Source organism: Vibrio sp. 1F169 (assembly GCF_041439605.1).
Classification (GTDB): Bacteria; Pseudomonadota; Gammaproteobacteria; order Enterobacterales; family Vibrionaceae; genus Vibrio; species Vibrio tasmaniensis_A.
This window is the reverse complement of record NZ_JBGOOI010000008.1, coordinates 1-57,671: the sequence shown is the minus strand read 5'-3', so window position 1 is coordinate 57,671 and position 57,671 is coordinate 1. Positions and strand designations below refer to the sequence as shown.

51 protein-coding genes and 2 pseudogenes (1 of these 53 running past the window's edge) are annotated in these 57,671 nt (G+C 44.7%); 19 read left to right on the top strand and 34 right to left on the bottom strand.

Annotated features, from left to right (window positions below; genetic code table 11):
• The 9 genes from gspK to gspC all read right to left on the bottom strand — a co-directional run.
• Positions 1-301 carry the beginning of a type II secretion system minor pseudopilin GspK gene (gene gspK / locus ACED53_RS05315; protein ID WP_017099558.1) on the bottom strand. The gene continues 749 nt to the left of window position 1, outside the view, so only the first 301 of its 1,050 coding nucleotides appear in the window; it begins with the start codon at positions 299-301; the stop codon falls past the left edge of the window.
• Positions 285-1,052: a type II secretion system minor pseudopilin GspJ gene (gspJ, locus tag ACED53_RS05310; protein WP_017099559.1), complete on the bottom strand. Its 768-nt coding sequence runs from the start codon at positions 1,050-1,052 to the stop codon at positions 285-287. The genes gspK and gspJ overlap by 17 nt, the downstream gene beginning before the upstream one ends.
• Positions 1,039-1,434: a type II secretion system minor pseudopilin GspI gene (gene gspI / locus ACED53_RS05305; protein ID WP_017099560.1), complete on the bottom strand. Its 396-nt coding sequence runs from the start codon at positions 1,432-1,434 to the stop codon at positions 1,039-1,041. The genes gspJ and gspI overlap by 14 nt, the downstream gene beginning before the upstream one ends.
• Complete coding sequence (gspH, locus tag ACED53_RS05300; RefSeq protein WP_017099561.1) at positions 1,421-2,014, bottom strand: type II secretion system minor pseudopilin GspH; 594 nt, start codon at positions 2,012-2,014, stop codon at positions 1,421-1,423. The genes gspI and gspH overlap by 14 nt, the downstream gene beginning before the upstream one ends.
• A 78-nt stretch (positions 2,015-2,092) precedes the next feature.
• A complete protein-coding gene (gspG, locus tag ACED53_RS05295) occupies positions 2,093-2,536 on the bottom strand; it encodes a type II secretion system major pseudopilin GspG (RefSeq protein ID WP_009848023.1) in 444 nt (147 codons plus the stop codon).
• 88 nt (positions 2,537-2,624) lie between these two features.
• Positions 2,625-3,845, bottom strand: coding sequence for a type II secretion system inner membrane protein GspF (gspF, locus tag ACED53_RS05290; protein WP_017099562.1), 1,221 nt, complete (start codon positions 3,843-3,845; stop codon positions 2,625-2,627).
• A gap of 1 nt (position 3,846) precedes the next feature.
• A complete protein-coding gene (gene gspE, locus ACED53_RS05285; protein ID WP_017099563.1) occupies positions 3,847-5,349 on the bottom strand; it encodes a type II secretion system ATPase GspE in 1,503 nt (500 codons plus the stop codon).
• Complete coding sequence (gene gspD, locus ACED53_RS05280; protein WP_009848026.1) at positions 5,349-7,373, bottom strand: type II secretion system secretin GspD; 2,025 nt, start codon at positions 7,371-7,373, stop codon at positions 5,349-5,351. Before gspD ends, gspE begins: the two co-directional genes overlap by 1 nt.
• A 41-nt stretch (positions 7,374-7,414) precedes the next feature.
• On the bottom strand, positions 7,415-8,338 hold the full coding sequence (gspC, locus tag ACED53_RS05275; RefSeq protein ID WP_017099565.1) for a type II secretion system protein GspC: 924 nt from the start codon (positions 8,336-8,338) through the stop codon (positions 7,415-7,417).
• Positions 8,339-8,617: 279 nt separating this feature from the next.
• Between gspC and hslR the strand changes: the two genes are divergently transcribed.
• The 4 genes from hslR (at position 8,618) to ACED53_RS05255 (ending at position 14,004) form a co-directional block, all read left to right on the top strand.
• Positions 8,618-9,004 (top strand): ribosome-associated heat shock protein Hsp15, encoded by a 387-nt coding sequence (gene hslR / locus ACED53_RS05270; protein ID WP_012603005.1) that lies wholly within the window; start codon positions 8,618-8,620, stop codon positions 9,002-9,004.
• Positions 9,005-9,022: 18 nt separating this feature from the next.
• Complete coding sequence (hslO, locus tag ACED53_RS05265; protein WP_009848029.1) at positions 9,023-9,916, top strand: Hsp33 family molecular chaperone HslO; 894 nt, start codon at positions 9,023-9,025, stop codon at positions 9,914-9,916.
• A gap of 337 nt (positions 9,917-10,253) precedes the next feature.
• Positions 10,254-11,879 carry a phosphoenolpyruvate carboxykinase (ATP) gene (pckA, locus tag ACED53_RS05260; protein ID WP_009848030.1) on the top strand — a complete coding sequence of 542 codons (1,626 nt, stop codon included), beginning with the start codon at positions 10,254-10,256 and terminating at the stop codon, positions 11,877-11,879.
• Positions 11,880-12,033: 154 nt separating this feature from the next.
• Positions 12,034-14,004 carry an AsmA family protein gene (locus ACED53_RS05255; protein WP_017099566.1) on the top strand — a complete coding sequence of 657 codons (1,971 nt, stop codon included), beginning with the start codon at positions 12,034-12,036 and terminating at the stop codon, positions 14,002-14,004.
• A gap of 39 nt (positions 14,005-14,043) precedes the next feature.
• On the opposite strand, the gene ACED53_RS05250 is transcribed toward ACED53_RS05255, so the two are convergent.
• The 3 genes from ACED53_RS05250 to ACED53_RS05240 are packed head-to-tail and all read right to left on the bottom strand — an operon-like array spanning position 14,044 to position 16,343.
• Positions 14,044-14,979 (bottom strand): bifunctional GNAT family N-acetyltransferase/hotdog fold thioesterase, encoded by a 936-nt coding sequence (locus ACED53_RS05250; protein ID WP_009848032.1) that lies wholly within the window; start codon positions 14,977-14,979, stop codon positions 14,044-14,046.
• A gap of 16 nt (positions 14,980-14,995) precedes the next feature.
• On the bottom strand, positions 14,996-15,430 hold the full coding sequence (dtd, locus tag ACED53_RS05245; protein ID WP_004735590.1) for a D-aminoacyl-tRNA deacylase: 435 nt from the start codon (positions 15,428-15,430) through the stop codon (positions 14,996-14,998).
• Positions 15,402-16,343, bottom strand: a complete 942-nt coding sequence (locus tag ACED53_RS05240; RefSeq protein ID WP_017099567.1) for a virulence factor BrkB family protein — start codon at positions 16,341-16,343, stop codon at positions 15,402-15,404. The genes dtd and ACED53_RS05240 overlap by 29 nt, the downstream gene beginning before the upstream one ends.
• A 221-nt stretch (positions 16,344-16,564) precedes the next feature.
• On the opposite strand from ACED53_RS05240, the gene ACED53_RS05235 reads away from it, so the two are divergent.
• Positions 16,565-17,206, top strand: coding sequence for a DUF2959 domain-containing protein (locus tag ACED53_RS05235; RefSeq protein ID WP_017099568.1), 642 nt, complete (start codon positions 16,565-16,567; stop codon positions 17,204-17,206).
• A gap of 20 nt (positions 17,207-17,226) precedes the next feature.
• Complete coding sequence (locus tag ACED53_RS05230) at positions 17,227-17,757, top strand: AAA family ATPase (RefSeq protein ID WP_017099569.1); 531 nt, start codon at positions 17,227-17,229, stop codon at positions 17,755-17,757.
• Positions 17,758-17,949: 192 nt separating this feature from the next.
• Here the strand turns inward: ACED53_RS05230 and typA are convergent, their stop codons facing one another.
• Positions 17,950-19,782, bottom strand: coding sequence for a translational GTPase TypA (typA, locus tag ACED53_RS05225; RefSeq protein WP_009848036.1), 1,833 nt, complete (start codon positions 19,780-19,782; stop codon positions 17,950-17,952).
• Between the two features lie 563 nt (positions 19,783-20,345).
• Between typA and glnA the strand changes: the two genes are divergently transcribed.
• From glnA to ACED53_RS05200, 5 genes are all read left to right on the top strand, one after another.
• The gene (glnA, locus tag ACED53_RS05220; protein ID WP_009848037.1) at positions 20,346-21,755 is read left to right on the top strand and encodes a glutamate--ammonia ligase; all 1,410 of its coding nucleotides are present in this window, start codon (positions 20,346-20,348) and stop codon (positions 21,753-21,755) included.
• 239 nt (positions 21,756-21,994) lie between these two features.
• Positions 21,995-22,564: a DUF4124 domain-containing protein gene (locus tag ACED53_RS05215; protein WP_017099570.1), complete on the top strand. Its 570-nt coding sequence runs from the start codon at positions 21,995-21,997 to the stop codon at positions 22,562-22,564.
• Between the two features lie 168 nt (positions 22,565-22,732).
• On the top strand, positions 22,733-23,809 hold the full coding sequence (glnL, locus tag ACED53_RS05210; protein ID WP_017099571.1) for a nitrogen regulation protein NR(II): 1,077 nt from the start codon (positions 22,733-22,735) through the stop codon (positions 23,807-23,809).
• A gap of 110 nt (positions 23,810-23,919) precedes the next feature.
• A complete protein-coding gene (gene glnG / locus ACED53_RS05205) occupies positions 23,920-25,323 on the top strand; it encodes a nitrogen regulation protein NR(I) (protein WP_017099572.1) in 1,404 nt (467 codons plus the stop codon).
• 108 nt (positions 25,324-25,431) lie between these two features.
• Positions 25,432-28,047, top strand: a complete 2,616-nt coding sequence (locus ACED53_RS05200) for an EAL domain-containing protein (RefSeq protein ID WP_017099573.1) — start codon at positions 25,432-25,434, stop codon at positions 28,045-28,047.
• An 83-nt stretch (positions 28,048-28,130) separates the two neighbouring features.
• On the opposite strand, the gene hemN is transcribed toward ACED53_RS05200, so the two are convergent.
• From hemN to ACED53_RS05175, 5 genes are all read right to left on the bottom strand, one after another.
• Entirely contained in the window at positions 28,131-29,522 is a 1,392-nt protein-coding gene (gene hemN, locus ACED53_RS05195; RefSeq protein ID WP_009848042.1) for an oxygen-independent coproporphyrinogen III oxidase, read from the bottom strand.
• 347 nt (positions 29,523-29,869) lie between these two features.
• Positions 29,870-30,358 (bottom strand): DUF2489 domain-containing protein, encoded by a 489-nt coding sequence (locus ACED53_RS05190; protein WP_009848043.1) that lies wholly within the window; start codon positions 30,356-30,358, stop codon positions 29,870-29,872.
• 6 nt (positions 30,359-30,364) lie between these two features.
• Entirely contained in the window at positions 30,365-30,922 is a 558-nt protein-coding gene (yihI, locus tag ACED53_RS05185; protein WP_004735577.1) for a Der GTPase-activating protein YihI, read from the bottom strand.
• The gene (locus tag ACED53_RS05180) at positions 30,922-31,560 is read right to left on the bottom strand and encodes a class I SAM-dependent methyltransferase (RefSeq protein ID WP_004735576.1); all 639 of its coding nucleotides are present in this window, start codon (positions 31,558-31,560) and stop codon (positions 30,922-30,924) included. The genes yihI and ACED53_RS05180 overlap by 1 nt, the downstream gene beginning before the upstream one ends.
• A gap of 557 nt (positions 31,561-32,117) precedes the next feature.
• Complete coding sequence (locus ACED53_RS05175; RefSeq protein ID WP_009848044.1) at positions 32,118-32,735, bottom strand: cytochrome c; 618 nt, start codon at positions 32,733-32,735, stop codon at positions 32,118-32,120.
• 148 nt (positions 32,736-32,883) lie between these two features.
• On the opposite strand from ACED53_RS05175, the gene yihA reads away from it, so the two are divergent.
• Complete coding sequence (gene yihA / locus ACED53_RS05170; RefSeq protein WP_017099574.1) at positions 32,884-33,543, top strand: ribosome biogenesis GTP-binding protein YihA/YsxC; 660 nt, start codon at positions 32,884-32,886, stop codon at positions 33,541-33,543.
• Positions 33,544-33,773: 230 nt separating this feature from the next.
• Positions 33,774-34,379: a hypothetical protein gene (locus tag ACED53_RS05165; protein ID WP_017099575.1), complete on the top strand. Its 606-nt coding sequence runs from the start codon at positions 33,774-33,776 to the stop codon at positions 34,377-34,379.
• A 507-nt stretch (positions 34,380-34,886) separates the two neighbouring features.
• Here ACED53_RS05165 and polA read toward each other — a convergent pair.
• The 3 genes from polA to hemB all read right to left on the bottom strand — a co-directional run bounded on the left by polA (position 34,887) and on the right by hemB (position 39,947).
• On the bottom strand, positions 34,887-37,688 hold the full coding sequence (gene polA / locus ACED53_RS05160) for a DNA polymerase I (protein ID WP_017099576.1): 2,802 nt from the start codon (positions 37,686-37,688) through the stop codon (positions 34,887-34,889).
• Positions 37,689-38,381: 693 nt separating this feature from the next.
• Positions 38,382-38,822, bottom strand: a complete 441-nt coding sequence (locus ACED53_RS05155; RefSeq protein WP_009848048.1) for a GNAT family N-acetyltransferase — start codon at positions 38,820-38,822, stop codon at positions 38,382-38,384.
• 81 nt (positions 38,823-38,903) lie between these two features.
• The gene (hemB, locus tag ACED53_RS05150; RefSeq protein WP_009848049.1) at positions 38,904-39,947 is read right to left on the bottom strand and encodes a porphobilinogen synthase; all 1,044 of its coding nucleotides are present in this window, start codon (positions 39,945-39,947) and stop codon (positions 38,904-38,906) included.
• A gap of 208 nt (positions 39,948-40,155) precedes the next feature.
• On the opposite strand from hemB, the gene ACED53_RS05145 reads away from it, so the two are divergent.
• Positions 40,156-40,917, top strand: a complete 762-nt coding sequence (locus ACED53_RS05145; RefSeq protein ID WP_017099577.1) for a TatD family hydrolase — start codon at positions 40,156-40,158, stop codon at positions 40,915-40,917.
• A 309-nt stretch (positions 40,918-41,226) separates the two neighbouring features.
• Here the strand turns inward: ACED53_RS05145 and tatC are convergent, their stop codons facing one another.
• The 7 genes from tatC to rmuC all read right to left on the bottom strand — a co-directional run bounded on the left by tatC (position 41,227) and on the right by rmuC (position 47,557).
• Positions 41,227-41,982 (bottom strand): twin-arginine translocase subunit TatC, encoded by a 756-nt coding sequence (tatC, locus tag ACED53_RS05140; RefSeq protein WP_017100517.1) that lies wholly within the window; start codon positions 41,980-41,982, stop codon positions 41,227-41,229.
• A gap of 142 nt (positions 41,983-42,124) precedes the next feature.
• Positions 42,125-42,532, bottom strand: coding sequence for a Sec-independent protein translocase protein TatB (gene tatB, locus ACED53_RS05135; RefSeq protein ID WP_004735566.1), 408 nt, complete (start codon positions 42,530-42,532; stop codon positions 42,125-42,127).
• Between the two features lie 3 nt (positions 42,533-42,535).
• A complete protein-coding gene (gene tatA, locus ACED53_RS05130) occupies positions 42,536-42,790 on the bottom strand; it encodes a Sec-independent protein translocase subunit TatA (RefSeq protein WP_004735565.1) in 255 nt (84 codons plus the stop codon).
• Between the two features lie 54 nt (positions 42,791-42,844).
• Entirely contained in the window at positions 42,845-44,479 is a 1,635-nt protein-coding gene (gene ubiB, locus ACED53_RS05125; protein WP_009848053.1) for a ubiquinone biosynthesis regulatory protein kinase UbiB, read from the bottom strand.
• A complete protein-coding gene (locus ACED53_RS05120; RefSeq protein ID WP_017100516.1) occupies positions 44,476-45,081 on the bottom strand; it encodes an SCP2 domain-containing protein in 606 nt (201 codons plus the stop codon). The genes ubiB and ACED53_RS05120 overlap by 4 nt, the downstream gene beginning before the upstream one ends.
• A gap of 98 nt (positions 45,082-45,179) precedes the next feature.
• Positions 45,180-45,959: a bifunctional demethylmenaquinone methyltransferase/2-methoxy-6-polyprenyl-1,4-benzoquinol methylase UbiE gene (gene ubiE / locus ACED53_RS05115; protein WP_029222994.1), complete on the bottom strand. Its 780-nt coding sequence runs from the start codon at positions 45,957-45,959 to the stop codon at positions 45,180-45,182.
• A 65-nt stretch (positions 45,960-46,024) separates the two neighbouring features.
• Positions 46,025-47,557 (bottom strand): DNA recombination protein RmuC, encoded by a 1,533-nt coding sequence (gene rmuC, locus ACED53_RS05110; protein ID WP_017100515.1) that lies wholly within the window; start codon positions 47,555-47,557, stop codon positions 46,025-46,027.
• Between the two features lie 138 nt (positions 47,558-47,695).
• Between rmuC and ACED53_RS05105 the strand changes: the two genes are divergently transcribed.
• Complete coding sequence (locus ACED53_RS05105) at positions 47,696-48,589, top strand: DMT family transporter (protein ID WP_017100514.1); 894 nt, start codon at positions 47,696-47,698, stop codon at positions 48,587-48,589.
• 146 nt (positions 48,590-48,735) lie between these two features.
• Here the strand turns inward: ACED53_RS05105 and ACED53_RS05100 are convergent.
• The 3 genes and pseudogenes from ACED53_RS05100 to ACED53_RS05090 form a co-directional block, all read right to left on the bottom strand.
• Positions 48,736-48,918 (bottom strand): annotated as a pseudogene (locus ACED53_RS05100) (NAD(P)/FAD-dependent oxidoreductase); the annotation flags it as partial.
• Positions 48,919-49,149: 231 nt separating this feature from the next.
• A pseudogene (locus ACED53_RS05095) lies at positions 49,150-49,440 on the bottom strand (ATP F0F1 synthase synthase); the annotation flags it as partial.
• 106 nt (positions 49,441-49,546) lie between these two features.
• Positions 49,547-50,341 (bottom strand): LuxR C-terminal-related transcriptional regulator, encoded by a 795-nt coding sequence (locus ACED53_RS05090; RefSeq protein WP_017101117.1) that lies wholly within the window; start codon positions 50,339-50,341, stop codon positions 49,547-49,549.
• 229 nt (positions 50,342-50,570) lie between these two features.
• Between ACED53_RS05090 and ACED53_RS05085 the strand changes: the two genes are divergently transcribed.
• Entirely contained in the window at positions 50,571-52,007 is a 1,437-nt protein-coding gene (locus ACED53_RS05085) for a hypothetical protein (protein WP_017101118.1), read from the top strand.
• Positions 52,008-52,022: 15 nt separating this feature from the next.
• A complete protein-coding gene (locus ACED53_RS05080) occupies positions 52,023-53,171 on the top strand; it encodes a hypothetical protein (RefSeq protein ID WP_017101119.1) in 1,149 nt (382 codons plus the stop codon).
• A gap of 427 nt (positions 53,172-53,598) precedes the next feature.
• Here ACED53_RS05080 and ACED53_RS05075 read toward each other — a convergent pair whose 3' ends face one another.
• The 3 genes from ACED53_RS05075 to ftnA form a co-directional block, all read right to left on the bottom strand.
• Entirely contained in the window at positions 53,599-54,792 is a 1,194-nt protein-coding gene (locus ACED53_RS05075; protein ID WP_017101120.1) for an NAD(P)/FAD-dependent oxidoreductase, read from the bottom strand.
• 250 nt (positions 54,793-55,042) lie between these two features.
• Positions 55,043-55,366 carry a universal stress protein UspB gene (gene uspB / locus ACED53_RS05070; RefSeq protein ID WP_009848060.1) on the bottom strand — a complete coding sequence of 108 codons (324 nt, stop codon included), beginning with the start codon at positions 55,364-55,366 and terminating at the stop codon, positions 55,043-55,045.
• 68 nt (positions 55,367-55,434) lie between these two features.
• Positions 55,435-55,962, bottom strand: a complete 528-nt coding sequence (ftnA, locus tag ACED53_RS05065) for a non-heme ferritin (protein ID WP_004735556.1) — start codon at positions 55,960-55,962, stop codon at positions 55,435-55,437.
• A gap of 189 nt (positions 55,963-56,151) precedes the next feature.
• On the opposite strand from ftnA, the gene uspA reads away from it, so the two are divergent.
• Entirely contained in the window at positions 56,152-56,586 is a 435-nt protein-coding gene (gene uspA / locus ACED53_RS05060; RefSeq protein ID WP_009848061.1) for a universal stress protein UspA, read from the top strand.
• Positions 56,587-56,638: 52 nt separating this feature from the next.
• Positions 56,639-57,517, top strand: a complete 879-nt coding sequence (locus ACED53_RS05055) for a carboxylate/amino acid/amine transporter (RefSeq protein ID WP_009848062.1) — start codon at positions 56,639-56,641, stop codon at positions 57,515-57,517.
• Positions 57,518-57,671: the final 154 nt, after the last annotated feature.

The following is a 57,671-nucleotide window of genomic DNA, read 5'->3' as shown; positions in this document are numbered from 1 at the left end:
ATGGGTATACCTGCTCTTCTAACGCCCATGGCTGGCTTAAGTTCACCGTATCACTATCTTTATAACTTTGCCTAATACCGTCTTGGACAAGCGCTTCTACACCAATGCTATACCAGTAAGCCTGTTGGTAATTCAGTTGATTGCCAACGCGCTTGAATTGCGTAAACAGACGTTCCGACATACTGCCAGCTATGGTTGCCATGATCGCCAAAAGCATCAGAATAATGATCAGCGCGACACCACGCTGCTTACGCCCCACAGCCGACCTTGTCAGTGCAGGCTTATTAGTTTGATGAATCATTATTCCCCTCATTACTGCCTGAAGAGTCACTGTTTGAAGAATCATCGACCTGATCTAAGGCGCCACTTGGTGTGAGATAAACACGTTCTATCTCACCGTAATCTTTCAGTGTCAGCTTAAGTCTCACCGCTTTAGGCAGTGATTTATCGGTTTGCCACTCTTTGCCCCAGCGGCTTCCGTCATAAAACTCGAACTCCAGGTTCTCAACATCATCAAGCAGAGGAGTAATCACACCTTGTTGGCCGGCAGGTGTATCGGGGTAACGCCACCATACACGCTCAAGCGTTTCCTCTTTTATGCGGTAGCCTACTTTGGTGACTTCTCCGCGAGGGAACTGCTGCTGTGGGTTGTGCCAACCAAGGCGAGTAAACATAATGCCAACACTGTCGGAATCCAGTAAATACTCTTTCATTAGGATCAGCTTAGATGATGCTTCTTCACCATTGGTACGAAATTGTCGTACCGCCATCTGGCGAAAATCATTATCTAAAATGACTAAACTGCGTTGCAGTTGATTTAAACGAGCACTGCGCTCAATAGAGAGTTCATTGCTTCGTTGGACCTGATTTACCACCTGATAAGCCGCCATGCTTAACGTGGAAAAGATGGCAATCGAGACCAAAACTTCGATTAAAGTAAAGCCTCTCCCTTTTGAAGATAGACCTTGTTTACGAGGCTCTCGCTTATTGGCGGACATGCTCTCGCTTGGCGACTTGCTCTTAGCTAACGACACGCTTTTAATTGACCACATAACTGCGCACCGTGACCACTGGAGACGCTTTCTTACTGGTTGCTGCACTCACATCAAACGCCTTTAATAAATTATCGCTGGTATCGATGGGAGTCACCTTCCAGAACCACTCTCTTCCCGCTAACTCTTGCGTGCCCTGCGCTTTTTTAAGCTTCTCAGGATGCAGCATGACTAAGGCCATCTGGTTATCAACAACCATCGCCGCGAAGGTTTTTTCTTCTAAATAACTGAGGGTATTAATGTGTTGGGTGACAGCACGAATCACACTGATCGCCGCCGTAGCGAAGATAGCGAGCGCAACTAATACTTCAAGCAGAGTCATTCCTCGAGAACCAAAAGGCATACCACGAGAACGATAAGGAGAACGGTTATTCCTCTTCATCTTCTTCTCCCGGCTCTAGCAGTCGAATCACACCATTATCCAACACCCGAATACGCCAACCATCTTGTATGGTGTCTCCGGTATTTGGATAAAACGATAATACAAATGGCGTCATTTCAGCACTCGACAAGATGTATATCTGAGGTGGCTTGGGCTTTTTTTCCTCTTCAAGATCCGCAAACATATCTTCATCAAACAAGCTTCCGGGATTGAACAAACGATCATCGTCTTCCCATGCGCCACCACCTAAAGTCAGTGACAACGCGAGTTCTTCCGGTAATTCAGTTGAAGAGGGGATTTTTTCAAATTCGACTTCTTGCCAACCTTCTGACTTCAGAGCCATCAGAACGTAAGTCGATTTCTTTTCATCGACACGAACGCCAAAATCCAAGCCACTCAAAATAGCCTCTTCATTGAGTAATTGAACTCGTTGATAAAAACTTTGAGCGTATTTTTTGGCGACATCTTTGCTATTGGTCGGAATAGTCGCGATCACCGCGACCGCCGTTACTGACAGTAATACCAACACCAAAAGAATCTCAATCAAGGTGAAACCTGGCTGTGTTTGCTGAGTTTTCACCTTGTAGACTCCATCTGTTTACGTCCTACCATCAATAACGTATCAAGCTCAATAACTTATCAAACAATAAGCCGAAGCTTATTGGAAATCCTGCATGTTCCAGTTACCGATATCCGCAGCGATACCTTCACCGCCTTCTTGGCCGTCAGCACCAAGCGTAAAGATATCGATAGTACCGTTATCACCTGGGCTTAGGTATTGATACTCATTGCCCCATGGGTCGTTAGGCAGACGCTTAATGTAGCCACCGTCACGGTAGTTACGAGGCTCTGGACTGCTTGGCTTAGAAACCAATCCATCAAGGCCTTGATCCGTTGTTGGGTAAACACTGTTATCCAGTTTGTACATATCTAGCGCGTTCTCTAGCGCCACGATATCCGTGATGGCTTTCTGTTGATCCGCCTTCTCTTTGTTACCCAAAAGGTTAGGAACAACAAAGCTGGCTAAAACACCAAGAATAACCACAACAACCATCACTTCCAATAGAGTAAAGCCTGACTGTTTTTTCATTTTATTTTTCATTATTTTCTCCAAATTACAGATAGCGAGCTGAAGGTAATAATGCCCTTCTTCTCGATAATCCAAAAACTAACGTCTGATGAGCAGTACGTTATCCACTCATTAAATTGTTCATTTCAAGCATCGGCATCAGTGTCGCCATCACGATAAACAGCACCAAACCGGCCATCAACGCGATAAGCGCTGGGGTGAAAATGCCTAACGCGATATTGACCGTCGACTCAAAGCTTTGGTCTTGGTTGTCTGCCGCTCTTGTCAGCATCTGTTCCAACTGACCACTCTGCTCACCACTGGCAATCATATGCAGCATCATCGGTGGAAAGAGTTTGGTTTGATCCAACGCTTTACGTAGGCTTGCGCCTTCTCTAACACTGTCTGAAGCCTGTAATACTTGTTGTTTCACATGTTGATTCGACATCACATCAACCGCGACCTTCATCCCTTCAAGGATTGGAATCGCACTCGAGGTACAAATTGAGAGTGTTCGTGCAAAACGAGAGGTATTGATCCCTTTCGCAATCTTGCCGATCAGCGGAATACTCAATAGTTTGCGATCCCAGTTCATGCGAACACCCGGCTTTTTTAGCGCGGTCTTAATCAACACAATCACACCAATGATCAACAACAGTAATTGGATGCCCCAATTCTGGATAAATTCACTCGATGCCAATAAAAATTGTGTCGACTGAGGAAGCTCTTGGCCCATTTGGATAATAGGCTCGACGATCTTAGGTACCACGGTTGCCAACAGGAACGAAACAATCGTCACCGCAAACACCACCAGAACCACAGGGTAGATCATCGCTTGTAGCAGCTTAGAGCGCATCTTCTGACGATTTTCTGCGTAATCGGCCAGTCGCTCCAATACCGCATCTAAGTGACCAGACTTCTCACCCGCCGCAACCATGGCCCTAAACAGTTCATCGAAGATGTGTGGATAATCAGACAAGCTATCCGCTAGCGAATAACCTTCTGTCACTTTAGATCGAACTGCCAGTAACATAGTTCGAATACGTGGCTTTTCAGACTGCTCAGCTACCGCTTTCAAGCACTCTTCTAGCGGCATACCTGATTGAACGAGCGTGGATATTTGACGAGTAATCAACGCAAGATCTGGCGTACTGATACCACGCTTAAAGCTGGTCGAAGGCTGAGTACCTTTCGCATTTTTCGCCTTAGCTTCGGTCATCTCAACCGGCATTAAACCTTGTTCTTTTAAACGTTGGCGAGCCTGACGAGCATTATCCGCTTCAATCGAACCCTTTTTGCTCTTACCTTTGGCATCCAGCGCTTTGTATTCAAATGCCGCCATACTAGACTTCCTTAGTCACTCGCATCACTTCTTCTAAGGACGTTACCCCTTTCAGAACTTTGCTCAAGCCATCATCTCGAATACTTGGGGTTGTGCCACGAATCGCTTTCTCAATTGCCTGTTCACCAGCTTCACTGTGAATCAGCTCTTGTACCGAATCGTCAATCATCAGTAGCTCATGAATACCGGTACGACCTCGATAACCTTTATGGCCACACTCTTCACAACCTTTTGCATGGTACAGTGTGAGGCTCTCTTTCTTCTTCAACCCAAACAGCTTTTTCTGTTCTTTATCTGCTTCGTAAGGTTCTTTACAGTCGTTACACAGAGTACGAACCAAGCGCTGAGCCAAAACACCCAGCAGAGAAGAAGAGATCAAGAAAGGTTCAATGCCCATATCACGCAGACGCGTGATCGCACCGATTGCCGTATTGGTGTGAAGAGTCGACATGACTAAGTGACCCGTCAAAGAGGCTTGAACAGCGATCTCAGCAGTCTCTAAATCACGGATCTCACCAATCATTACCACATCGGGATCTTGACGAAGAATGGCGCGTAAGCCGCGCGCAAAGGTCATATCAACCTTAGGGTTTACCTGTGTTTGACCAATACCATCAATATCAAATTCAATTGGGTCTTCAACGGTAAGGATGTTGCGTTCGTTACTGTTGAGTTCTTGCAGGCCAGCGTACAAGGTCGTTGATTTACCCGAACCCGTAGGACCGGTAACCAAGATAATACCGTGTGGACGCTGAATAAGTTTACGAAAGTTCTCGTGGTTCTCTGCCGTCATACCCAAACTGTGTAGATCTAGGCGAGTGGCGTTTTTGTCCAACAGACGCATTACTACACGTTCACCGTGTGAAGAAGGCATGGTAGACACACGCACATCAACCGCTCGGCCACCGATACGTAGAGAAATACGACCGTCTTGTGGCACGCGTTTTTCCGCGATATCCAGCTTAGCCATAACCTTGACACGCGAAACCAACAGCGGAGCCAACTTACGGCTTGGTGCTAACACATCACGCAGCACACCATCAATACGGAAACGGATCGACAGTGACTTTTCGAAGGTTTCGATATGAATATCCGAAGCGCCTTCTTTAATCGCCTCACCCAACATCGCATTTATTAACTTGATGATCGGTGCGTCGTCTTCTGATTCAAGCAAGTCTTCGTCTTGTGGCAACTCTTCCGCTAACGAGAAAAAGTCGTCATTGTCGGCACCAATATCTTCCATTAACTGTCGAGCTTCCGACGAGTCACGCTGATACGCGTCCGTCAGTTTTTTATCAAATTCGTCTGCGCTGATCGCTTGTGGCGTGAAGCCATTTTTCACAACACGGCTCACTTCAATGATCGCCGCCGATTTCAGGGGTTCAACATAATAAAGTACTGGCGCGCGCTCCGGGTGCTGATATTCCAACACCATCTTGTAGCGATTCGCAAAGCTAAACGGCAAGCGCTGATAAGTACGTGCCGCCCCTACCAATTCAGCCATTATTCTGCTTCCATTTGATCGATGAAGGCTTGGATTTCAGCAGGATGATTCATGCTATCGCCAAACTTAGGAAGTACTGGAATATTATCGTTATCCATCAGTTTCAAGCCTTGCTCTGCCTTATACAGTTGCTCAGCACGGATAAAGTTGTATTTGCGTTGTGTGATACCATCTGCCGTCATGCCATCACGAATAATGGTTGGCTTGATGAATACCATTAGGTTCTTTTTCTCAACCTGAGTACTGGTTGATTTGAACAGATGTCCAAGAACAGGAATATCCCCCAAGAATGGGACCTTAGACTCACTCTCCAGTGCGCGCTCGTCAATCAAGCCACCCAACACCAGCATTTGACCATCTTGAACAATCACTGACGTATTTAGCTGACGCTTAGCAAAACGAACATCTACGGCCCCGTTTGCCCCTAATACGTTCGACACTTCTTGTTCTATTTGCAGTTGAACCGAGTCACCTTCATTGATTTGCGGTACGACTTTTAGCTTAATACCCACTTCTTTACGTTCAACCGTTTGGAATGGGTTATCGTTACTTGAACCGGCGGTCGAACCCGTTAGAACAGGCACCTCTTCACCAACGATAAACGACGCTTCGCCGTTATCCATCACCGTGATACTTGGAGAAGACAGAATGTTTGAGTTTGAATCGGTTGCTACCGCACTGATCAACGCTGTCCAGTCGCCCATAACCACACTCATTGCAGCACCATTAACGCCAGAAAGAGCAGATGCTAACGTTGAATAGTCACCCTTTTCTGTCGTGGTTTCATTACGTAGGAAATTATTATCCTTATCGTAAACCGCTTTAGTTGTTGTCGAGTCTTTTGCTTCTTCTAGACCCACCATCACACCGCCAATCGATGCACCGGTATTGCTGTACTGAATCATGGCACCCGTTTCTAGGTTGCCCCACTGCACACCCAGGTTAACGCCGTCACCTTCTGCCATTTCAACAATTAAGGCTTCAATCAACACTTGAGCACGACGGATATCGAGTTGAGCGATCACGTCTTGCAGCGCGTTCATGATGTCTGGCTGTGCGGTAATCACCAACGAGTTAGTATCGCTGTGAGCCGAAATCATCACTTGGTTGCGCTGCGATGAACTGCCTTTGGTTGATGTTTGTTTCTCTGATTGCAGGTTGTCAGACACGCCTTTCAGCACATCGACTAAGTCTTCCGCTTTTGCGTATTTAAGGTAGATAACTTGGTTGTTACCCTTAGTCGCCATTTCAACATCAAGCTGTTCAATCAACTTTCTTAAACGACTGCGTACTTTAGGGTCGCCTGAGATAAGAATTGCATTGGTACGCTCATCGGCAACTAATTTAGGCTGCAGGAAGGCAGGGGTGTTTTTAGCATCTGTGGTTTTACTTAGTGCATCGACTATACGCACCATCTCCGCGGCGGAAGCATTCTTTAGTTCAACGACCTCAATCTCTTTATCACCCGCTTGGTCTACACGCTTGATGATCTCTGCTAAACGGTTTACAACCGCCGCACGGCCGGTAATCAAGATGATATTTGCAGGATCGTAGTGCACCACGTTGCCCGCGCCCGCGTTGTCATTCAGTTGACGAAGCAGAGGAGATAGCTCACGAACCGAGACATTACGAACCGTCACAACACGTGTCACAACGCTGTCGCCTGTGATCGAATCACGGTCGCCAACAACTGGGATTGCCGAGGTTTTAGAATCTTTCGCTTTGATGATCTTAAGAACACCCGAGTCCATTTCAACGACTGCATAGCCGTACACTTCTAATACGTTTAAGAAGAAGCTGTAATATTGCTCTTCATTGAGTACGTCGTAGCTGCGTACATCGATTTTTCCGCGCACCGAAGGGTCGACGATGATCGTCTTCTCTAGATTACGACCAACAATATTAATAAACTCTTGAATATCAGTGCCTTTAAAGCTGGCACTAAAATCACTCGCGATGGCGGCGGGTGTGCAGATTAAGCTTCCTGCCAATAACCATGCACTTTTCTTAAACCAATGCTTCACGTACTTCTCCTACACTTTCGTCCTTCGTTAGACGCAAAGTTTTAAAATTCAATAAACACTTCATGTTGTTGACCATCTCTCTCGACGACGAGATTTAGCTCTGTCAGCTCTGAGATAGAACGGAATATGTTGCCCATAGCAGCGGGGTCTGTCAGGTCTTGCCCATTTAACTGAGTCGCGATATCTCCGTTTTGGAGCCCTACTGAGTTAAAAAGTTCTGAATCTTTGCCTGGACTCACTCGATAACCAATCACTTTATCGTCGCGCTTGACCTGGGACAGTCGAACATATTGGAAGATTTGTTGCGGATCTTTCATTATCTTCGCTTTAATTTCATCTAGCTTTTGCTCTGCTGAAGCAGGGTTATTACCACGAACCGAAGAAGAAGCGCGAGGTGGCGCAGGGGCTGAGACAGCTAAACGCTTGTACTCAATACCTTCAAGCATCAAGGTTTCGTCTCGACCTGAGTTATCAATAATCACACGATCGACTAATACGGCTTTAAGCTTAGCTCTAGTGCCTTCTATCTCTTCATTAATTCCGTAGGTCGCCTGCGTACCGCGATTGGCGATCACGGCTAAGCTCCGTTTTGGATTAGAACTGGCAACAGCACCGACTAAAACTAGATTTAATCGTGTCTTTGGCGCATCTTGGATAACTTGCTGTTCAACCACAACTGGCGTGCTTGGGTTATAGGCACCAAAAAGGTTGCTCCGCTGCAAAGAAGAGATATCAAGGGTCGATTGAGGAGTAGAAGACGATGAAGCTGTTGCTTTCCAAGGCACGACGGTTTGCTCAGCAGGTTCAATAAACCATGCAAGCTGTCCTAAAATCCATGCGGAAGCTGCAATCAACATACAACACATCGCTAGGCTTAGTTTCTGCTGAAGTACAAATCCATTTTCTAATAAGCGGCTCAACACAGGAGAATTTCCTGCGCGATTCTTGAGCTCTAAAAAGTTCACTTTCCTTGCCCCTTTTCATGACGACAAATGCTGCAAATCATTAAACTTTCAGCTTTTTTATTCATTCGTTCGATACCAAGCTTATTTAAGCATAAGATCCTGAACTATATCATAGCAAATCTATAAAGCGGCATTACATGGCTATTTTGTATTATGACTTGAAAAAAATGCCAACCGCCTCCACTTTAAGCTTCTACTTAATGTAATTAAAAGCATGTTGCGCACTGTTCATTACAGTTAAACCGCATTCATTTCTCACTTAATAAGGCGCAGCCCTATATGAAAACTACTAATGAAGCTGTCAGACTCGATAAATGGTTGTGGGCAGCTCGTTTTTACAAAACCCGGTCGATTGCTCGCAATATGGTCGATGGTGGCAAAGTCCACTATAATGGTCAGCGCAGCAAGCCAAGTAAAATTGTCGAACTTGGAGCAGTGATTACCCTGCGCCAAGGTAATGAAGAAAAGACGGTGACAATCGAGAAAATCTCGGCCCATCGTGGTGGAGCTCCTATAGCTCAAACCCTCTATGAAGAAACCACCGAGAGCTTGGCAAAGAGAGAAGAGTTTGCAACACAACGTAAACTGAACGCTCATAGCCCAGCACCAGAACGTCGCCCAGATAAAAAGCAACGTCGTGACATCATCAAGTTCAAGACTCAATAAGCTAGAAGGAATAGCCAAATGGCCAACCCAATGTCTACAAGTAATGTTTTAAATCGCTACCTATTTGAAGACCTATCAGTTCGTGGTGAATTGGTACAGATGGACGAAGCGTACCAACAGATTATTTCTAGCAAGGAATACCCAGCGCCAGTACAAAAGCTGTTGGGTGAGCTACTGGTTTCAACGACGCTACTAACAGCGACTCTAAAGTTTGAAGGCTCTATCACGATGCAACTGCAAGGTGATGGCCCTGTATCTCTAGCTGTTATCAATGGCGATAACGATCAGAAGATCCGTGGCGTTGCTCGCTTTGATGGTGACATTGCCGACGACGCTGGCCTGCACGATCTAATAGGTAAAGGTCACCTAGTGATCACTATCGATCCTAAGAAAGGTGAGCGTTACCAAGGTATCGTTGGTCTTGAAGGTGACACTTTAGCTGAAGTCCTTGAAGGTTACTTCGCAAACTCTGAACAGCTAAAGACACGTCTATGGTTGCGCACTGGTGAGCATGAAGGTAAAGCACACGCTGCTGGTATGTTGCTACAAGTGATGCCAGACGGCACTGGTACGCCAGACGACTTCGAGCACCTAGAGCAGCTAACTGACACAGTTAAAAATGAAGAGCTATTCACTCTAGAAGCAAACGAACTGCTTTACCGTTTGTACAACCAAGAGAAAGTACAACTGTTCACACCACAACCGGTTGAATTCTTCTGTGGTTGTTCACGTGACCGAAGCGGTGCCGCTATCATTACTGTCGCTCAAGAAGAGATCTACGACATTCTTAGCACGGAAGGTAGCGTTGCTCTACACTGCGATTACTGTGGCACAAACTACTCGTTCGACAAGAATGATGTTGACGCTCTGTATGCAGAAGCAGCAGATAAAGGCAGCAATACGGTTCATTAATTTACGGCGTACCAAAAACACGTAATTTACCCCAAAAAGGTCAGCGCAACGCTGGCCTTTTTTGTGATCAAAATATCGCAAACTCCGTAACATCTCGTAATAAAATCACCTCTTAATTTTAATCAATTAATAATGTTCTCTCCTCTAGCGCAAAGGTTTGCGTACAGGATAGACTAGTCAGGCCAATATGTGATGAGGCGCTTAAAACCCCATGGTTAATATGGATATTTTTTGAGCTATATCCCTGTTTCCCCCGAGCCTCGTTGCTAGCATGGTGAGCAGATAACAATAAAAAATTAATACAAAATCCCTACAAAATATCCTACAAGGAGCACCTATGACCGTTATGGAACATACTAAGGCTGCACAAATTGATCTAACTAAGCACGGACTGACTGGCGTTACTGAAGTTCTTCGTAACCCTAGCTACGAGCAGTTATTCGTTGAAGAGACACTGCCAGGTTTGGAAGGCTACGAAAAAGGCGTAGTAACGGAACTAGGCTCTGTTGCGGTTGACACTGGTATCTTTACTGGCCGCTCACCAAAAGATAAGTACATTGTTAAAGATGACACCACGCGCGATACCATGTGGTGGTCAGATCAAGGCAAAAACGACAACAAACCGATTACAACTGAAGTATGGGATGAGCTTAAAGAGCTTGTGACAACTCAGCTATCTGGCAAGCGCCTGTTTGTCATTGACGGTTACTGTGGTGCTAACCCTGATACGCGCTTAAGTGTACGTATTATCACTGAAGTAGCATGGCAAGCGCACTTCGTTAAGAACATGTTCATTCGTCCAACAGACGAAGAGCTAGCAACGTTCGAACCTGATTTCGTGGTAATGAACGGTGCTAAAACAACTAACCCTAACTGGGAAAAGCAGGGTTTAAACTCTGAAAACTTCGTTGCTTTCAACCTAACAGAGCGCGTTCAAATCATCGGTGGTACTTGGTACGGCGGTGAGATGAAGAAAGGCATGTTCGCAATGATGAACTACCTACTTCCTCTGCAAGGCATTGCTTCAATGCACTGTAGTGCTAACGTCGGTGAAGAAGGCGATGTAGCGATTTTCTTCGGCCTATCAGGTACCGGTAAAACAACCCTATCAACCGACCCTAAACGTGAGCTAATCGGTGATGATGAGCACGGTTGGGATGACGATGGTATCTTCAACTTCGAAGGTGGTTGTTACGCCAAGACCATTCGCCTATCTAAAGAAGCAGAACCTGAAATCTACAATGCAATCCGTCGCGATGCGCTACTAGAAAACGTAACGGTTCGTGGCGATGGTTCTATCGATTTTGATGACGGCTCAAAAACCGAGAACACTCGTGTTTCTTACCCGATTCACCATATCGACAACATCGTTAAGCCAGTATCAAAAGCCGGTCACGCTCAAAAGGTTATCTTCCTGACTGCTGATGCATTTGGTGTGTTACCACCTGTTTCTAAACTGACTCCAGAGCAAACGAAGTACCACTTCCTATCTGGCTTCACTGCGAAACTAGCAGGTACAGAGCGTGGTATTACTGAACCAACACCAACGTTCTCTGCGGCATTTGGGGCGGCATTCCTAACTCTTCACCCAACTCAGTACGCTGAAGTACTTGTGAAGCGTATGGAAGCAGCTGGCGCTGAAGCTTACCTTGTGAACACTGGTTGGAATGGCACTGGCAAACGTATCTCAATCCAAGATACTCGTGGCATCATCGACGCTATCCTAGATGGCTCAATCGACCAAGCTGAGACTAAGGTTATCCCTATGTTTAACCTAGAAGTACCACTAGCGTTGCACGATGTTGACCCAGCGATTCTTGACCCACGTGACACGTACACTGACCCTCTACAATGGGAAAGCAAAGCGAAAGATCTAGCAGAGCGCTTCATCAACAACTTTGATAAGTACACAGACAACGCTGAAGGTAAGTCACTGGTTGCGGCAGGCCCTCAACTGGACTAACACAACCATCTGCTCGGGCTTAGCCAAAAGCGAACGTCCAATTTAAAGTGATATTTTTGTAGCAAGCCCCTCTTTTGAGGGGCTTTTTTGTTGCTGCTTGTCCCTTTTTGTTCCACTCTGTTTTGAGACAATTGAAATTTAAGGCTTTCAGGGAATGAAAAAGGTATTCATGGTGTTCGGCATTGCGTTGGCTATCGCCGTTGCAACTATCGCAGCATTGCTATTAAGCCTACAAACCCAATACCGTACGGATATTACTAACTTTTTTATCAAACATGCGATTGAACAACGTGTGCTCATTGAAGATGTTGAGTACCAGGCGCCTTATCACATCACCTTAATGGGCATTACCCAAAGCCAACCTGAAAAACAAACACCGCTGTATATCGACAAGATTGACCTTTGGTTCAGCTCCAGCTCGATTACGGAGGCCAAACTGGTCTTTGAATCCGTTTTAATCAGTGGCCTACAGTTAGAAGCCGACGACCTAGAAACGTTCACCTCTTTATTTACCCAGCCAAGCATTAAGATCCACCAGCTGGCCATCAACAATCTCGACTTTTCAACCCCAGACTTTAACGCGCGAGGCATCGATCTTCAGATCTCCGACCCAACGTGGAACAACGACAACTCACTTCTACCTTATGGAAAAACCCAACTTTCTGCCTCACAGCTGTATTGGCAAGGCGAAGCGTTCGATAACCTGTTGATTGACCTAGATCTTAAACCAAGTGATAGCACCCTGTATGGCGCTTCGTTTGACTGGCGTGGTGCCAAAATTTCTGGTCAAGCAGAGCAGTATCAGCAAGATTGGTCGTTGGTGAATGTGACCGTCGATGGCTTGCGACTCAATCAGAAACAGACCCAAAGCCTACTAAGCAAAGAATGGGATGTGGCAGGTATTCAGATCAATCACATCAATAGCTTAGATATTCTGCGTAGCGATGTAGAGTGGCAAGATGGCCACCTCGCAGCTTTTGATGCCTCGTTAGAAAATATCCAACTGCCTTTTGAGCTGTGGAAGCAACAGAGAGCCATTTTCTCTCTGCAAGCAGAGGGAGTGAGCATTGATGATGACATGTTCATCGAGCCAAGTATCAAGCTCAATTTAGCTCCGAACCAGATTCTGATTGAAGACTTCTATACTCAATTCCTACAGGGCACTGTTCAACTTAATGGCAAAGTAACCCCTAACAGCATTCTATTAGCACAGCTCGACCTGCAAGGTATAAAGTGGATTACGGAAAGCCAAGATAGCCCTCTACCCGCCACTCGCTTGATACCTTGGCTCACGCAGCTCCAGAATGTCGAAATTAGCCGAATTAACATAGAACGCAACCAACTTATCCAACTTGCACAAAAGCCTTACTGGCAGGTCTCAGGATTACATATCGAGGGGTATCAAGTTCAACTTTTACAGGATAGAAAGCTAGGTCTGTGGCAAGGAAAGCTGATGGCCAGCGCGAATGATGCCAGCTATCAAAACATTATTAGCGCACAGCCGGTGGTTGAGATGAATAGCGAGCAAGGAAAATGGACGCTGACACGCCTGTTTATGCCACTAAAGCACGGCTATATTGAAGCCAACGCAACACTCGACTTCAACAAAATCAGTAAGCCATGGAGCTTAGAGATCTCTGCCGATGGATTACCGATAGCCCCCATGTTACAGCAACTTGAACTACCGCTCGACGCAACCGGTTATGGCGAATTTGAACTTCAAGCTGCGGGTTTATACGGCGATTCATTAATGCTCGGCTATTCCACAACAGGTCAACTCACTGGTAGCGTTCGCCAAGGTGTGATGACCTTTAATGATAAGCTTTCTGAAACATCGACTGATAACGTATTTGAAATCCCAGAGCTCAATGCGAATTTTGACCGTGGACGCTTCACACTTGAACCAGTGCACATTATTGGTGCATCGGCAGCAGAGCAAAGCGAACAAAGGATTCAAACGTTAAATGGCGAAATTTCTGGAGAGCTCGACTTGCTAAAAACCGAGCAACACACTCTCTCTATTTCACTATCCGACCCATGCCACCAAATATCAGGAAAGCTCACCCAAGCTGAGTATTCCGAGATTAACGACTGCCAACAAAAAAGCGCCACTCCACAAGAGTAGCGCCTTCTATCTGTATCTTTATCTGCTAGCCATTGTCAGCTATACGCTTACGTTGGAGTCTGTTGATAATCTCTTTTTGTAGTCAGGGATCAGCATATAGGTTCCCGTAAACTCAACCGCCTCCACGTCGCCACTGTTAATGGTCACGTGAATGATGATACGAGCTTTTCTTCCAGACGCGAGGCGATCTAAATCGCCACTGATCCCATCCAATGACGTGGATGCCACTGGGTTTTGCTCAACTGGATGACGGTAACGAATATTACTATCTGCTAGTACAATATCACCTGTCAACCCACGCTCCTTCATTAGTAACCAAGTCATACCCCAACCGGTTAAGGTCGCCAAGGTAAAGGCTGAGCCAGCAAACATGGTGTTATGAGGGTTAAGGTTTGGATTCAACTGAGCACTACACTCGAACTGATAACCCGTGTATTGGTTAATCTTGATGCCCATCTTGTCACTGATCGGAATCTGATGCTCCCAGCGCTGCTGAAGCTCATTACACCATTCTGGTTTGCGCAGTACATCAGCCATTGGATCAAGAGGTTTTACCATCTGTTGGTGACGCACAGGCCCACGTTGGTCGTTAATCTCACCACGACGCTCAAACTCATTCTTCTCATAGAATGAGATCGCATCTTCACGAGCATTACACACCAAACGCTTCGCACCTTCTTGACGTGCCAGTGACTCTAGCGCAACCAAGATAAGTGAGCCCATGCCTTTGCTTTGGCGAGAGTTCTTCACCGCCATATAGCGAATCTGCCCCTCTAGATCTGGGGTGATATAGAGACGACCAATCGCCATCGGGCGACCTCGACCATCAACAATCATGCGATGGTGACTCATTGGGTCATATTCATCGCGCTCTGAACCGACCGGCATTCGCCAAGGTTCACGGAGCATTTGCCAACGAAAATGGTAATACTTGTTCAGTTGATTTTCGGTGGTCGGGGTTATGAGTTTAAACATGCTTATTCCTTTAAGCCTAAACCTGCAGCCAGAATGTCACTGGGCCATCATTAACCAAAGACACTTTCATGTCGGCTGCGAATCGGCCACGTTCCGTTGGCAACACTGATTCACATTGGTCAGAGAAGTAGTTGTAAAGACGCTCTGCATCTTCTGGGTGAGCACCGCGAGAAAATCCAGCTCGTGTCCCTTTCTTGGTGTCAGCTGGCAAAGTGAATTGAGACACCACTAATACCTTACCTTCTACCTGCTTCACGTTAAGGTTCATTTTATCGTCTTCATCTCCAAAGACACGATAAGTGGTCACTCGTTCCATCAAACGTTTGGCTTTGGCTTCGTCATCACCTTTTTCTACACCTAACAGAACTAATAAGCCTTGCTCAATCTCACCCACTACTTCGCCATCAACACGGACGGCAGCTTCACTTACTCTCTGGATCAGTGCTATCACTGTTGTTTCCTTGCTCTGTAATTTTGTCTTTATCCGACGAGTGTACCATTTCTTGAGAGTCACTCCACTGTTCCTGCTCGCCCAACGCGGCCGTCACTTCAGCACCCACTAACACAATCAACCAGCACAAATAGACCCAAACAAAAAGAATGGGAATCGCCGCTAATGCGCCATAAATCAACTGGTAAGACGGAAACTGAGTAATGTAAGCTGCAAAGCCTTTCTTGCTGAGTTCGAACAACAGAGCCGCCACTAGAGAGCCAGCTGCCGCATGAGAAAAGTGAATCTTTTTGTTGGGAACCAACAGATACAGACCGAAAAACGCAAAGAATGAGGTAATCAAAGGGAGCTTGCGAATCACGGTATTAAAAGCACTCGACACGACTTCGTTTTGTAACAAGTTTAATGATGTCACATACGACGTTGCAGCAATGCTCGCTCCGATCAAAATAGGCCCAAGTGTTAGCACCATCCAATACATCGAAAAAGACAACACAGCACGTCGCTTTTCCGTTACTCGCCAGATGTAGTTTAGGTTTTTATCAATATTGGAGATCAGCATCAGAGCGGCAATGAATAAGAACACACTGCCCACCGCCGTCATCTTGCCGGTATTAGCAACAAACTCCAGTAAAGCACCATGCACCGCATCCCCGGAAGCGGGAACAAAGTTGGTAATAACGAAGTTTTGAATCACTAAACCAACATCAGCAAAAACTGAAAATGACGACAAAATAGAGAGCAAAACCGTCAACATCGGTACGATCGAGAGCAAAGTAATGTACGCCAAGTACCCTGCATTCACATTAACTCTATCGTGCGTCATCCGCGTAAGAAGATAGCGGGAAAACTGGATGCTTCCTGTAGCTGCCTTTTTTATCTTCAACTTGTAACTCCTTGGTAACTCGTTCATAGTCCTAATTAATATTCCGTTATATTAATCACAGTAAGTAAATGTTCGAAAATAGCGTAGGAAAAAGGCTTGAGAACAAGGAAGCCCTTCTCGGCAAAGAATAGTTTCGATAAGTAGTCATTCTACAATCAAAAATTCTAACGCCGTTATCGAGCATTTTAACAAGCTAGGTTGAGCAGTTATTTACTACGATTGATATTATTTAACTATGGGAAACTAGGATGCCTTATTTAATAGTTATAGTCCTCTCTATTTTTACTCTTACTGGATGCCAATCAGCTTATTACTCCGCCATGGAGCAAGTGGGTTACCACAAGCGTGACATTATGGTTGATAGAGTGGAAGACGCTAAAGAGTCGCAACAGGACGCTCAAGAAGAGTTTACTAGCGCACTTGAAGCTTTGAGTAGCCTAACTAATTTTAGTGGCGGCGACCTTGAAGACATGTACAACAAGATTAATGATAAATACCAAGACAGTGAAAAAGCCGCACAAAATGTCAGTGACCGCATTGCTGCGATTGAAGATGTGTCGGATGCGCTATTTGCAGAATGGCAGGGAGAGTTGGACCTTTACACCAGCGATTCACTGCGTCGTTCAAGTGAGAAAAAGCTGCGTGAAACCAAATCATCTTACCAGACCATGCTTTCAGCGATGAAACGGGCTGAGAAGAAAATGGATCCGGTACTCAACACTCTTCGCGACAACACGCTTTATCTCAAACACAACCTCAATGCGAGTGCCGTTGGTTCATTGCAGGGAGAGTTTATGAGCTTAGAAAAAGACATCGCCTACGCAATAACACAGATGAATGCTGCGATAGCTGAGTCGGATAAGTTCTTAGCACAACTCAACCAAAAATAACGTTTCAGAGACAGGACACGATGAAGCCTATCATTATTACTGGCGGTCCCGGAGCCGGAAAAACAACTCTGATTAACGCCTTGGGTGACATGGGTTACCCAACCTTCGCAGAGTCCTCTCGCCACCTGATAGAACAGCAGAGCCAACTTGAGAACGGTATCTTACCTTGGTTAGACCTACCGGGCTTTGCTCGCTTGTGTTTAGACGTGATGAGCGAGCAAAAAGAGCAAGCGAAGCAGCACCAAATTGCTTTTCTTGACCGTGCGATTCCAGATATCTGTGGTTACTTAGATCAGGCTAATCTTGAGATTGATGCGAACTACCGAGAAGCGAGCCAAGGCTACCACTCACAAGTCTTGTTCTGTCATCCTGAGGCATCGATTTACGTACAAGATGATGTGAGACCTTATCCGTTTGAGGAAGCGTTAGACATTCACCACGCGCTAGTCAGAGTCTATCAAGAGCTTGGCTATGAGGTTGTCGAGGTGCCATTTATATCAGTCGATGAGCGGCTTCAATTCGTTGAGCGTTACTTAGGTATCAAAAGCTAGATCCCCAACTCGGTCGTCCCTCCCTCTTGAGGATGACGAATACTTAAACGCCTTTCGTATCTCGCATCTCGTTTACCCGTATCAACTCTAACACCACATAAAACAAAAGCCCCGAGCAGCTAGGCTACTCGGGGCTTTCTTATTTATTCTAAAACGTATTGCTTGAATAGCTAGAAGCTAGTCAGCTGGCGATTAAGCCTTAGCTGGACGTGCTGCACGCTTACGTTCGTTTTCAGTAAGAAGCTTCTTACGGATACGTACGTTTAGTGGCGTTACTTCTACTAGTTCATCTTCATCGATAAACTCAAGAGCTTGCTCTAGAGTGTGCTTGATCGGTGGAGAAAGAACTTGTGCTTCATCAGTACCAGATGCACGAACGTTCGTTAGTTGCTTACCTTTCAGACAGTTTACTGTCAGGTCGTTTGAACGGTTGTGAATACCGATTACTTGACCTTCATAAACTTCATCAGCGTGCTCTGTAAATAGACGACCACGAGCTTGAAGGAAGAACAATGCGTAAGTCAGTGCTTTACCAGTCGCGTTCGAGATTAGAACACCGTTGTTACGTTGACCAATGATACCGCCTTTGTAAGGACCGTAGTGATCGAACGAGTGGTAAATAAGACCAGAACCAGACGTCATTGTAAGGAATTCAGTTTGGAAACCGATAAGACCACGAGAAGGCATCATGAAGTCCATGCGAACACGGCCTTTACCATCTGGTGCCATATCTGTTAGCTCACCCTTACGTAGACCGATGCTTTCCATGATCGCACCTTGGTGCTCTTCAACTACATCGATAGTAACCGTTTCGAACGGTTCCATTTTCTGACCATCTTCTTCTTTGATGATTACTTCTGGACGAGATACTGCTAGCTCGAAACCTTCACGACGCATGTTTTCGATCAGGATAGAAAGGTGAAGTTCACCACGGCCTGATACGCGGAAACGGTCTGGACTTTCAGTTTCTTCAACACGTAGTGCAACGTTATGAACCAATTCTTTTTCAAGACGCTCAAGGATGTTACGTGAAGTTACAAACTTACCTTCTTTACCCGCGAACGGAGAAGTGTTTACTTGGAACGTCATTGTTACTGTTGGTTCATCAACAGACAGTGGTTCCATTGCTTCAACAGTGTTTACGTCACAGATAGTGTCTGAAATTTTCAACTCACCAAGACCTGTGATTGCAATGATGTCGCCAGCGTTAGCTTGTTCTACTTCGTGACGCTCAAGACCTAGGTAACCAAGTACAGTACCTACTTTACCGTTACGTTTTTTGCCTTCAGCATTCACGATAGTTACTTGTTGGTTTGGCTTAACAGAACCACGAGTAACACGAGCAACACCGATAACACCTACATAAGAGCTGTAATCAAGTTGCGAAATTTGCATTTGTAGTGGACCGTCAAGGTCAACTGCTGGCGCTTCTACTGTATCAACAACAGCTTGGAACAATGGTTCCATGTTCTCGCCAGTTTCACCTTCAGTCATTGTTGCCCAACCGTTTAGAGCTGAAGCGTAAACAACGGTGAAGTCTAGTTGCTCATCTGTAGCACCTAGGTTGTCGAAAAGGTCGAATACTTGATCCATAACCCAATCAGGACGAGCGCCTGGGCGGTCAATCTTGTTGATTACAACGATTGGCTTAAGACCGTGTGCGAATGCTTTTTGCGTTACGAAACGAGTTTGAGGCATTGGGCCATCAACTGCGTCAACGATAAGCAGAACAGAATCAACCATAGACATGATACGCTCAACTTCACCACCGAAGTCCGCGTGTCCCGGAGTATCTACGATGTTGATGCGGTAATCATTCCAGTTGATTGCTGTGTTCTTAGCAAGGATTGTAATGCCACGCTCTTTTTCGATGTCATTCGAATCCATGACACGCTCTTCAGCTTCACCACGAGACTCAAGAGTGCCTGACTGTTGTAGTAGTTTATCAACCAAAGTCGTTTTACCGTGGTCAACGTGCGCGATGATCGCGATATTTCTTAACTTATCAATCTGTGGAGTAGACATGGATTCTCGATTCACTCATAAAAGTAGCCGTCACTTATCTCAAAAGTTTGGATAATAACCGCTAGCTTGATTTAAAAAACGGTCAATAATATACCAGATTCTAGACAAAAACCCAGAAATATGTGATCTGAACCAAGGCTTTTTTCTTTATTAGCGATTCATATCCGCTTAACTTTGGTTCCGTACAGTGTCTAGTCGACTAATTCGTAGGGTTATCGAAAAGTATCACCCGCGAAGTGGGCAACCAAATCTCAGGTAAAATAACAAAAGTGGATTGACAACTTAGGCAATTCATTGCTGAATGGTGTTCGCTTATGTCTCATCTTGGTGCACAGATAAATAGTTGCACCAATACCGTGCAACCAAAGATCATTTTGGTGCAAAAGTCAGAGTTCGCAAATCAAGAAAACAAGTAAATCATTGAAATTAATGGAATAATTTTTTTGGCACGTTTTTGGCTATAGATAAATCAGCATCGATTAATGCACGTATAGACATTAATCAATGCTGGTTTCAACCGAATCGAGCTAATACCGAATTAATAACACTGGAGGTTATCCAAGATGTCAGTAGAAAATGTACTATCCCTGATCCAAGAGAACGAAGTTAAATTTATCGACTTACGTTTTACTGATACAAAAGGTAAAGAGCAGCACATCTCTATTCCTTCTCACCAAGTTGATGCAGACTTCTTCGAAGAAGGCAAAATGTTTGACGGCTCTTCAGTAGCTGGTTGGAAAGGCATTAATGAATCTGACATGGTAATGATGCCAGACGCAGCTTCTGCTGTACTGGACCCATTCACAGAAGATGCAACGCTAAACATCCGTTGTGACATCCTTGAGCCTGCAACAATGCAAGGCTACGACCGTGACCCACGCTCTATCGCTAAACGTTCTGAAGAATACCTACGTTCTACGGGTATCGCAGACACAGTTCTAGTGGGTCCAGAGCCAGAATTCTTCCTATTCGATGACGTTAAGTTCTCAAACGACATGTCTGGTTCGTTCTTCAAGATTGATGATGTAGAAGCAGCTTGGAACACAGGTTCTGACATCGAAGGCGGTAACAAAGGTCACCGTCCTGGCGTTAAAGGCGGTTACTTCCCAGTAGCTCCTGTCGATTCATCTCAAGATATCCGTTCAGCAATGTGTCTAGTAATGGAAGAGATGGGCCTAGTTGTTGAAGCTCACCACCACGAAGTTGCAACTGCGGGTCAAAACGAAATCGCAACTCGCTTCAACACGCTAACAACAAAAGCGGATGAGACTCAAATCTACAAGTACGTTGTACACAACGTTGCGCACGCATTTGGCAAAACAGCGACATTCATGCCTAAGCCACTAGTTGGTGACAACGGTTCTGGCATGCACGTTCACATGTCATTGAACAAAGATGGACAAAACTTGTTTGCTGGTGATAAGTACGGCGGCCTATCTGAAATGGCTCTTTACTACATCGGTGGTGTAATCAAGCACGCTCGCGCAATCAACGCATTTGCTAACCCATCAACGAACTCATACAAGCGTCTTGTACCTGGTTTCGAAGCACCTGTAATGCTTGCTTACTCAGCACGTAACCGTTCTGCTTCTATCCGTATCCCAGTAGTACCAAGCCCGAAAGCACGTCGTATCGAGCTACGTTTTGGTGACCCAGCAGCTAACCCATACCTATGCTACTCAGCAATGCTTATGGCTGGCCTTGACGGTATTAAGAACAAGATCCACCCTGGCGAAGCTATGGATAAAGATCTATACGACCTTCCTGCAGAAGAAGCAGCTGAAATCCCAACAGTTGCAGAATCTCTACAAGGTGCTCTAGCAGCACTTAACGAAGACCGTGAGTTCCTAACGGCTGGTGGCGTATTCTCTGACGACTTCATCGATTCTTACATCACTCTGAAATCTGATGACGTACAGCGCGTGAACATGGCTACACACCCACTTGAGTTTGAACTGTACTACTCAGTTTAACCCTTAGTCGGTTAGCATGTAATTCTTACTGCAGTAAAAGCTATTGCAACATGTAAGAAGCACTAAAAAATATTAGGCTCGCCTCGCAGGCGGGCCTTTTTTTTATTCTCCCTCCCCCAGCTTCCTCGTACCATATCTTAAACAAAGCCCTCAGAGGCTGTTGCTATAAATACAATAAAATCAATAACAAAACTAACGTCAAACGTGAAAACACCTAACGGTGGAAAGAGGCTAACGATATGAAAAACATACTGTTCCTAATCGGATTAACAGTCGCATTCTCGTGCTCTGCTCAAACGGTGTACACCTGGGAAGATGAGGATGGTGTGCTTCACTTTAGTGATACCCCTACCGATCGAGGTGCGGAGGCTCTGCGCCTACCTGACGTACAAGCTTCCGCGCCTGCTCCTAAATTTGAGGCTTCAACGCCTGTTGACGCTGCAGATCCCTCTACAAGTAAAACGGCAACACCAGCTCAAGCTCAGAAAAAAACAGATAACACGAAACGAGAGGTACCCGCTCAGTTAGCCCTCAGCATGCTGACTCCAGTTCATGATCAAACCATCCGCAGCAACCGTGGCTTAATCCCAATAAAAATAGAACTCAACCGCAAGCTTGGTATTGGAGAGCAGTTGCAACTGATGCTCGATGGTCGTCGTTATGGCGCTCCACAAACCCAACCTAATTGGGAATTGAAAGGTATCGATCGAGGCACTCACACCATTGCAATTCAAGCACATAGAAGCGGCAAGCTTATTGCATCTACTAGTCCAGTCACCGTGTATTTACATCGAGCGACGCTCAAGTAAGCCAATGTGTTAAAAGAGGCCAAATTACCTCTACTTTTCACCTGATCGAAGCAGCTTTCAGCAACTCTAATGAATTATCTTTAGCTTCTGGTTGATATGCGCCATACTTGAACTTAGCTTCGCACCAATTTGGTGCAGTGAGAAAAACACCAGTTCAAGGACGAAATAGTGAATCGATCAGCCAAAAGCGACAGCATAGATACACATCATCTTTCCAGCGCCATTCTCGACAATATGGTGACCTCAACATTGATGCTCGATGAGCAACTGTATGTCCGATATGCCAACCCGGCGGCTGAACAACTCTTTTCGCAAAGTGCACGACGTATCGTTGATCACCCTCTGAGCCAACTTATCCAGCACGCCTCACTGGATTTAGCGCTGTTGACTCAACCGCTACAAAGTGGCCAGAGCATTACCGACAGTGACGTTACCTTTGTGGTTGATAACCGCCCACTAATGCTTGAGGTAACAGTGAGCCCAATCTCTTGGCAGCGAGAAACGCTGTTATTGGTTGAGATGCGCAAGATAGACCAACAAAGACGCCTCAGCCAAGAGCTCAACCAACACGCACAACAACAAGCGGCTAAACTATTGGTGCGCGGATTAGCCCATGAGATTAAGAATCCATTGGGCGGATTAAGAGGAGCCGCGCAGCTACTTGGTAAAATGCTCCCTGATCAGTCCCTTAATGAATATACGCAGATCATTATTGAGCAAGCCGACCGCCTGAGAGCTTTGGTCGATCGCCTGCTTGGCCCACAGAAACCGGGGACCAAATCGGAAGAGAACCTTCACCAAATACTTGAAAAAGTAAGGCAACTCGTCGAGCTAGAATCAGGCTCAACACTCATCATCGAACGAGACTACGACCCGAGCCTACCGGACATCTTGATGGATTCAGCACAGGTAGAACAAGCCATGCTCAACATAGTGAGCAACGCAGCTCAGATTCTGAAGGCTCAAGAATCAGGGAAAATCACCATTCGCACCAGAACGGTGCATCAAGCAAACATTCATGGTCAGCGACACAAACTCGCCGCTCGCATTGAGATCTGCGACAACGGCCCGGGTATCCCCGATGAATTGAAAGACACCCTGTTTTACCCAATGGTCAGCGGACGAGAAGGAGGAACAGGGCTAGGGCTATCGATATCTCAAAACCTGATCGATCAACACAATGGGAAAATTGATGTTGAAAGCTGGCCGGGCAACACCACATTCACGATTTATTTGCCGATATAAGCAAAGCTGTGTCTCTCACTGGAAACAACGTTTCATTGGCAACACTGAATACCGAACAATAAAAACAACAATGATTATCACAATAGATTTGGCTGCAAAGGAATTGAATTATGAGTAAGGGATACGTTTGGGTCGTCGATGACGACAGCTCTATCCGCTGGGTAGTAGAGAAAACACTTTCATCTGCGGATATAAAGTGTGAAACATTTGCTGATGCAGAGAGCGTATTACTTGCTCTTGAGCGCGAGACACCAGACGTTTTGGTGTCCGATATTCGCATGCCCGGCATTGACGGTATTGAGCTTTTGCATCAGGTTCATCAACGCTCTCCCGACCTGCCAGTGATCATTATGACCGCGCACTCAGACCTTGATGCTGCGGTCAATGCTTATCAAAAAGGCGCTTTTGAGTATCTGCCTAAGCCGTTCGATATCGATGAGACACTGACTTTAGTAGAACGAGCAATCGCCCACAGCCAAGAGCAAAAGCGAGAACAGGCGAGTGAAGCAGTAGAAGACACCAACGCGCCAGAAATCATTGGCGAAGCGCCTGCGATGCAGGAAGTCTTCCGCGCCATTGGTCGTTTGTCTCGGTCATCCATTTCCGTACTGATCAATGGTGAATCAGGTACAGGTAAAGAACTAGTCGCACACGCCTTACATCGTCACAGCCCAAGAGCGAAAAAGCCCTTTATCGCCCTGAACATGGCTGCGATTCCCAAAGATCTCATCGAGTCAGAACTGTTTGGCCACGAAAAAGGCGCCTTTACTGGAGCCAACAGTGTTCGCCAAGGACGCTTCGAGCAAGCCAACGGGGGTACTCTGTTTTTGGATGAGATCGGTGATATGCCACTCGATATTCAGACTCGACTACTGCGCGTGCTGTCTGATGGCCAGTTTTATCGCGTAGGTGGACATTCTGCGGTTAAGGTCGATGTTCGTATCGTTGCCGCAACCCACCAAGATCTTGAGCGCTTAGTACATGACGGTGGGTTCCGTGAAGACCTTTTCCATCGACTCAACGTTATCCGAATCCATATTCCGGCACTGCGCGAACGTAAACAGGACATTGAAAAGCTGACTCACCACTTCCTAGCATCAGCCGCTGAAGAGCTTGGCGTAGAAGTGAAGACACTGCACTCAGAGACCATCATGAAGCTCAATCAGCTAAATTGGCCGGGTAACGTACGTCAGCTTGAGAACATTTGTCGTTGGTTAACAGTAATGGCAAGTGGTAGTGAAATACTTCCTTCGGATCTGCCTCCTGAGTTATTGGAAGAGAAGGTTGTGATCAGCGAAGGTACTGATGGTAATTGGCAACAACTGCTGGCTAATTGGGCTAAGAGTGCGCTCGATTCCGGCGAAAAAGAGCTGCTGACTTATGCTCTACCCGAGTTTGAACGTATATTATTAGAGGCCGCACTCAACCATACTAATGGCCATAAACAAGATGCAGCGAAAGTTTTAGGATGGGGAAGAAATACCCTGACTCGTAAACTCAAAGAGTTGTACTGATCTTTATATGCCTCTATATACATATTTTTTAAAGCTAAAAAAGTGTCGCTTGCTTTGAATAGTATCGGTACAATTACAGTACACTATCTATCCAAACTGTAGCTAAAGATGTCTTTGAAAACACAAATTACCTTGAGAACCGCAGTGGTTCTGCCATTCGTGATGATATTTCTCTTCACTATGGGCGTAATGATTTTCACTCAAAAGCAAAGCTACAAGGAGATGGTGAGTGATATTAGTGCGCGCCAACTAACATCACTCACTGATAACGTTCATCAAAGCCTTGCCGATTTTTTAGAAAAGCCATTTCACGCTAACCTTTCACTAAGTCATAACATCGGTTATCACAACCTTTATAAAGAGGGAGATCTTAGTCAGGTTCAAGACTACATCCTTTATAAATTTTCTCGTCATTTCCAAGCTGTTCCCCAACTAGATGTGATTAGTTTTGGCTCTGCAGACGGTAGCTACGTCGGTTTTCGAAAAGAAGTTAACAACGGCTACACTTTGATGGCCCGAGATGACCGAACCCAAGGCCAGCTGGTCATTTATCGTGGCCACACGATTAGCGAAGACATTCGAACCGTGATTTCAGCTTACGACCCAAGAGTTCGCCCTTGGTACACACCTGTCGTAGCACAGAACAAGGCATTATGGTCATCAATTTATGCCAATGCAGATGAACGACAAGAGATCACTTTATCGGCTCTTGCTCCTATCTATAGTGATAACGAGCTCAAAGGTGTCCTTGCCAGCGATATCAAGATCAACACTTTTAATGCATTTCTCAAAGAACTAAAAGATGAAACAGATGCTTCTGTTTATATTATTGATAAGCAACAGCGCTTAGTCGCTCATTCGGGCGGAGGCAGCGTGGTCTCTTGGGGAACAGGACAAACAGACAAAGGCCAGCGCTTGTTAGCAACAGAGAGTGCTAACGCGGTAATACGTGAAAGTGCCCGTTATGTAGATAAGTTTCATCTAATCGATGATTTAAATGTGCAGCGCTTTAGTTTTAATTTAGATAACGAACGATATTTCAATCAACTTACCCCTTATAAAGATGAGTACGGCATCACTTGGATTATTGGTATGTCGATCCCTGAAAGTAGCCTACTTGGTGAATTACCAAAAAACCAAAGAAACAGCTGGTTACTCGGTCTAACGCTCAGTTGCATTGGTATTATCGCTGGATTAATTGCCTTCAATCGCGTAACTCAACCCATCACTTCAACAGCAGGGGCAGCAAAGCGTCTCGCCAAAGGTGACTGGGATACGAGCATGCCAAAAACAGGCAATATCTATGAAATTAGCATGTTAACTGCGTCATTTAATGAGATGACCAACAATTTAAAGGCTTCTTTTCAGGCGTTACAGGCTCAACTTACCTATGACTCATTAACTAAACTGTATAGTCGTGAAGGATTTATTGATACAGCCAAGAAAAACCCTGAAAACGAAAAAGGTACACTTTACTTAATTGGTATTGACCGCTTTCGAGATATTAATGATAGCCTCGGCCATTACAATGGTGACCAACTACTTATCATTGCGGCTGCTCGTTTAAGAGGTACGCTGCCATCGAACTTCCTGTTAGCTCGAACTGGCGGGGATGAATTTGCGATTTACGCTCCTAACATCAATCAAATAGATGATGTCCAGCTACTGACGAGCCGCTTACTTCGAATCTTTACCTCCCCATTTGCCATGGAATCAGAAAGCGTGGTGATCAAAGTATCAATGGGTGTAGTGAATGTCTCGAACGTCAACGACATTACACTGCTGCTACGCAACAGCAGTATAGCCTTGAGCAACGCAAAGCAAGACAAAACCAGTGTCAGTATTTACAACCCAGAAATGGGCAAAGCATCGAGATATCGTACCAAGATGCTGGCACGTCTTAACAAGGCAATTGAGCTTCAGCAGTTCGAGCCCTTCTATCAGCCTATAATCGACCTGGAATCCGGAGCTACCATAGGTGCCGAGGCTTTGGCTCGTTGGGTAACGGACGAGGGTATAATCTCACCTTTGGAGTTCATTCCTTTAGCAGAAGAAACAGGATTGATCTACGACATTGGTAAGCAGATTTTGCACAAGTCATGTCGAGATACCGCAATCGCGATTGAGTCTGGAAAATGGAATAAAGACTTCTCTATTCACGTTAACCTATCTGTCGACCAACTGAGTGAAAGCGGATTCATTGAATTGGTTAAAAGCACGCTGCGTGACACCAAATTACCAGCCCAAAACCTGACGCTAGAGATCACTGAATCACGCATCGTCGACAATGACCAAACCATCATCGATAATATGCTGACGCTAAAAGCACTAGGTATCTCGATTGCAATTGATGACTTTGGTACCGGCTATTCGTCACTGGCTTACTTACACAAACTGCCATTTGATTGCTTAAAGATCGATCGCAGCTTCGTCAGTAAGTTGGAAAAAGAGAACCTAGACAGCTCCATCGTCGCGGCCATCGTCAACATCACCAAGGGTTTCAAAGTAAGTTTGGTAGCAGAAGGCGTTGAAACACAACAACAAGCTGAACTACTCAAGCAGCTTCAATGTCCGTTAGCTCAAGGGTTCTTATACAGTCGTCCAGTTCCGTTTGACCAATGGCCTACCGACCTCGGCACCAAGCAAAATGCCAAGTTTAAAACGAATAACAAAATCGAACAAAACGCAGAGGCCAAACAGAGCACCAAAGAGAACCTCGCCTAAATCAGGCAGAAACCGAATGAGTCAGATACAAAAATGCCAGCATGATGCTGGCATTTTTTATGTTTCTATTCTCTATCGATTTATTAGATGACGCGAGAGAATTGCTGTTGGCGAGCCTTGGCACGTAGGTATTTATCAAAACACATACAGATGTTACGGATCAGCAAACGGCCACGCAAAGTTACGCGGATTTCTTTGTCATCGACTTCAACCAACTCATCGTTGATAAAGGTTTGTAGAAGCTCTAAATCTTCTTTGAAGTAGCGATTAAAGTTAACCGAGAACTCAGATTCGATCATTGTTTTATCAAGCTTGAAGTTACAAATCAGCTGCTTGATCACTTCACGACGTAGAAGGTCGTCACTGTCTAGTGCAACACCTTTCCAAAGTGCATGGCGCAGGTCATTCACTTGAGCGTAGTACTTCTTCAGCTCTTTCTGGTTTTGAGCGTAAGCATCACCGACCATTGAGATAGCAGAAACACCGAAACCAATTAAGTCAGCTTCACCTTGGGTCGTGTAGCCTTGGAAGTTACGATGCAGAATACCTTCACGTTGTGCTACGGCTAGCTCATCTTCAGGTAGTGCGAAGTGATCCATACCAATGAACTGATAACCCGCACCGGTTAGCGTCTCGATAGTATCTTGTAAGATAGCCATCTTCTCTTTCGCTTCAGGTAGGTCTTCATCTTTTATCTTACGCTGCGCAGCAAACAGTTGCGGCATGTGTGCGTAGTTAAATACAGATAAACGGCCCGGCTTCATTTCTAACACTTGCTTCAATGTTTCAGCGAACAAAGCTTGAGTCTGCTTTGGTAGGCCGTAGATCAAATCCAGGTTAGTTGAACGGAAGCCTAGCTCTGTCGCACGTTGAACCATTGCAATAATGAACTCTTCATCTTGCTCACGGTTAACCAGCTTCTGTACTTCTTTATTAAAGTCTTGCACGCCAATGCTCAGGCGGTTGAAGCCTTCATTTCTAAGGTGGTCAAGTACGTCTAGCTCAATCTCACGCGGGTCAACTTCAATACTGATTTCAGCGTCAGCGGTGAAGTTAAACTCTTCACGCAAAATGCCCATCAAACGAGTGATTTGTGTTTTGGTCAAGAACGTTGGTGTACCACCACCGAAGTGCAGTTGAGTCACTTTACGGCCATTCAATAACGAGGCGCGCTGGCGGATTTCATGTTCAATCACATCCAAGTACTCATCCGCTTTATGCGAGTGACGAGTAATGACTTTATTACAACCACAGTAGTAACAAAGCTTGTGACAAAATGGGATATGCACGTAAAGAGAGAGTGGACGATCAGGATATTGAGTACACGCCATGTCGTAATCAGCGACAGTAAACGCTTCATGAAACTCCAACGCAGTTGGGTATGAGGTGTAACGAGGTCCCGAATAGTTGTACTTGTTTAAGATTTCTTGATCCCAAACGATTTGCTGATTCGTTGTTACTGGCTTGCTCGACATAGCGGTACTTCCAATTTAGATCCGCGAGAACCTAAGGTCTCTCAAATCATTTTACATACATTAAAATATAGACGGGTTATTTTGCCACACGACCAGTAAGGTCGTTCCAAGACAAAATCAATTTTTCAGACAAAAACTCAGAACTGCTAGCTTGATCACTAACAAAGCGTCGGGATTAACGAGACGCAAAAGGTAAGAAAGCCCATTTAACATTGTCTATTAAAAAGCAAGGCGACTTAAAAACAATATGCCTTTAAGACAAAGCGTCTTAAAGGCATAGGTATTAAAAGCAGCACGTCTTAAAAATGGAGTGTTCAACAAGCCTCTATATTAAATAGTCTTAGTGACTAGATCATCTGAATGTTGATTTGGTTGTTGAGAGGCTTAACCTTCTCCTGCAACCTTTTCAAATCTTCGATGACCGCATCATTCAAGCGAGTCTCTGCCTTATGGCGCGTGAGATTCTGCTGCATGCGATCTTTCTTCGTCAGTTCCTGTCTTGCATCTCCGCGAGCCATATCTTTTACGATATGGTACAGCTCAGAAAGAGCAGGATACTCAGAATCAAAATCAACACGCTCATCACCCTGAACGTTATCCATAATGATACACACTCGAATACTGATCTCAGGTAAGTCACACTGGCCTTGAATACCCGCTAAGCATAAAGTATTTACGTTTTCGTAAATCGTCGCGTTACGTTTTTCAATGGCAAGTGCTTGATGCTGCTTTTGCAACTCCGTCTGCTTCTTCACTTGAAGTAGAAGGTAACCTGCGTAAGAGCCCAAGCCGAGAATGATAATTCCACCAGCAATTGCTAATAAGGTTACGTTCATTGGCTATTAACCTTTAAAGCTGTCTAAGTCGAAATCTTCGAATTGAGATAGCAAGTCTTCGTCAGAGCTTGCTTTTTTCTTAGAGGCAACAGGTGCTTCTTCGAAGATCTCTTCTTCATCGTCTTCTGGCTCTAGCAGACCTAAGCGGCCCATTAGGTGTTCGATACGATCAAGTTTCTCATCAACAAACTTCTGCAGACCAGCACCTAGGTTTTCACCATTTTCGATACGATCTAGCAGTGTGTTCAGTTGAGCATCATTCTCAAGCATCTCTAACTCTTGTTCGTTAGATAGCTTGCGCTCTTGTTTCGTCGACTTCTTCGCTGGTTCAACAATCAGCGGGATTTTTTTCTTGCTGCCTAAACGAGGGTCGCGAGCTAGTGCAGCTTTACGCTGTTTTGCTTCGCTACCATCAGAGTGACGGCTGCCAGACTTAAGGCCTTTACGCTTTTTAACACGCTTACGTTCACGACCTTCAACATCAGATTCACTACGGTTACGAGTAACCATAGGTTCCGGAGCGCCAAGTGCTCCCGGTTTTCTTGATTTCTTACTACGACCCATTACTGCACTTTCCTCAGTAAAATTACATCATTTCCAAAAAATTCTAGTTCGAGCTTATCCCGCTCTGCCAAAAACTGGAATGTTTGACGACTAAAGAAGACGACATGTGTCGGGTCATTCTTGTAGTGCCAACCAGCAAACGCGTCTACGTCTATTACTAGTTTAGTCATAAGACCAATCCAGCCCTTGGGTTTAACTAAATTCAACCATTGCTGCCACACTTTGTCTGGGTGATAAAGATGCTCTATCACCTCCGTGGCAGTCATAAAGTCATACGTTTTTTCCAACACAGAAGCTTCTGGGTGGTAATAGATATCGTACAACTCCATGGTGTGTCCGGCTTCTTCTAACATAATAGATAGCGTAGGGCCTGGGCCACAACCAAAATCCAACCCGTGTGAGTTAGATGAAATTTTGTCTGTTAGTGGATCCGCGATGCGAGATAGAAAACGGCGATAGCCTGCATCACTAGGATCGTTCTCATGGAGATCATAGTGTGCTTTCTCTTCTTTTGCTTCTAACCTTTGTTCAGGTTTAACAAATACCAGTTCACATTGCTGACACTGCAGATAGGCTCTGCGTTTGTCTTCAAAATAGTGATTCACGCCTTGGTGATGGCATAAGGGACAAGTATACATAGCACATCCTTAAACAGGGATGCGAAACATACCAGAAACTGAGTTTATAGTGGAGAGGTATTGGGTGTTTTTTCATCAAATCAATAAAAAAAGCGATAGGAAAACCTATCGCTCTCTAAATCTGCCTATATCGGCCAAAATTTGCATACTCAACTTGGTACACAAATCTCCATTTGTTATTGGTGCTTTCCATGCCAAATTTGTTTGTTGTTCATCGTCCTGATGAGTTTTGGCTATCCTTTTCTAACACCTTGTTGCTGGGCTGTCCTAGCCTGATCCGTTTCTGTCTATACCGTTAGACTAGATGACCATCCGTATCTAAGTCAGCTCCTAGCTGATGGCGGCTACTTTACCTTTTTACAAAAAGACTACAAGAGTGCGAGCTCACACTTTTGTACACAATTCGAACAAGCATTGATAAATTAGACATTAACACAAACCGGATATATAAAATCAATACAAAAGAAAACGCCCCAACCATTACTGATCGGGGCGTCTCTTCAATCTCGCTCGAACGTACATTTCATTACTCTGGCTAAGAGCAAGAAACCAACATATTAGTGTAAACCACCAACGTACTTCGATAAGGTATCAATATCTGCGTCTGTTAACTTTTTAGCTACATCACGCATCATCGCATTCATGTCGTTATTACGGTTACCATCGCGGAATTTCTCAAGTTGAGCCTTGATGTAATCTGCGTGCTGACCTGAAATCTTAGGGAAACCAGAAAGTTCGGTACCATTACCACGAGGGCCGTGACAAGCAATACAAGCCGTTACGCCGCGTTCTGCGTTACCCGCAGTGTAAAGAACCTTACCTTCATCTACTACATTTTCAGGAGTAGAGTTACTAGAGATAGGGAGAGATGCGTAGTATGCCGCTAGGTCAGCCATATCTTCTTCAGATAAAGGCATCGCCATTGCACCCATTACAGGCTCGTAACGACCTTGTTTACCACCACTCGTCATACCTAGCTTAAGCTCTTTTAACTGCTTCTCTAGATACTTCTCATGTTGACCAGCCAGCTTAGGATACTGAGTGATCAGACTGTTGCCGTCAGCACCGTGGCAGGCAACACATGTTTGTGATTTGGCTTTACCAGCTTCAATACTACCTTGAGCCCATACTGAGCAGCTGGCTAAAAGACTCAAAATTAGCGCTAATTTCTTCATGACATTCCATTATAATTATCAAGCTTCCAGTACCACTCTATGTTGCCACTCATGGTACAATAGGCGACCTTATGCCGAGCACGGTTATTTTACACAAATTCACAAAAAAGTAATCAATCGACTACACAAAGTCGAGATGGAGTTAACAGTGAGCGTAAAAATTCATTATCAAAACACGCATTTCATTACCAGTGCACCTGATATTCGTCACTTACCAGAAGACGAAGGGATCGAAATTGCGTTTGCAGGACGCTCCAATGCTGGTAAATCTAGCGCACTAAACCGCGTTACAAACCAAAAAAGCTTGGCGAAAACCAGTAAAACCCCAGGTCGAACTCAGCTAATTAACCTATTTAAGGTTACCGACGGCTGTCATATTGTCGATTTACCGGGATATGGCTTCGCTCAAGTACCGCTTGAGATGAAGAAAAAATGGCAGAAGTCGCTAGGTGAATACCTACAACGACGTGAAAGCCTAAAAGGTTTAGTGGTATTGATGGATATCCGTCACCCAATGAAAGACCTTGACCAACAAATGATCTACTGGGCTATCGATAGCCGCATCCCAGTACAAGTTTTGTTAACAAAAGCAGACAAACTGAAAAGTGGTGCGCGTAAAGCACAGCTACTGAAAATCCGTAATGATGCGAAATCTTTCGGTGGTGATGTTGCGGTTGATGTCTTCTCTTCAATGAAGGGTATCGGCGTTGATCAACTGCGTGCCAAGATGGATGAGTGGTTTGCCCCAGTGTTTGCTGATCAAATCATTGATGAGCTAGCGGACGAAGAGCACAACGACTCAGAGTAGTTCTTCTATCTATAGCTTTATCTATAATTAGAAGTTAAAGCACTTACAGCAAGTGATTTAGCCTTATTAATACCCTTCCTTATATAGGTGGGGTATTTTTTTGCCCAAAAATTAGTGAGTTAAACCTAAGTCTTGAGAATTAAAGACAAGATTAATCAGTTAGAAACGAGAGAAGTGAACCATACTAAAAGACAACCTTTAACAAACTAAACAGTGAGAAAGGAATACTCATGTGGAAAAAACCCTTGGCGACCATCGCACTTATATTGATCTCATTTTCCGGTGTAGCATCTGAAGCGGAACAGCCCAAGACCGAGGCCGCTCTAGTCAATGTTGATATGACTTTAGACCTAGATGGTATGGAAAAGTATGCAAAAGACGCGAGTGAGTCCCTTGAGGTGATATCGCAATCTTTGCAGGCGATAGTCAACAACCCCAACCTCAGCAATGACCAACAACAAGCCCTGAATCAAACCGTTGAAAGCATCAATCAGCTTGCGAGCTCCACCAAGACATCACTCAATCAACTCCCACAAGTCTTAGACCAATCTCGACTCGCCTTTAAGAAAACCAGTCAATTACTGCTAGATGATATCCAAACTAAAATCATTATTGCGTTGGCAGCCGTTATCGCTGTCATTGTTATCGCGTTGACCGCTATCTATCTACTTATCCTAAAACCCATGCAGCAAACCTTGGTGGAAGCGACCAACAATATCTCTTCTATGGCGCAATCTATCCAGATCACGGCCGAAGCTCTGAAATACAGCACCGAGAAACAACAGGAAATCATGGACTACATTGAGCATTCACCCACTCAATGTCCTGATAAATAAGACGTAAGCGATCAATGTATTATGAGTTACTTGTAAAATAAAAGTTATTTTCAAGAATAAAACAATGCACTTAGAGACGGATTAAAATTACCAATTGCTGATTGAATTCCAGATCTAAGGCAATCAAGTGTTTATCACGCTGCTTGGGGGAAACGTAACAAAAGGCACTAAAAATGGGAGATTTTACGGGGGAATAGTAGGTTGGAGATATTTTTCTTTCGCACAAGAAAAAACGCCCCAGTCAAATACTGACTGGGGCGGCTGAATCAGCCTAATCCAATAACGTGAAACAAAAGGTCTGAAAGATAGAACATCTTACCTCTGTACCCTACAAGATTTAATGTACAACAATTGCTCAGAAATGAAAACCATTTTTGTAGTTTTTTTTCATGAACGTTTTATTAAAACACCCAAAACCTTCTTATGACCTAACTTTATTCGAGACAAAAAAAAGCCAGTGTTTGTGCACTGGCTCATACTAATTTACTCAATAAGGTCAAAAACTGATTAGTGGGCTTGATCCCAGTTGTCACCGTGGCCAGCTTCCGCGACAAGCGGTACTTCTAGCTCTGCAGCAGATTCCATCAATTGTTGTACTTTACTTTCAATTTCGGCTAAAGCTGACTCTTCCACCTCAAACACCAATTCATCGTGTACCTGCATAAGCAGTTTCACACGACCATCGCCTTCCGCTTGAATCCATTCATCAACCAACAGCATCGCTTTCTTAATGATATCTGCTGCTGTGCCCTGCATTGGCGCATTGATTGCCGCACGTTCAGCAGCCTTACGACGCATGCCATTTCGAGATTGAATCTCAGGAAGGTGCAGACGACGACCGTAAATGGTTTCAACAAAGCCTTGCTCTGAAGCCGCGCTGCGTGTGTCTTCCATATACTGCATCACACCTGGGTAACGCTCAAAGTAAGTATCCATGTAGTGTTGTGCTTCGCCACGAGGAATACCTAGCTGCTTAGCCAAACCAAAAGCACTCATGCCGTAGATAAGACCAAAGTTAACCGCTTTAGCACGACGACGTTGCTCAGTGGTTACCTGCTCAATATCAACGCCAATGATCTCAGCAGCCGTTGCCGCGTGGATATCTTTGCCTTGTTGGAATGCTTCCAGCAGCGCTTTGTCACCTGATAGGTGCGCCATGATACGCAATTCAATTTGAGAGTAATCGACCGCTAGAATCTTCCAACCATGCTGTGCAACGAATGCTTGGCGGATACGACGACCTTCTTCATTACGAATTGGGATGTTCTGTAGGTTTGGATCAGTCGAAGACAAACGGCCCGTCGCGGTCACCGCTTGATGATAAGACGTATGAACACGACCAGTCTCAGCGTTGATCATCTTCGGCAGTTTATCTGTGTACGTCGACTTAAGCTTCGCAAGACCACGATACTCAATGATCAACTTAGGTAGCGGGTAATCAAGCGCCAGCTCTTGAAGCACTTCTTCGTTGGTTGAAGGTGCGCCTGATGGCGTTTTCTTGATAACTGGCAGACCCATTTTTTCAAACAGGATCGCTTGCAGTTGTTTTGGCGAGTTCATATTGAACTCTTGCTCTGCTATCTCGTAAGCTTTCTGCTCTAGCTCATCCAGACGAACCGCAATCTCTTGCGATTGAGCCCCTAACAACATGTCATCAATGAATACACCTGTGCGTTCAATGCGAGACATCACAGGAATCAGTGGTACTTCGATTTCTTCATAGATGGTTTTTAGCTTTTCATCTTGCTCAATGTTTTCCATCAGGCGGTTATGAAGACGTAATGTCACGTCAGCATCTTCTGCAGCGTATGGAGACGCCTCACCCAGTTCTATCTGGTTGAAAGTAAGCTGTTTCTTACCTTTACCTGCAATTTGCTCAAATGAGATGCAGCTGTGCTGAAGGAAACGCAGCGCTAGGCTGTCCATGTCATGCTTGCCACCTACGCTATTGAAAACGTAAGACGCCAACATGGTGTCATGTTTAATACCCTTCATTTCGATACCGTAGCGCGCTAGCACACTCATATCGTACTTCAGGTTTTGACCCACTTTAGCTTGAGCATCATCTTCAAGAATCGGTTTAAGTTGTTCAAGTACCCAATCACGATCCAGCTGTTGAGGTGCATCTAGGTAATCATGAGCAACCGGTACGTAAGCGGCAACGCCCTCGTCCGTCGCAAATGATAGACCGACCAGGTTCGCCACCATGTAATCAAGGCTGTCTGTCTCAGTATCAAAAGCAAACAATTCAGCTGCTTTAAGCTTTTCTAACCAAACATTGAATGACGCTTCATCTAGAATCGTTTCGTAGTTGCTACGATCAATCGTTACGGCAGACGTATTCATCTCTACAGTAGAAGCGCTGCTACGTACTGATCCAGCTCCCGCTGCGGAAGATTTCTCATCCGCCTCAACCACGCCGCTGCCACCTTCAAGGAGCTCGTTCAGCCAAGATTTGAAAACCAATTGGCCGTATAGCTTGATCAACTCATCGATATTGGGTTGAGCTTTTACCAATGATTCTGGTGTCTCTTCAAGCTCAACATCTAGCTTGATTGTTGCAAGCTCGTAAGACATGTCAGCATTGGCTTTATTATCAGCCAGCTTCTTAGCCATCGTCTTCGAACCACGGAAACCAAGCGCCGCAATATCATCAAGATTCTGATACAACTTTTCGATACTACCAATGCCTTGTAGCAAAGCCGTCGCTGTCTTGTCACCCACACCCGGAACACCAGGGATGTTATCGACTTTATCACCCATCAGTGCCAAATAATCGATGATCAGTTCTGGCGGGATACCAAACTTCTCAATCACACCTTCGCGATCCATTACCACGTTGGTCATGGTGTTGATCAGAGTAACGTTGTCATCAACTAACTGCGCCATATCTTTATCACCAGTACTGATAAGTACAGGCATACCCATCGCAGAAGCTTGAGAAGCCAACGTACCAATCACGTCATCTGCTTCAACGCCAGGAATAGAGATAAGTGGCAAACCCATCGCACGAATCACATTGTGCAATGGTTCTATCTGGCAACGAAGATCGTCAGGCATAGGTGGGCGGTTTGCTTTGTACTCTGGGTACATGTCATCACGGAACGTTTTCCCTTTCGCATCAAAAATAACCGCAATACGATCAGAAGCAAATTGACGCATCATGCTGCGTAGCATGTTAACTACACCATAAACAGCGTTCGTTGGGATATCACCATTGCTCATGGTGCCAGGGTAAGCATGGAACGCGCGATATAGGTAAGAAGAGCCATCGATCAGAATCAATGGATTATCAGGAATACGAGCCATAATATTTGTGAATCCAGTAAGTACAGAAATTATCTGTTAAGAATGCCACGTCTGTTGGTTGGATTCCATGTTGTCGATCTGTATCCGTTCACTCGGTTGTATTCGTTATAATCGATTTGTTGTTATTTTTTGTTCTTAGACGCAAGCGTTCTGTGGATAACTCTGTTTATATTATTTATCCACCCTGTTGAGAAGTAAGGTTAACAAATCAAAAAACACCAACAAAACACTGATAATAAAGAACAATTTTACAGATCGAACATATGATCAACGATCTTTTTACGATCCTGCATTGTGGAAAAGAATGCTGATGGCGTTTTATTCATAAAAAAACGTGCCACTAAATATGCATATTGTTGAATTGGAGGTATAAAAAAAGCGACACCCGAAGATGTCGCCTAGCAAAAACTGGTAAAGCCATTCAAATTGAATACCACAGCTTTACCTAAAAGCTATAAATTACACTGGAAGCAATGTGAGCAATGTCGTGTCAAAAAGAACTTAGTACAAGTTCGCGAGAATTCTGTTGGGTAACCAAGTTGATACTTGAGTACTTAACATCCTTGTGAACATTTCCTCATTCCCTAAGACAGGGTTAATAATAATGATTCTCATTTAATAGTCAACAACTAAATGATAATAAATCTCATTAAATTCATTTTAAATGATTTATCACCCCGATAAAGCAAATCATTAAGCTGATAATTGCTTCACGAAATGGATTCGATTTTCATTAATCTCTTCTTTTTCTTCCAATTTTTCAATTCGATATCCATTTTTCAATAGTAAACACAGCATCGCAGGAAACTGGTTACGAGATTTTACTTTCAGCTGCTCATAACCCCGCTCTTGTGCCCACTGCTCCTGAACATCTAATTGAGCCTGTGCGACCCCCTTATTTCTTGCAAGCGGTGACACACCACCAAACCAACTATAGAAAGTATTTGAGTTAAGCTCATAACCAATTTTAAAGCCGAGTAACACGTTCGCCTCTTCAGCCACTAAGATCAGGCTCTTTTTCCCTTCAAGCCGAGCTGCCAGTGAAGCGACACTCTCTTTTCTAGCAAATTCAGAGATCTGCTCGACAACAGACACAACCTCTCCCAGTGAACCTTCACGTACTATGACTGACATCTTCTTCCATCCTCATAAGCGAAAGGGCTGACACAATGGCCAACCCTTTTACTGAATATCACTTAAGTTAACGTTAAGTTGTTACTTTTCTTTTAAGTGCTTGGCTGCTTGTGCATTGTCTTCAGCAAGCCACTCTGCAACATCTTTAGCGAAGTAAGTCAGAATGCCATCAGCACCAGCACGCTTAAAGCACAGCAGTGATTCCATAACGGTGTCGCGTTCTTTCAGCCAACCGTTTTGAATTGCTGCTTTGTGCATCGCATACTCACCAGACACTTGATAAGCATACGTTGGTGCTTGAAGTTCATGTTTCACACGACGCACGATGTCTAAGTAAGGCATGCCTGGCTTAACCATCACCATATCCGCACCTTCATTAAGATCCATTGCCACTTCGTGAATCGCTTCATCGCTGTTGGCAGGATCCATCTGGTAGTTCTTCTTATTACCACCTTTCAGGTTCGAAGCACTGCCGACTGCATCACGAAATGGGCCGTAATAACACGATGCGTATTTCGCAGAGTACGCCATAATCTGAGTATGAATATAACCCGCTTCCTCTAACGCTTCGCGGATCTTACCAATACGACCATCCATCATATCCGACGGAGCAACCACATCTGCACCGGCTTCAGCATGCGATAACGCCTGCTGAATCAACACTTCAGTCGTTTCATCATTCATCACGTAACCATCTTCATCGATGATGCCGTCCTGGCCGTGAGTAGTAAATGGGTCCAGTGCAACATCAGTAATCACACCCATATTTGGCACGTGCTCTTTTAATGAACGTACCGCACGCTGCACTAAACCTTCTGAATTATGAGCTTCAGCCGCGCATAAACTTTTAGCATCTTGGTTCACGACCGGAAACAGAGCAATCGCCGGAACACCCAATTTTGACAGGTAATCCGCTTCTTCAAGCATCAGATCGATCGACAAGCGTTCAACACCCGGCATTGACTCGACAGGCTCGCGGCGGTCTTTACCCATCAGGATAAACATTGGGTAGATGAGGTCATCCACAGACAATTGATTTTCTGCCATTAGGCGACGGCTAAAGTCGTGTTTACGCATACGGCGCATACGGCGACCTGGGAATTGACCTTGAATTGAAACAGACACTAGATTCTCCTTGCCTAGTCTAAGCACCGAAATGCTTAGATATGAAAAGTGCTAAATACAGGCAAAAGCATATCACTGATGGCTCAGGACGCTAGCAGTAAAATATAAAACCCACTCAAAAACAGGGATAAATGGCAAAAAATGACCTTCTCCTCACACTGCCGTATACTCATGACAACTCAGTAAAGACTGCTTTCAGGACAAAATAATGATCGACACCCATGCTCATATTTACGCGAGCGAATTCGATGAAGACCGTGAACAAGTCGTGCAACGCGCACTGGCTCAAGGTATTGATACCATTCTATTGCCGAACATCGATTTAGAATCTATCGAGCCCATGTTAGCGACGGAAGCTCAGTTTCCTGATGTGTGTCGTTCAATGATGGGCTTACACCCTTGTTATGTGGATGCGAATATCGAGCAAACCCTCAAAACCATTCGAGCTTGGTTTGATAAACATGATTTTATCGCCGTGGGTGAGATTGGTATCGACTTGTACTGGGATAAAACCTTCAAGGCTGAACAAGAGATGGCTTTCGTGACTCAACTGCAGTGGGCAAAAGATCTAGACCTACCTGTCGTGATCCACACGCGTGATTCCATTGAAGAGACACTTGCCCTGCTTCGTAAAGAGCAAGATGGCAGCTTACGTGGTGTGTTCCACTGTTTTGGTAGCAGCTTAGAAGAAGCTCAAGCGATCAACGAGCTCGGGTTCCACCTCGGATTAGGTGGTGTATCGACCTTCAAGAATTCAGGAATGGACAAGGTGATCCCGCATCTCGATATGAATTACGTCATTCTAGAGACAGATTGCCCTTATTTAGCACCAACACCAAATCGCGGTAAACGCAATGAACCCGCATACACAGAATTAGTAGCAAAGCGCATCGCTGAATTGCGCGGGATTAGCCTTGAAGAGGTCGACACCACAACTTCAAAAAATGCTAGCACCCTCTTTAATATATAAGACCTTACTTCACATAATACTTTAGAGTTATTCATTGAAATGCATAGGTATATTGTTTAATATTGACGATTATAATAAATAAAAGTCAAATTGAGATGATTATGTGTAATCACACTATTCACTTACAACGTCAACATCGAACTCTATGGCATAAGATGTGGGGTATCAAAGAGCTCTATATATGTCAGAACTGTGGCTATCAGTTAAAGGTTCGATAAAATCGACACAATAAAAAAGCGGCCCTAGGCCGCTTTTTTATTGTGTCGATTTTTGCTGAAGGACTCTAGCAATTATACTCTTACAGCAGAATCAAGACTCAGCTTCTTCCTCTTCATCCGCATCTGGCTTACGCACATAGAAACGCGCGAAGAACAGACCAATCTCAAACAGAATACACATTGGAATCGCCAACAGTGTCTGCGAGATCATATCGGGAGGTGTCAGCATCATACCGACGATAAAAGCACCGACAACAATGTACGGACGCTTTTCAGACAGAGCCTTAGGCGTTGTCGCCCCCGTCCAACATAACAAGATAATCGCTACTGGTACTTCAAAGGCAATACCAAAAGCAAAGAACAGCGCGAGTACAAAATCGAGATAACTTGATATGTCTGTTGCGAACTCTACTCCCCCTAATGATATGGCGGTAAAAAAGCCAAATACCAACGGGAATACAATGAAGTAAGCGAACGCCACACCACAGTAAAACAGCAATGAGCTTGAAGCCAATAACGGCATGATCAAGCGCTTCTCATGCTTATATAAGCCCGGAGCGACAAAAGCCCACACCTGATACAAAATAAACGGAACCGCGAGGAATATAGACGCGATCAAGGTCAGTTTTAAGGGTGTGAAAAATGGTGACGCTACATCAGTTGCGATCATCGTCGCGCCTTCAGGTAAGCGATCTACCAAAGGTGCAGAGACGAACTCATAAATATCATTAGCGAAATAAATTAGCCCAACAAACACCACCAGAACAGCAACAATCGCGCGCAATAGGCGATTACGCAGTTCTAGAAGATGGCTAATTAAAGGCTGTGTCTGCTCAGTCGAAGACATGTCAAACCTCTTAAACAGGAAGATCGAAAAGGAGCCGCGTGTATCTATCCAGTTGAATTGGTATCCACTTGAATAGTTATTTACTTAAATAGCTGTCTACTTAAATAACTACATAAGTATCTGGCAACTCCTCCTTGCGAGACTATTCGGCTTTCTTATCTGACGGTGCTGAAGCTTCACTGTTGACCTGAATGGTTTCAGATTCCACAGTTTCCGTGACACTAGGTTCAGTCTCACTCGGCTTATCAGACTCAGGCTTGGCATACGGGCGTTGAACTTGAGCAGCGGCCTGCTTAAGTTCATCAACTGATGCTTTTAGGTCTGGAGATAAATCTTCCATACCCATTTTTTCCGCCTTGCGTAGGTTTTCTTGCAGCTCTTGCACCTTAAGCTCGTGAGAAAGTTCATCTTTCACACTGTTTGCCATGCTTTTCGCTTGTCCAACAAACTTGGAAATACTACGAATTGCAACGGGCAAACGCTCAGGCCCTAAAACCACTAACCCAACGACAGATATTAATACCAGTTCCCAAAAACCGATATCAAACACGATTTACGCCTGCTCTTTGTCTTTCTTTGTTTCAGCAGTTGTTTCAGCGCTAGCTTCTTTCTTCTGCTGTTCAATATTCTTTGGTTCAAAGTCTGCATCTTTCTTATCTGCAGGCTTATCTTCATCGCTCATTGCTTTTTTGAAGCCTTTAACCGCTGAACCTAAGTCACCACCCATACCGCGCAGTTTCTTTGTTCCGAATAGCAAAATTACAATTACAGCAATGATTAGAAGTTGCCAAATACTGATACCACCCATTGTCATTGTCCTCGGGTCTGTCTACACATAAAAAATATTAAGGAAGTCTACTGTCTAACGACGGTAAGCTCGCCAACTTAGCAGCCAAAATGTGACACCTGCGATGCCACAGCCCATAGATAGCTGCTCATAAGGGCTTGAAACTAATATTGCGGAGCATACGACTAAAGTTGCTCCAACGCCAAACAAAAACTTTCCAGTTGCTTGCTGACGCTTACTATCTCTATAGCCTTGATAAAGCTGATCCATTCTGTGGTTCATGGCTTTACCCTGACGCAAGCTGTCATAAAGTAGCTCTGGCAGCTCTGGCAGTTTTTCTGCCCAGAATGGCGCACGCTCTTTTACTGCGTTAATCACAGCTTGTGGCCCCACCTGATTCATCATCCAGGTTTCAAGGAAAGGCTTAGCCGTTGCCCACAAATCAAGTTGCGGATACAACTGGCGGCCTAGGCCTTCCACATACAACAAGGTCTTCTGAAGAAGCACCAACTGAGGTTGAACCTCCATGTTGAAACGTCTTGCTGTATTAAATAAGTTTAGCAACACATGGCCAAATGAGATCTCGCCAAGTGGTTTTGCAAAAATCGGCTCACACACCATACGAATCGCGAATTCGAAATCGTTGACGTTGGTGTCATGTGGCACCCAACCCGAATCCACGTGAAGCTCTGCGACCTTACGGTAATCTCGGTTAAAGAAAGCCAGTAGGTTTTCGGCTAAATAACGCTTATCTTCGCTGTTGAGCGTGCCAACAATGCCACAATCCAAGCCAATCCACTGCGGGTTATCTGGATTTTCAGGGTTAACAAATACGTTACCTGGGTGCATGTCTGCATGGAAAAAGCTGTCGCGGAACACTTGAGTGAAGAATACCGTCACACCGCGTTCAGCCAGCAATTTCATGTTAGTGCCGTTGGCGTTCAGGGTTTCAATATCTGAAACTTGAATGCCATAGATTCGCTCTGACACCATCAAGGTTTCACTGCTTAAATCAGGGATAACCTCTGGAACATACAGCTCTTCGCTGCCTTCAAAGTTACGTCGCAGTTGAATCGCATTGGCCGCCTCGCGGCGCAGGTCTAGTTCATCCAGTAACGTTTTTTCGTACTCGTGAACCACCTCAACAGGTTTCAAACGACGTGCTTCAGGAAGCGACTTAGCGACTATACGCGCCATTCGGTGCATCAGTTTTAGATCTGCATCAATCACCGGGCGAATATCAGGGCGAATTACCTTCAGAACAATCTCACGACCGCTCTCTTTAAGCTTCGCAGTATGCACCTGAGCGATAGAAGCTGAAGCCAGTGGCTCGATATCAAAATCGGTAAACCAGTTATCTAGGCTACCACCGAGGGCTTTTTCCATATCTCGTTTAGCCAATTGACCATCAAATGGCGCCACTTGGTCTTGCAATAGCGCCAGCTGATCAGCGATATGAGGAGGAAATAGGTCGCGACGCGTTGACATCATCTGACCAAACTTAATCCAAACAGGCCCTAACTCTTGTAACGCTAAACGCAAGCGGTGGCCTAATTCTTTATCTTGATGCTTATTCTTTAGCCAAAACAGTGACTTCCTCGCCAACAAAGGGGCTTTGGTCAACTGGTGCTCAGGCATCAATTCATCAAGGCCGTATTCCAACTGTACCTTGATAATATGATAAAGACGTTTCAGTTCTGTTGGGGTCATGCTTTCTCCAACAGAGCGTTCAATTTAGCTTCAAGACGTGCAGCTGAGCTTTTTACGTCATCAACCTGATCGCAAAAATGCGCCACTTCTAATGGCGCTGGTGCAATCTTCCACTCTTCAGTTAATACCTGAGCGAGATGGTTTTGATGCTTAGTGGCTTGCTTAGCCACAAGGCCACCGACATTCTTAACGCCTTGTACCAAGGTATGAGCAACCACGTCGCCCGTCACGCGCGATAGCCACTCTTCCAAGTCAGGCTTGCAGTCTGTCATTAGCTGAGCAAATTTCTGAGCCAGTTTAATATCACCCTCTAAGATCAGCTTATCTTGCTTGATCAGTTTGGTGATGTTCGATTGCTCACGCAGTTCTGGCAGTACCGAGAGGTTCAAAGATAGGTAGCAATCAGGTTGTCCTTCGTAGTCAGACAACACATCGATTTGTTGGCTAAAAACGAAAGTGAGAGTTTTGTTCAGCTCTTTCAAATTAACTTGAATGATCTGCCCCTTTAAACGAGACAAACGACGAACCAAAGCTGGATCATCGTTCACGAAAGTATTTAAAGAGGTTTCAATAACCGCGGTGACCAATGGATCAAATGGCATGACTGTCCTTACCTTTGAAAACGGATAAGCGTTAACCTATCCGTTGTATCTTTATTCTTATTTTTTAGCACACTCAACGAGCCTGCTACCAAGTTCGACTAGAACTTGTAACCGCGGTGCAGCGCAACAATGCCGCCCGTTAGGTTGAAGTATTTAGTATTTTCAAAACCCGCTTCTTGCATCATGCCTTCCAAGGTTTCTTGGTTAGGGTGCATGCGGATTGATTCTGCAAGGTAACGATAACTGTCTGCATCGTTAGCAATCAGCTCACCCATTTTTGGCAATAGGTGGAAAGAGTATGCATCGTAAACCTTTGATAGTGGCTCAAGCACTGGCTTAGAAAACTCAAGAACCAACAGACGACCGCCCGGCTTAAGTACGCGGTACATTGAACGCAGTGCTTGGTCTTTATCGGTTACGTTACGCAGACAGAAGCTGATGGTAATGCAATCGAAGTAGTTGTCTGGGAAAGGCAGTTCTTCAGCGTTTGCTTGAACATAATGTACGTTGCCAACAATACCGCTATCACGCAGTTTATCGCGGCCAACATTCAGCATTGAGTTGTTGATATCAGCAAGAACCACGTGGCCTTTTTCACCAACGATGCGCGAGAATTTCGCAGTAAGGTCACCAGTACCACCACCAAGATCGAGGATACGTTGACCAGGGCGCACGCCACTGCAATCAATCGTGAATCGCTTCCACAAGCGGTGAACACCACCCGACATTAAGTCATTCATGATGTCGTATTTAGCGGCTACAGAGTGAAATACCTCTGCTACTTTCGCGACTTTTTGGTCTTTCGCGACTGTTTCGAAACCAAAGTGTGTGGTTTCTGACTCTACTGCTGAATTTGTCTGCACGCTTGTGTCCATAATGCTGTTATCTACCATGGTAAGTTCTCATCGACAGTACACTCTCTCTTTAGAGGCGCTGCGGCCGATTAGTTTACTTTATCCTCAGCAGGTTGTCTTTCTACTAAGGAGGCATTTTCTGAAAAAGCCTCATTTTGCGCCATTTCAGCCAAACCAATCGAGATCGGTTTCTTCACTTCAACACCCAATTGCTTGAAGCTTTCGGCCTGACGAATCACGTTGCCTCGCCCTGTCACTAGCTTATTCATCGCCCCTTGATAACTTTGGTTGGCTCTATCAAGTGAGCTGCCAAGGCCTTCCATATCATCAACAAACAGGCGCAGCTTGTCGTAAAGCTTGCTCGCACGTTCCGCGATAACTTGTGCATTTTGGTTCTGTCTGTCGTTGCGCCAAAGATTATCAATGGTACGCAGTGCCACCAGCAGGGTGGTTGGGCTGACCAAGATGATGTTTTGCTCCATCGCATCTTTCACCAAGCTAGGATCAGCCTGAATCGCCACTTGGAATGCTGGCTCAACCGGGATAAACATCAACACGTAATCCAGGCTCTGTATGCCTTTGAGCTGATGATAATCTTTCTGGCTCAAGCCTTTAATATGCGCTCGCAATGAAGCCAAATGATCACGCAATGCGGCATCACGCTGTTGATCGGTTTCGGCATTGAAGTAACGCTCAAACGCGACCAATGCCATTTTAGAATCCACCACTACTTGCTTATCTTGTGGCAAATGGACAATCACATCCGGCTGATAGCGCTTACCTGCATCGTTCTGTAGGTTCACTTGCGTTTGGTATTCGTGACCTTCGCGCAGCCCTGATTCAGCAAGCACGCGAGCCAGTACCACTTCACCCCAGTTACCTTGTTGTTTGTTATCGCCCTTTAGTGCTTGAGTCAGGTTAACCGCTTCACGCGTCATGCTCTCATTGAGACGTTGTAGGTTCTTCAGTTCGTGTACCAAGGTGTGACGCTCTTTGGCTTCTTGACTGAAGCTGTCATTAACCTGCTTCTTAAAACCCTCTAACTGCTCTCTCAACGGTGATAACAAACCTTCAAGACTCTGCTTGTTCTGCTGATCGACCTTGGCGGTTTTGCTCTCAAACAGTTGATTCGCTAACAGTTCGAACTGCTGCTTCAATCGGGACTCTGCCTGCTCTAACAGCTGCAGTTTTTCACTGTTAGCGAGGTTTTCTTGGTCGTGCCTAGCTTCTTGCTCGCGAAGCTCTGCCTCCAACTCAGACTTATGCTCCTTAAGAACATTGATATCATCGGCATACTGCTGACGTTCTTGCTTCACGGCTTCAAAATAGCGCAGCTTCTCCATCGCAGCCATCACCTTGCCATGTGCCTGCTTAAGTTCAAATGCCGCTTTATCTCGATCATCATCTAACTCATCAAGCTCTTGTTGCGCCTCTGCGAGTGAGGATTTGAGCTGAGATTGTTGAGACTCATGCAGCAAACGGTCGGACTCTAGTTGCTGTTCAAGAAGTCGCTGCTGAAAAGAGAACTTCTGTTTGATCCACCAACCCACGACACCGCCGCTGACGAGCGCGCCAGAAATTGCAGCGATAAGCGTTGCCTGATGTTCGATAATCCATTGCATGATAATGATTTAGCCTAATTGGAAATAACTCATTAAATGGTATTTTGATACTGGATAAATGTCCAGTTTGCCGTATTAAAATTCGACAGATAGACTAAGCGCTCCCTATTCTACCCCATCAAATTAAAATGAGTTGCTATGAACGAACGTCGTGCCTTGGGCTTTGGCCTTGCTGCGGTATTACTGTGGTCAACAGTCGCTACTGCTTTTAAGCTGACCCTTGCTGAGTTTTCACCGATTCAAATGCTGACCATCGCCAGCATTGTGTCGTCGATTGCGCTAATCGCGGTTTGCGCGTTTCAAGGTAAGCTTTCTCAGCTGAGTACCACGTTTCTTTCAAACCCTTGGTATTACTTACTGCTCGGTTTGGTTAACCCACTGGCCTATTACCTGATTCTATTCAAAGCCTACGACCTACTGCCTGCATCTCAAGCTCAAGCCATCAACTACAGTTGGGCGATCACGCTAACCTTAATGGCTGCGGTTTTTCTGGGGCAAAAGATTCGTAAACAAGATTGGATTGCGTGTACCTTCAGCTATGCGGGTGTGGTAGTCATTGCCACCAAAGGTGATGTATTAGGCATGCAGTTCGATAGCCCACTCGGTGTGGCACTGGCGCTGCTTTCAACATTGCTTTGGGCAGGCTACTGGATTCTCAATACCAAAAACAAGGCTGACCCTGTGGTGGGTGTACTGCTTGGGTTCTTAGTGGCATTGCCATTCGCAATTGGTTTAACCATTTACGAAGGCGAGAATTTTAGCCAAATCACAGCGAAAGGTTGGATGGCTGTGACTTATGTTGGCCTGTTCGAGATGGGCATTACCTTTGTCTTGTGGCTATCAGCACTCAAGCTAACCAACAATACGGCACGTATCAGCAACCTAATTTTTGCCTCACCGTTTATTTCGCTAATGCTACTTTCAACCATCATTGGCGAAGAGATTCACCCAGCGACACTGTTTGGCTTACTGCTAATCATTGCTGGTTTGGTGATTCAACAGATCAAGTTTTCAAAGAAAAACCCTACGTAAATAAGAGCTAAAAGACTCGATTGAGCACGAAAAGCTATCGATAAATTCGAATCTAGAGCTGGATTACCGCTTATAGATACAAAAATGGCGAGTCATATGACTCGCCATTTTTATGTAATTTAAAATCTAATGGATAAGCTCAAAGCTTAAACCCACTGGCCTGCTGCAAAGCCAGAGCTCCAACACCATTGGAAGTTGTAGCCACCTAACCAACCTGTTATGTCCATTACTTCGCCAATGAAGTACAAGCCTTTGATGTCCTTACATTCCATGGTTTTTGAAGATAGATGATTGGTATCTACACCGCCTAGGGTCACTTCCGCTGTTTTCCTAACACAGTCCATAAGTTGTCAAAATACAATTTATCAATTCTGTATTTTATACTTCAAACTTAACTTGCAGCGCTGTAAGTTCTCAAGAAACCGAACTGATGTAAAAACCAAATTAGCAATTCAACAATGGTTATACCCACATTTTTGAACCGCATTGGGGAGATGTCATGGGCTTTGCTAAGAACCCGAGAACATCAAATAACAATGCATAGCTATTCAGCTAGTGTATTACATTGGTTGGACTGAATTAGCCAAACGCTTTTCATGCCCTAAAGGTGTAGTGTAGAAACGCTGTTCAATACCGTAGAACAAATATTTCAGCTCATCGTCTGAGTTGATTTCAAACTTACTGTTTTCTTTATCGAACGTTAACTTCTGCTCACAGTAACTATGAATATACGAGTACATTTGATCTCGTTCTTCCACTGGTAATGCCGCCAGTGTATCCATTGCCAATGCGATACGTTTACGATTGGGCTTCGATATTTTAGACGTATCATAGCCATCAGAAAGTTCGATCTCTCATATACAAACGGGATATTCGAGAATATTGATCCAGAAATTACACCGATAAATCATCGTGTTTGATTAACTTACTTTATTCACTTTTATGATCCACTAGTGTCTAGATATTTTGATTATTCGCTCTCAAAAAAGCTTTTTGAGTGGTTGAGACGTTAGTCAGTCTCTGTAGTTCGGCTTGATTCCGAACGTCAAACGCTTTAAGAATCCTATACTTGTGAGACTCCACAGTTCTGGGGCTAATGAACAACTGCGCCGCACACTCTCTCATTGTGAGGCCTTGATTTAGCAAAGTCAGCACTTCACGTTGCCTTTTCGGTAAGGCTATTATTTTCTCTTCAATCGAATGTAGCTGCGCCTGCTTACCGAGTGAATAGGCTTGTGAGATGGGTATTTGCTTCCAGAAGCAAAGCCATAGGTTACCGAGTGCCTGCAGTTGTCTGGCGATTTGGTCGGTTTCAAGGTCACGATTAATCAGTGTAAAACTCGATAAGGTGATTGCTCCCCATATCTGCCCCTCGCTGCTAATGGGGATCATTACGTGGTACCTGACGCCTTGAACTCTCAATTGCTCAAGAGCGGGGTGAGTCGTTTGCATTAAATCGAAACTGTTAAACGCTCGATATAGCTTCACGTTGTCCAGTAATTGAGTGTAGCGTTTGTACAATTGTAAATGGTATTTCTCGAATTGAAAATGCCAAGCTTTGTCTAGGCTGGCGGAATAGAACTCGCCGCGGCTCAATAGTAGTGATGAACGGGGAATTAAGCTGAGTCTGTCGAATTGATAAGTCATTAACACTTGTTGAGCGAGCGAGCTCATGGTGTTTAGATAGTTATCAGGCGTAGCTTGCGAAAGCTTTATGACTTGCTCCGCAAGCAAGTTAGTGTCTGCATCCATGTCTTATCATTTGATCGAGGATAATGGCGACGATAATATTCAATCCATCTTGGTACGCAATGATTTAGAATGTAATTGAGTGTTTTTACTGAGTTTTATCTAACTAGTTGGTTAAAAAAGTATCATTCAGTGTTCTTGTCGCTAAAAATCAGAGTTTATCCGTATTTGTGCTCCCTGTTGCCCTCTAGTATTCCCCGCACCTTATTCTCTAAATCTTTTGAGCACAATAATGAAACTTAAACGAACGATAGTACCGACAACGGTGTTGTCCTTGCTTCTTAGTGGCTGCGGCTACGATGTGGAAATCACCTCACATCGAGACGTCCCTGATTTTTCCGATCACCACGCCTTTATCCTTGAGCCCAGTAAAGTGAAAGGCACTTACTTAGATTCTGACTACCGTCAAGAGGTCGCCAACACCGTCTCTGCAATCAACTCAAAGGTACGAGATAAAGGCTTGGCGGAGTCGGAAACGGCATTAACAGACATCGATGCTTATATCGAAGAATTGGATGCAATTGAAGGGGTCGATGTTTCTGTATTGAAGAGCCAGCTTAGCCAATTAAAAGTCAATGTTCAGCAAGTTCGACAGGTTGATGCAAAGCGTAGCGAGCTTGCGCGGACCCTGATCACTGAAAAGGCTACGCCAATCTTTGCTGAGATAGATGCGTCTCTAGCTAAAAAAACAGAATTTGAAGCGTTCATTAAGGCTGAACGCGACCGGTTAATAGTCCTAGAAGAGCAAGAGAAAACCGTGAAGGCCGCGATTGATAAGATCAACAATGAAACCAACGCGCAAATAGATAGCTACATCATAGAGAATGAACTTCCTTTAAAAGTTAGCTCTCACGGGCATCGTGTGACGTTTCAGAATGTCCGAGGTTACCGCGCAGGACATACTTGCATGCCTAAGTACAAGGATAAGGCCGATTTTCGTGGGACGTTGCTTGTGGCGAGTACCGGCGAAAAAATCTGTGCTAAGCGATTTTATTATTCCGTTTCAAGTGTGAGTTTTTCTGAAGCGGATGGCATGAACGTTGATGCGATCGCTAAGAAAGGCCTGCAGCGTAACTTCGATAATTACGTCAAGCTGGGCCATGCCTGGAATCAAATTGCCGAAACCGAAACGGCGCTGAAGAATAAAACCATCATCGCTGAAAACAAGTACGCAACAAGCCAAAGTCAGCTAGAAAGCGACCTGTGGCACGCTCAGAAGAAAATAGACAAATTGGGTGATGAATTATTCAATGAAGACAGAACGATTAATGAGGCATCAAGATCGTTTAATCGCTATAAAACTTCAAGAAAAATGCGTAGCGAAGTGCCAGACGTTCGATTGAATAACGGCCTTCTAGATAACTTCTATAAATTTGATGAGCGTAATGACGATGCCTATGTGATGGCCTCTATGAAGGCATTTGACGCTGTGGCTCACAAAGTCAAGATGGGAAGTAATGGATTCGATCTGCCATCAGGTGTTGAAGAGAAAGATGTGCATTTGTTGCTGGTGGTTCCCAATAAAGGCGCAGAACTCCGTGATATTTTCATCTGGGAGCGCTCTGCATTCAGTGGTGAGGGGCGAGTGGCGATGGATTCACGATCTTTCCAAGGAGCACAAGATGTGCAGTCTCTGAAAAAACGCATCGCATCCAGTTTTTATCTGTAATTAATGAGGTTTAGTGTGCCTGAACTAATTGAAAGTAAACGTTCTGCTTTTGGTTTTCTTAGTCCCGTGAACGCGCTGTATGCACTGTTCCCACTGTGTTATGCGGTAGTATATCTGTTGCCGGTGGTCTCCGATCTTGATGCTACTTTCACGATGACTGACGCCTTCCCAGCGTGGCTGTTTATTCTGTTCATGCTACCGGCATCAATGATGATGTTGGTAGGCAGTCCAAAGCGTTGGTATCGAACCGCCTTGATCGCTGGTCTTCTAGCGGCTCCGGCAATGATCTTCGCCGACTTATTTTTCGGTTTCAATATCATTGATCACGCGGGTCAGGATTTTGTTAGACACTTGGAGTATCTGGAGCGTCATAGCAGTCATTCGTATTTTAAAAAGTCCAAGGGTTTCATGGTATTTCTCGGATGGGGTTCGCTATTGGCGATTCCAGCACTACTGCTGAATATTCTGGCTCTGGTGGGTTACAAGTATCGAGTTCGAACTGAAGCTCTGCCTACGCTTAATGAAATTAAAGAAGCCAGTTCGCGTGTTGATATTCAGCAAGCGATGGGGGCTGTGAATACCGATAAAGTCCGTAGCTTAGGCGAAAAAGCCGCCTCACATCTGGATCGCGAAAAAGTCCAAGCTTTGGGTCAGAAAGTGAAGAGTCAGATTGAAGATGTTGATGTTGATAAACTGACCGAGCAAGTGGGTGAGCAAGCTAACGCTTTAAAAACGAAATCTCCAATGAAAGTGAAATTGGTATTAACGCTTTCAGTTGCTCTCGTGTTGGTTCTTATTATGGCCAGTAGCGAGGGGCCGAGTGAAAGTGATGTGATTGACGCGGCAAGCGTTGAATTCATTGAAATGGGTTTTGCTGTGGATGTGGATGATTACGATATCAGTGATTGTGAGGCAAGCAAGAGTGGTGAGATCTACCGTTGTATTGTCTCGGCACGAGTCACTCTAACTGAAAAGGACCAGTTCAATATTAAGATTGAATCGGTCATTAAAGATGAGGTACGCACGTTTGTCTATGAGGATGGCTTCTTGAGACCGGATGCAAATCACCTGCTGAGTAACAAAGCTCAGAGCCAACTCTCAGATGCCGTAGCGTCAGCGATGTTGGGAGAACTATTCGGTGGCCTAGAGAGTGTCTTCCGATAAGCCTCGCTCTTCAAATGGCTGACAAGTAGTAGGATTTGGGGCTTGATGTTCAGTCAACAAGGTCACCACAACCGATCTACGGTATGGCAAAACGTATGATTTTTAAGTGCTCAAGGGTTTGCCCTTAGCACTTTTTTTCTTGGACAAACTAGGTCAGATCATCATCCCCCCCCCGTTTTTACATAGCGTTAGATAGGAAGTTATTGCGGGTCTAGATTTGAAAGTTAAATTAACCTTGAAGCATATATATTATCCAAACTAGGCTCTGACAACTCAGAGCCCGATAAAGACGATTACAAATTGAGTTTTGGTTTGAAAGTTGAAATTTAACCACCAAAGAAGCTAAATGTAAGAATGCAAAATAATTACTGTCGAGGGATGACTAGTGGCAATCACTATTAAGAGACAAACCTGTTGTTTGTCACTCTTAAACCCACTGGCCTGCTGCAAAGCCAGAGCTCCAACACCATTGGAAGTTGTAGCCACCTAACCAACCTGTTACGTCCATGACTTCACCAATGAAATAGAGGCCAGACACACTCTTACACTCCATGGTTTTCGAAGATAGGTGATCAGTATCCACTCCGCCTAGAGTCACTTCGGCAGTTCGATAACCTTCAGTGCCATTTGGTGCAATTTTCCAGTTCTCTAGGTGCTCAACGATGCCACTAAGCTGCTTTTCATTGAACTGTTTAAGCGGCTTGTCTTCAAGCTCTTTACGATCAATCAGCACTTCCACAAAACGCTTTGGTAGTGCTTTCGCCAAGGTATTTTTCAAACTCTGATTTGGGTGTTTCTCGCGAGAATTCTCAAGCAACTCGGCAACGTCTACTTCAGGTACTAGGTTAATAGAAACCGATTGACCCGCTTTCCAGAATGAAGAGATTTGCAGTACCGAAGGACCAGATAAGCCGCGGTGCGTAAACAGCAACGCTTCTTTAAATAAAGTGCCGTCTTGCGCTGTGATCTCAGCAGGAATTGCGATACCAGAAAGCTCAGCGAAAGCTTCTTTGTCTTCTTTATGCAGAGTGAATGGCACTAAACCTGCGGTAGTTGGCATTACAGACAAACCAAACTGCTCTGCAATCTTATAGCCAAATGGCGTTGCGCCTAGCTTGGGCATAGACAAACCGCCTGTCGCTACAACGAGTGAGTCACACTCAACTTCGTCGGTATTGAGGTGCATCTTGAAGCCAGCGTCTGTTTTTTCGATGGAGTGAACATCACAACGGTAGCGTTGTTCGACTTTCGCTTGCTTACACTCGTCAAGCAGCATGCTCACGATGTCTTTTGCTGTGTGGTCATTCACACAGAACAACTGACCGTGATCGCGCTCTTCGAACTCAATGCCGTACTTGCTCACCATCGAGATAAAATCCCAGTTGGTGTATTGAGATAAAGCTGACTTCACGAAGTGAGGGTTGTTACACAGGAAATTGTTGGCTGAAACATCATAGTTAGTAAAGTTACAACGACCGCCACCTGAGATTAAAATTTTTCTGCCCGGTTTCTTTGCATGATCAACCACCAGCACTCGTCGGCCGCGTTTGCCCGCTTCCGCAGCGCACATTAAGCCCGCGGCGCCCGCACCAATTACGATTACATCAAATTTTTCACTCATGTGGTTCTGCTTTTCTTCACTTGTGCAGCCCGAGTACGCCCTGTTCTCGAAATGCCATCAATAAAAAAGGATGTGCATAAACAGCACATCCTTACTAATTGCTCGCTACTTTAGCGGCAATTTTAAACTTTGCAATTGATGTTCAATTGTACGATTTGCAGACAGCAGCAAGCCACTGTTTGGCTTGGCGAACCAACAACCGAAGCTTTACACCAAAAATCTAAGCTCTACTTCAATCGTACTAAATGACTTAGACGATGAAAGAAGACAGCAACGTTACACCTAACAGAGCAGAAGAGAGTATGAATAACTGCCTTACACGATCGCACTTCGACGTAAAAACTTCGTCGTGATGGTGGTGATACTCTTTGCTTTTGATGTAACTAAACAGGCGAACCTGTTTGGTCATATTGCCATGAGTTGTGAAGAAACCACCTCCATCTACTTGTTGATATAGTAGAGGGTGTGCTTCTCGCATAATATAAATGAGTGTTCTTAGCGCAGTAAAGTAACGCGCCCAGTTCACACAAGTCACAACCATTAGTGCAAATAGAATAGTGTCGCCGCTGATCATCCTTTCCTCCTTACATCTTCATAAGAAAACTCAAAAGAAAAAGATAATCAGTGTCTTTCTCGTACTACCTATACGGCAGGAGCTTCCATAATTGAAGATGAACCATCTTTTGCCAATTGCGCTAAGTCTTTATCAATAAAGAACAATGCTTTACCGTCTTCACCAACAAGCTCTAGCTTATCCAATACACCTTTAAACAACTTCTCTTCTTCGTGTTGCTCTGCAACGTACCATTGCAGGAAGTTAAAGGTTGAGTAATCTTGTGTGCTGAAAGCAACGTGAGCCAGTTTGTTGATCTTTTGAGTAATCATTTGCTCATGTTCGTAAGTTTCACGGAACACAGCCCCAAGGCTATCAAATTCATGTTTTGGCGCTTCAATCGCACCTAAAATTGGCATTGCACCTGTCTCACTTACGTAAGTAAAAAGACGCTGCATGTGTTCCATTTCTTCTACTGCATGAACACGCAGAAACTCTGCTGCACCTTCAAATCCTTTGTCTTCACACCAAGCACTCATTTGTAAGTATAGGTTGGATGAGAAAAATTCTAGATTAATTTGATCGTTCAGTTGCTCTACCATAGTTTTTGATAGCATTTAAGACTCCTAATTACATCTTCAGTTTTCTCTACTATATCACTATTTTATGAATATCTCGCAGGCCATTAGTTAACCAATATTTCGAGCAAACATTACGCAAGACAGTGGATATGAGATCACTTCAGCAAAAAAAGGCATTGCATAGTGCTAGTCTTTAGTTAGGCAATGAATAGAAGAGGTAGCGATATGAGTTACAAACATATTTTGGTCGCAGTCGATTTATCAGATGACAGCAAATTACTTGTGGATAAAGCGGTAGCATTGGCTAAGCCATTGGAAGCCAAAGTCTCTTTTATCCATATCGATATTAATTATGCAGAGCTCTATACCGGCCTTATTGATATCAACATGGCAGAAACCCAGCACAACGCGATGGAAGCATCTCGAGTTCAGCTACAAAATTTTGCAGAACACGCTCAATACCCTATTACCCACACCTTAGTGGGCAGCGGTGACCTGAGTCATGAACTGTGTGACACCATCAATGAATTCAATGTTGATTTAGTGGTTTGTGGGCACCATCAAGACTTCTGGAGCAAATTGCTCTCTTCAACACGACAACTGATCAATGCCTCGCCGGTTGATATGCTGGTCGTGCCTCTAAGAGATTCAGAAGACTAATGAATTAAGGTTAGGTAACATACAGCTCATATCTTATTAACGAAGTTTTTATATGAGCTATTTAGCTAGTGTTACCCTCTTATGGGCCTTCTCTTTTAGCCTGATCGGCGTTTACCTTGCTGGTCAGGTTGATTCTTGGTTCTCTGTATTAATGCGTGTTGCCCTTGCTGGCATTGTATTTCTTCCTTTCCTGAAGTTTCGAGGTATCTCGCGTAAGCTGATAGCTAAGTTGATGACGATTGGTGGTATCCAGCTTGGGCTGATGTACTGCTTCTATTACCAATCTTTCTTGCTGCTATCCGTTCCTGAAGTCCTTCTGTTTACCGTTTTTACCCCAATTTACGTCACGCTTATTTATGACTTCCTCAAAGGACAATTCTCTCCGTGGTATTTAGTGACAGCGGCGATTGCTGTATTGGGCGCTGTATTCATTAAATTCGCGGGGATCAACGAAAACTTTTTAGTCGGTTTCCTCGTAGTCCAAGGTGCAAACCTGTGCTTTGCTATCGGCCAAGTTGCTTACAAAGTAGTGATGGAGAAGGAATCGACAGAGTTACCTCAGCGCACAGTATTTGGTTACTTCTATTTGGGTGCGTTATGCGTCGCTTCGGTTGCTTTCATACTCTTAGGTAACCCTGAGAAGCTGCCAACAACCACGCTTCAATGGGGCATCCTGATTTACCTTGGCTTGATTGCTTCGGGGTTAGGTTACTTTATGTGGAATAAAGGTGCATGCATGGTGAATGCTGGTGCACTGGCTGTAATGAACAACGCCTTAGTTCCAGCTGGCCTTGTAGTAAACATCCTGATTTGGAACAGAGACGTCGACTTGGTTCGATTGGCCATTGGCGGCGCGGTTATCTTGTTCTCTCTGTTCGTCAACGAAACATGGGTGAAAAAGCGTGTTGCGAGATCCACAAGCAACGCCTAACCGCTTTCACTGAGCGAAGCGAACTAAACTAAGCTAAATGAACTGAGCTAAATGAATTGGCTCGGATAACCCCAAAAAGCAAAAGAGCGACCTTAGGTCTAATGCCGTTCACTTAAGAGTGAACGGCATTTTTGTTCTTAGCATACCGTTGTGG

Coding starts and splice junctions, on each gene's coding strand:
- gspJ (WP_017099559.1), bottom strand. CDS start 1,052: ATGTGGTCAATTAAAAGCGTGTCGTTAGCTAAGAGCAAGTCGCCAAGC.
- gspI (WP_017099560.1), bottom strand. CDS start 1,434: ATGAAGAGGAATAACCGTTCTCCTTATCGTTCTCGTGGTATGCCTTTT.
- gspG (WP_009848023.1), bottom strand. CDS start 2,536: ATGAAAAATAAAATGAAAAAACAGTCAGGCTTTACTCTATTGGAAGTG.
- gspF (WP_017099562.1), bottom strand. CDS start 3,845: ATGGCGGCATTTGAATACAAAGCGCTGGATGCCAAAGGTAAGAGCAAA.
- gspE (WP_017099563.1), bottom strand. CDS start 5,349: ATGGCTGAATTGGTAGGGGCGGCACGTACTTATCAGCGCTTGCCGTTT.
- hslR (WP_012603005.1), top strand. CDS start 8,618: ATGAAAACTACTAATGAAGCTGTCAGACTCGATAAATGGTTGTGGGCA.
- hslO (WP_009848029.1), top strand. CDS start 9,023: ATGGCCAACCCAATGTCTACAAGTAATGTTTTAAATCGCTACCTATTT.
- pckA (WP_009848030.1), top strand. CDS start 10,254: ATGACCGTTATGGAACATACTAAGGCTGCACAAATTGATCTAACTAAG.
- ACED53_RS05255 (WP_017099566.1), top strand. CDS start 12,034: ATGAAAAAGGTATTCATGGTGTTCGGCATTGCGTTGGCTATCGCCGTT.
- ACED53_RS05250 (WP_009848032.1), bottom strand. CDS start 14,979: ATGTTTAAACTCATAACCCCGACCACCGAAAATCAACTGAACAAGTAT.
- ACED53_RS05240 (WP_017099567.1), bottom strand. CDS start 16,343: ATGAACGAGTTACCAAGGAGTTACAAGTTGAAGATAAAAAAGGCAGCT.
- ACED53_RS05235 (WP_017099568.1), top strand. CDS start 16,565: ATGCCTTATTTAATAGTTATAGTCCTCTCTATTTTTACTCTTACTGGA.
- ACED53_RS05230 (WP_017099569.1), top strand. CDS start 17,227: ATGAAGCCTATCATTATTACTGGCGGTCCCGGAGCCGGAAAAACAACT.
- typA (WP_009848036.1), bottom strand. CDS start 19,782: ATGTCTACTCCACAGATTGATAAGTTAAGAAATATCGCGATCATCGCG.
- glnA (WP_009848037.1), top strand. CDS start 20,346: ATGTCAGTAGAAAATGTACTATCCCTGATCCAAGAGAACGAAGTTAAA.
- ACED53_RS05215 (WP_017099570.1), top strand. CDS start 21,995: ATGAAAAACATACTGTTCCTAATCGGATTAACAGTCGCATTCTCGTGC.
- glnG (WP_017099572.1), top strand. CDS start 23,920: ATGAGTAAGGGATACGTTTGGGTCGTCGATGACGACAGCTCTATCCGC.
- ACED53_RS05200 (WP_017099573.1), top strand. CDS start 25,432: ATGTCTTTGAAAACACAAATTACCTTGAGAACCGCAGTGGTTCTGCCA.
- hemN (WP_009848042.1), bottom strand. CDS start 29,522: ATGTCGAGCAAGCCAGTAACAACGAATCAGCAAATCGTTTGGGATCAA.
- ACED53_RS05190 (WP_009848043.1), bottom strand. CDS start 30,358: ATGAACGTAACCTTATTAGCAATTGCTGGTGGAATTATCATTCTCGGC.
- yihI (WP_004735577.1), bottom strand. CDS start 30,922: ATGGGTCGTAGTAAGAAATCAAGAAAACCGGGAGCACTTGGCGCTCCG.
- ACED53_RS05180 (WP_004735576.1), bottom strand. CDS start 31,560: ATGTATACTTGTCCCTTATGCCATCACCAAGGCGTGAATCACTATTTT.
- ACED53_RS05175 (WP_009848044.1), bottom strand. CDS start 32,735: ATGAAGAAATTAGCGCTAATTTTGAGTCTTTTAGCCAGCTGCTCAGTA.
- ACED53_RS05165 (WP_017099575.1), top strand. CDS start 33,774: ATGTGGAAAAAACCCTTGGCGACCATCGCACTTATATTGATCTCATTT.
- polA (WP_017099576.1), bottom strand. CDS start 37,688: ATGGCTCGTATTCCTGATAATCCATTGATTCTGATCGATGGCTCTTCT.
- ACED53_RS05155 (WP_009848048.1), bottom strand. CDS start 38,822: ATGTCAGTCATAGTACGTGAAGGTTCACTGGGAGAGGTTGTGTCTGTT.
- ACED53_RS05145 (WP_017099577.1), top strand. CDS start 40,156: ATGATCGACACCCATGCTCATATTTACGCGAGCGAATTCGATGAAGAC.
- tatC (WP_017100517.1), bottom strand. CDS start 41,982: ATGTCTTCGACTGAGCAGACACAGCCTTTAATTAGCCATCTTCTAGAA.
- tatA (WP_004735565.1), bottom strand. CDS start 42,790: ATGGGTGGTATCAGTATTTGGCAACTTCTAATCATTGCTGTAATTGTA.
- ubiB (WP_009848053.1), bottom strand. CDS start 44,479: ATGACCCCAACAGAACTGAAACGTCTTTATCATATTATCAAGGTACAG.
- ACED53_RS05120 (WP_017100516.1), bottom strand. CDS start 45,081: ATGCCATTTGATCCATTGGTCACCGCGGTTATTGAAACCTCTTTAAAT.
- rmuC (WP_017100515.1), bottom strand. CDS start 47,557: ATGCAATGGATTATCGAACATCAGGCAACGCTTATCGCTGCAATTTCT.
- ACED53_RS05105 (WP_017100514.1), top strand. CDS start 47,696: ATGAACGAACGTCGTGCCTTGGGCTTTGGCCTTGCTGCGGTATTACTG.
- ACED53_RS05090 (WP_017101117.1), bottom strand. CDS start 50,341: ATGGATGCAGACACTAACTTGCTTGCGGAGCAAGTCATAAAGCTTTCG.
- ACED53_RS05085 (WP_017101118.1), top strand. CDS start 50,571: ATGAAACTTAAACGAACGATAGTACCGACAACGGTGTTGTCCTTGCTT.
- ACED53_RS05075 (WP_017101120.1), bottom strand. CDS start 54,792: ATGAGTGAAAAATTTGATGTAATCGTAATTGGTGCGGGCGCCGCGGGC.
- uspB (WP_009848060.1), bottom strand. CDS start 55,366: ATGATCAGCGGCGACACTATTCTATTTGCACTAATGGTTGTGACTTGT.
- ftnA (WP_004735556.1), bottom strand. CDS start 55,962: ATGCTATCAAAAACTATGGTAGAGCAACTGAACGATCAAATTAATCTA.
- uspA (WP_009848061.1), top strand. CDS start 56,152: ATGAGTTACAAACATATTTTGGTCGCAGTCGATTTATCAGATGACAGC.
- ACED53_RS05055 (WP_009848062.1), top strand. CDS start 56,639: ATGAGCTATTTAGCTAGTGTTACCCTCTTATGGGCCTTCTCTTTTAGC.